Annotated in this window: 54 protein-coding genes and 2 pseudogenes (1 of these 56 running past the window's edge); 40 read left to right on the forward strand and 16 right to left on the reverse strand. The window is 44.1% G+C overall.

Annotation, left to right across the window (positions count from 1 at the left end):
• Positions 1–627: DUF1822 family protein (locus QUB16_RS03065; RefSeq protein ID WP_333313942.1), on the forward strand; the 627-nt coding region annotated here is incomplete at its 5' end.
• A gap of 58 nt (positions 628–685) precedes the next feature.
• Positions 686–2,125 (forward strand): tetratricopeptide repeat protein, encoded by a 1,440-nt coding sequence (locus QUB16_RS03070; RefSeq protein ID WP_333313943.1) that lies wholly within the window; start codon positions 686–688, stop codon positions 2,123–2,125.
• Here QUB16_RS03070 and QUB16_RS03075 read toward each other — a convergent pair.
• Positions 2,122–3,387, reverse strand: coding sequence for an IS701 family transposase (locus QUB16_RS03075; protein WP_333212890.1), 1,266 nt, complete (start codon positions 3,385–3,387; stop codon positions 2,122–2,124). The two genes, QUB16_RS03070 and QUB16_RS03075, sit on opposite strands and share 4 nt — an antisense overlap.
• Before the next feature lie 63 nt (positions 3,388–3,450).
• Here QUB16_RS03075 and QUB16_RS03080 point away from each other — a divergent pair, with 63 nt between their 5' ends.
• On the forward strand, positions 3,451–7,005 hold the full coding sequence (locus QUB16_RS03080; protein ID WP_333313945.1) for a CHAT domain-containing tetratricopeptide repeat protein: 3,555 nt from the start codon (positions 3,451–3,453) through the stop codon (positions 7,003–7,005).
• Between the two features lie 354 nt (positions 7,006–7,359).
• Here QUB16_RS03080 and QUB16_RS03085 read toward each other — a convergent pair whose 3' ends face one another.
• Positions 7,360–8,334: a tyrosine-type recombinase/integrase gene (locus QUB16_RS03085; RefSeq protein ID WP_333313947.1), complete on the reverse strand. Its 975-nt coding sequence runs from the start codon at positions 8,332–8,334 to the stop codon at positions 7,360–7,362.
• A 724-nt stretch (positions 8,335–9,058) separates the two neighbouring features.
• Between QUB16_RS03085 and QUB16_RS03090 the strand changes: the two genes are divergently transcribed.
• On the forward strand, positions 9,059–9,319 hold the full coding sequence (locus QUB16_RS03090) for a hypothetical protein (protein WP_333313948.1): 261 nt from the start codon (positions 9,059–9,061) through the stop codon (positions 9,317–9,319).
• A gap of 341 nt (positions 9,320–9,660) precedes the next feature.
• On the opposite strand, the gene QUB16_RS03095 is transcribed toward QUB16_RS03090, so the two are convergent.
• Positions 9,661–12,642: a DUF3987 domain-containing protein gene (locus QUB16_RS03095; RefSeq protein ID WP_333313949.1), complete on the reverse strand. Its 2,982-nt coding sequence runs from the start codon at positions 12,640–12,642 to the stop codon at positions 9,661–9,663.
• 289 nt (positions 12,643–12,931) lie between these two features.
• Between QUB16_RS03095 and QUB16_RS03100 the strand changes: the two genes are divergently transcribed.
• From QUB16_RS03100 to QUB16_RS03125, 6 genes are all read left to right on the forward strand, one after another.
• Entirely contained in the window at positions 12,932–13,297 is a 366-nt protein-coding gene (locus QUB16_RS03100) for a hypothetical protein (RefSeq protein ID WP_333136337.1), read from the forward strand.
• Between the two features lie 415 nt (positions 13,298–13,712).
• A complete protein-coding gene (locus QUB16_RS03105; RefSeq protein ID WP_333273574.1) occupies positions 13,713–13,982 on the forward strand; it encodes a thioesterase II family protein in 270 nt (89 codons plus the stop codon).
• Positions 13,983–14,002: 20 nt separating this feature from the next.
• On the forward strand, positions 14,003–14,761 hold the full coding sequence (locus QUB16_RS03110; protein ID WP_333313951.1) for a 4'-phosphopantetheinyl transferase superfamily protein: 759 nt from the start codon (positions 14,003–14,005) through the stop codon (positions 14,759–14,761).
• 303 nt (positions 14,762–15,064) lie between these two features.
• Positions 15,065–15,415: a hypothetical protein gene (locus QUB16_RS03115; protein WP_333313952.1), complete on the forward strand. Its 351-nt coding sequence runs from the start codon at positions 15,065–15,067 to the stop codon at positions 15,413–15,415.
• A complete protein-coding gene (locus tag QUB16_RS03120; protein WP_333313954.1) occupies positions 15,384–15,701 on the forward strand; it encodes a helix-turn-helix domain-containing protein in 318 nt (105 codons plus the stop codon). The genes QUB16_RS03115 and QUB16_RS03120 overlap by 32 nt, the downstream gene beginning before the upstream one ends.
• A gap of 270 nt (positions 15,702–15,971) precedes the next feature.
• Positions 15,972–16,166 carry a hypothetical protein gene (locus QUB16_RS03125; RefSeq protein WP_246276690.1) on the forward strand — a complete coding sequence of 65 codons (195 nt, stop codon included), beginning with the start codon at positions 15,972–15,974 and terminating at the stop codon, positions 16,164–16,166.
• Between the two features lie 384 nt (positions 16,167–16,550).
• On the opposite strand, the gene QUB16_RS03130 is transcribed toward QUB16_RS03125, so the two are convergent.
• The 4 genes from QUB16_RS03130 to QUB16_RS03145 form a co-directional block, all read right to left on the reverse strand.
• On the reverse strand, positions 16,551–16,868 hold the full coding sequence (locus tag QUB16_RS03130) for a zinc ribbon domain-containing protein (RefSeq protein ID WP_333207109.1): 318 nt from the start codon (positions 16,866–16,868) through the stop codon (positions 16,551–16,553).
• Positions 16,787–17,629, reverse strand: coding sequence for a transposase (locus QUB16_RS03135; RefSeq protein WP_333313956.1), 843 nt, complete (start codon positions 17,627–17,629; stop codon positions 16,787–16,789). The genes QUB16_RS03130 and QUB16_RS03135 overlap by 82 nt, the downstream gene beginning before the upstream one ends.
• Before the next feature lie 9 nt (positions 17,630–17,638).
• The gene (locus tag QUB16_RS03140) at positions 17,639–18,256 is read right to left on the reverse strand and encodes an IS607 family transposase (protein WP_333314173.1); all 618 of its coding nucleotides are present in this window, start codon (positions 18,254–18,256) and stop codon (positions 17,639–17,641) included.
• An 87-nt stretch (positions 18,257–18,343) separates the two neighbouring features.
• Positions 18,344–18,523, reverse strand: a complete 180-nt coding sequence (locus QUB16_RS03145; RefSeq protein ID WP_333207111.1) for a hypothetical protein — start codon at positions 18,521–18,523, stop codon at positions 18,344–18,346.
• 243 nt (positions 18,524–18,766) lie between these two features.
• Here QUB16_RS03145 and QUB16_RS03150 point away from each other — a divergent pair, with 243 nt between their 5' ends.
• From QUB16_RS03150 to QUB16_RS03215, 14 genes and pseudogenes are all read left to right on the forward strand, one after another.
• A complete protein-coding gene (locus QUB16_RS03150; RefSeq protein WP_333313957.1) occupies positions 18,767–19,237 on the forward strand; it encodes a hypothetical protein in 471 nt (156 codons plus the stop codon).
• A gap of 10 nt (positions 19,238–19,247) precedes the next feature.
• Complete coding sequence (locus QUB16_RS03155) at positions 19,248–19,616, forward strand: hypothetical protein (RefSeq protein WP_333313959.1); 369 nt, start codon at positions 19,248–19,250, stop codon at positions 19,614–19,616.
• Positions 19,617–19,752: 136 nt separating this feature from the next.
• Positions 19,753–20,550, forward strand: coding sequence for a hypothetical protein (locus tag QUB16_RS03160; RefSeq protein WP_333313961.1), 798 nt, complete (start codon positions 19,753–19,755; stop codon positions 20,548–20,550).
• A 133-nt stretch (positions 20,551–20,683) separates the two neighbouring features.
• A complete protein-coding gene (locus QUB16_RS03165) occupies positions 20,684–21,040 on the forward strand; it encodes a DUF3768 domain-containing protein (protein WP_333313962.1) in 357 nt (118 codons plus the stop codon).
• Positions 21,041–21,106: 66 nt separating this feature from the next.
• The gene (locus QUB16_RS03170) at positions 21,107–21,814 is read left to right on the forward strand and encodes a hypothetical protein (protein WP_333313963.1); all 708 of its coding nucleotides are present in this window, start codon (positions 21,107–21,109) and stop codon (positions 21,812–21,814) included.
• 44 nt (positions 21,815–21,858) lie between these two features.
• On the forward strand, positions 21,859–22,497 hold the full coding sequence (locus QUB16_RS03175) for a Mov34/MPN/PAD-1 family protein (protein WP_333195952.1): 639 nt from the start codon (positions 21,859–21,861) through the stop codon (positions 22,495–22,497).
• Complete coding sequence (locus QUB16_RS03180) at positions 22,463–23,368, forward strand: ThiF family adenylyltransferase (RefSeq protein ID WP_333313964.1); 906 nt, start codon at positions 22,463–22,465, stop codon at positions 23,366–23,368. Before QUB16_RS03175 ends, QUB16_RS03180 begins: the two co-directional genes overlap by 35 nt.
• Before the next feature lie 373 nt (positions 23,369–23,741).
• Positions 23,742–24,290, forward strand: coding sequence for a transposase family protein (locus QUB16_RS03185; RefSeq protein WP_333313966.1), 549 nt, complete (start codon positions 23,742–23,744; stop codon positions 24,288–24,290).
• Positions 24,291–24,309: 19 nt separating this feature from the next.
• Entirely contained in the window at positions 24,310–24,861 is a 552-nt protein-coding gene (locus tag QUB16_RS03190; RefSeq protein ID WP_333314175.1) for a transposase, read from the forward strand.
• Between the two features lie 735 nt (positions 24,862–25,596).
• On the forward strand, positions 25,597–25,761 hold the full coding sequence (locus tag QUB16_RS03195) for a hypothetical protein (RefSeq protein WP_333313968.1): 165 nt from the start codon (positions 25,597–25,599) through the stop codon (positions 25,759–25,761).
• Positions 25,762–25,997: 236 nt separating this feature from the next.
• Positions 25,998–26,123, forward strand: a pseudogene (locus QUB16_RS03200) (IS1 family transposase); the annotation flags it as partial.
• A gap of 139 nt (positions 26,124–26,262) precedes the next feature.
• Positions 26,263–26,811 carry a GIY-YIG nuclease family protein gene (locus tag QUB16_RS03205; RefSeq protein ID WP_333313969.1) on the forward strand — a complete coding sequence of 183 codons (549 nt, stop codon included), beginning with the start codon at positions 26,263–26,265 and terminating at the stop codon, positions 26,809–26,811.
• A 271-nt stretch (positions 26,812–27,082) separates the two neighbouring features.
• On the forward strand, positions 27,083–28,321 hold the full coding sequence (locus tag QUB16_RS03210; protein WP_333313970.1) for a thermonuclease family protein: 1,239 nt from the start codon (positions 27,083–27,085) through the stop codon (positions 28,319–28,321).
• A gap of 379 nt (positions 28,322–28,700) precedes the next feature.
• Positions 28,701–29,063, forward strand: a complete 363-nt coding sequence (locus QUB16_RS03215; RefSeq protein WP_333313972.1) for a hypothetical protein — start codon at positions 28,701–28,703, stop codon at positions 29,061–29,063.
• Positions 29,064–29,170: 107 nt separating this feature from the next.
• Here QUB16_RS03215 and QUB16_RS03220 read toward each other — a convergent pair whose 3' ends face one another.
• Entirely contained in the window at positions 29,171–30,385 is a 1,215-nt protein-coding gene (locus tag QUB16_RS03220; protein ID WP_333313973.1) for a hypothetical protein, read from the reverse strand.
• 290 nt (positions 30,386–30,675) lie between these two features.
• Here QUB16_RS03220 and QUB16_RS03225 point away from each other — a divergent pair, with 290 nt between their 5' ends.
• The 4 genes from QUB16_RS03225 (at position 30,676) to QUB16_RS03240 (ending at position 33,779) form a co-directional block, all read left to right on the forward strand.
• The gene (locus tag QUB16_RS03225; protein ID WP_333313974.1) at positions 30,676–30,939 is read left to right on the forward strand and encodes a hypothetical protein; all 264 of its coding nucleotides are present in this window, start codon (positions 30,676–30,678) and stop codon (positions 30,937–30,939) included.
• Positions 30,940–31,234: 295 nt separating this feature from the next.
• The gene (locus QUB16_RS03230) at positions 31,235–32,419 is read left to right on the forward strand and encodes a hypothetical protein (RefSeq protein WP_333313976.1); all 1,185 of its coding nucleotides are present in this window, start codon (positions 31,235–31,237) and stop codon (positions 32,417–32,419) included.
• 544 nt (positions 32,420–32,963) lie between these two features.
• Entirely contained in the window at positions 32,964–33,329 is a 366-nt protein-coding gene (locus QUB16_RS03235; RefSeq protein ID WP_333313978.1) for a DUF4087 domain-containing protein, read from the forward strand.
• A 54-nt stretch (positions 33,330–33,383) separates the two neighbouring features.
• Complete coding sequence (locus tag QUB16_RS03240; protein ID WP_333313979.1) at positions 33,384–33,779, forward strand: nuclease A inhibitor family protein; 396 nt, start codon at positions 33,384–33,386, stop codon at positions 33,777–33,779.
• A gap of 189 nt (positions 33,780–33,968) precedes the next feature.
• On the opposite strand, the gene QUB16_RS03245 is transcribed toward QUB16_RS03240, so the two are convergent.
• Positions 33,969–34,514: an ImmA/IrrE family metallo-endopeptidase gene (locus tag QUB16_RS03245; RefSeq protein WP_333313981.1), complete on the reverse strand. Its 546-nt coding sequence runs from the start codon at positions 34,512–34,514 to the stop codon at positions 33,969–33,971.
• A gap of 171 nt (positions 34,515–34,685) precedes the next feature.
• On the reverse strand, positions 34,686–35,063 hold the full coding sequence (locus QUB16_RS03250) for a helix-turn-helix transcriptional regulator (protein WP_333313982.1): 378 nt from the start codon (positions 35,061–35,063) through the stop codon (positions 34,686–34,688).
• A gap of 151 nt (positions 35,064–35,214) precedes the next feature.
• On the opposite strand from QUB16_RS03250, the gene QUB16_RS03255 reads away from it, so the two are divergent.
• The 4 genes from QUB16_RS03255 to QUB16_RS03270 are packed head-to-tail and all read left to right on the forward strand — an operon-like array spanning position 35,215 to position 37,706.
• Positions 35,215–35,541, forward strand: a complete 327-nt coding sequence (locus QUB16_RS03255) for a multiubiquitin domain-containing protein (RefSeq protein WP_333313983.1) — start codon at positions 35,215–35,217, stop codon at positions 35,539–35,541.
• A gap of 3 nt (positions 35,542–35,544) precedes the next feature.
• A complete protein-coding gene (locus QUB16_RS03260) occupies positions 35,545–35,946 on the forward strand; it encodes an E2/UBC family protein (RefSeq protein WP_333313985.1) in 402 nt (133 codons plus the stop codon).
• 3 nt (positions 35,947–35,949) lie between these two features.
• Positions 35,950–37,353 carry a ThiF family adenylyltransferase gene (locus QUB16_RS03265; protein WP_333313986.1) on the forward strand — a complete coding sequence of 468 codons (1,404 nt, stop codon included), beginning with the start codon at positions 35,950–35,952 and terminating at the stop codon, positions 37,351–37,353.
• The gene (locus QUB16_RS03270; protein ID WP_333313988.1) at positions 37,350–37,706 is read left to right on the forward strand and encodes a DUF6527 family protein; all 357 of its coding nucleotides are present in this window, start codon (positions 37,350–37,352) and stop codon (positions 37,704–37,706) included. The genes QUB16_RS03265 and QUB16_RS03270 overlap by 4 nt, the downstream gene beginning before the upstream one ends.
• A 250-nt stretch (positions 37,707–37,956) precedes the next feature.
• On the opposite strand, the pseudogene QUB16_RS33460 reads toward QUB16_RS03270, so the two are convergent.
• The 3 genes and pseudogenes from QUB16_RS33460 to QUB16_RS03280 all read right to left on the reverse strand — a co-directional run.
• Positions 37,957–38,232 (reverse strand): annotated as a pseudogene (locus tag QUB16_RS33460) (transposase); the annotation flags it as partial.
• 43 nt (positions 38,233–38,275) lie between these two features.
• Positions 38,276–38,917, reverse strand: a complete 642-nt coding sequence (locus QUB16_RS03275) for an IS630 family transposase (protein WP_333313990.1) — start codon at positions 38,915–38,917, stop codon at positions 38,276–38,278.
• A gap of 447 nt (positions 38,918–39,364) precedes the next feature.
• Entirely contained in the window at positions 39,365–40,270 is a 906-nt protein-coding gene (locus QUB16_RS03280) for a DNA/RNA non-specific endonuclease (protein ID WP_333313991.1), read from the reverse strand.
• Between the two features lie 320 nt (positions 40,271–40,590).
• Here QUB16_RS03280 and QUB16_RS03285 point away from each other — a divergent pair, with 320 nt between their 5' ends.
• The 8 genes from QUB16_RS03285 (at position 40,591) to QUB16_RS03320 (ending at position 51,040) form a co-directional block, all read left to right on the forward strand.
• On the forward strand, positions 40,591–41,226 hold the full coding sequence (locus QUB16_RS03285) for an AAA family ATPase (RefSeq protein ID WP_333313993.1): 636 nt from the start codon (positions 40,591–40,593) through the stop codon (positions 41,224–41,226).
• Positions 41,223–41,603, forward strand: a complete 381-nt coding sequence (locus QUB16_RS03290; RefSeq protein WP_333313995.1) for a hypothetical protein — start codon at positions 41,223–41,225, stop codon at positions 41,601–41,603. Before QUB16_RS03285 ends, QUB16_RS03290 begins: the two co-directional genes overlap by 4 nt.
• Before the next feature lie 860 nt (positions 41,604–42,463).
• Positions 42,464–43,408 (forward strand): DUF4007 family protein, encoded by a 945-nt coding sequence (locus QUB16_RS03295; RefSeq protein WP_333313997.1) that lies wholly within the window; start codon positions 42,464–42,466, stop codon positions 43,406–43,408.
• Entirely contained in the window at positions 43,405–46,932 is a 3,528-nt protein-coding gene (locus tag QUB16_RS03300; RefSeq protein ID WP_333313998.1) for a hypothetical protein, read from the forward strand. The genes QUB16_RS03295 and QUB16_RS03300 overlap by 4 nt, the downstream gene beginning before the upstream one ends.
• A gap of 149 nt (positions 46,933–47,081) precedes the next feature.
• Complete coding sequence (locus QUB16_RS33465) at positions 47,082–47,279, forward strand: hypothetical protein (RefSeq protein ID WP_445251092.1); 198 nt, start codon at positions 47,082–47,084, stop codon at positions 47,277–47,279.
• Between the two features lie 119 nt (positions 47,280–47,398).
• Entirely contained in the window at positions 47,399–47,605 is a 207-nt protein-coding gene (locus tag QUB16_RS03310) for a hypothetical protein (RefSeq protein WP_333314000.1), read from the forward strand.
• Positions 47,606–47,868: 263 nt separating this feature from the next.
• Complete coding sequence (locus QUB16_RS03315) at positions 47,869–48,675, forward strand: phosphoadenosine phosphosulfate reductase family protein (protein WP_333314001.1); 807 nt, start codon at positions 47,869–47,871, stop codon at positions 48,673–48,675.
• Between the two features lie 82 nt (positions 48,676–48,757).
• Positions 48,758–51,040 (forward strand): DUF262 domain-containing HNH endonuclease family protein, encoded by a 2,283-nt coding sequence (locus tag QUB16_RS03320; protein ID WP_333314003.1) that lies wholly within the window; start codon positions 48,758–48,760, stop codon positions 51,038–51,040.
• A 39-nt stretch (positions 51,041–51,079) separates the two neighbouring features.
• Here the strand turns inward: QUB16_RS03320 and brxL are convergent, their stop codons facing one another.
• The 3 genes in view from brxL to QUB16_RS03335 are tightly spaced (at most 58 nt apart) and all read right to left on the reverse strand, a layout consistent with a single transcriptional unit that may run on beyond the window.
• Complete coding sequence (brxL, locus tag QUB16_RS03325; protein ID WP_333314004.1) at positions 51,080–52,495, reverse strand: BREX system Lon protease-like protein BrxL; 1,416 nt, start codon at positions 52,493–52,495, stop codon at positions 51,080–51,082.
• A 58-nt stretch (positions 52,496–52,553) separates the two neighbouring features.
• Positions 52,554–54,935, reverse strand: a complete 2,382-nt coding sequence (locus tag QUB16_RS03330) for a hypothetical protein (RefSeq protein ID WP_333314005.1) — start codon at positions 54,933–54,935, stop codon at positions 52,554–52,556.
• A protein-coding gene (locus QUB16_RS03335) for a hypothetical protein (protein WP_333314006.1) crosses the window boundary here: on the reverse strand, positions 54,899–57,671 show its 3' portion. Its footprint extends 1,178 nt past the window's final position; 2,773 of the gene's 3,951 nt are visible here — the last part of the coding sequence; its start codon lies beyond the right edge, outside the window; the stop codon is at positions 54,899–54,901. The genes QUB16_RS03330 and QUB16_RS03335 overlap by 37 nt, the downstream gene beginning before the upstream one ends.

The raw sequence follows: 57,671 nt of genomic DNA on the forward strand, positions 1-57,671 counted from the left end.
GCAGTTCACAGCTATTTAAAATGGCTACAAATTGAAACAGATGTGAATAATTCCGATAGCTTCAATCCAGCAAAAACAGCGCTAGCTAATGTCGCTGACTTGGTAATCCCAGGTATTGGCTCCCTAGAATGCCGCCCAGTTTTACCTGGTGAAACAACCATCTTCTTACCCGAAGAAGTAATAGAAAATCGGATTGGATATGTGGGAGTACAGTTTAGCGATCGCCTTGACTCCGTGCAACTATTGGGATTTGCTCCCACCTTAGATAGCTCAAATCCCCCGCAACAAATAGCAGTAGCAGAACTGATGCCAATCGACACTTTAATTGAACAGATTACTCGTTTAGAAGAAGCGATCGCCTTCTTAGAAACAGACGATCCGGTGGCGATACAGGTACGCTCCACGATCCAAACTCAATCGCAGAGCAATATTGTTGCCCAATTAGAGCGTATTTATCGAACTTGCGAGGAGTACGAGTGGCGGTACGCAGGGGGAGAGATGTTAGCTGGGAGTACCGCAGGAGGGGAATTTACTCGTGAAAGTGCCGATCGCGCCGACACTGATTTAGAAGATTTAGCCGAAGCACTGCTGGAGAAGTTAGCAGAAATATGGAGAGATGCTGCGTAATTTTGGAACGAATAGCTGATGTGTATATGTAGTCTCCCCTTCGTAACCTGTAAAGAATATGGCAAAAGGATTCGGCCCGAAGAAAACTCCCCAAACGACAAAACGCCAGACAGCTTATTTCAAGCTGATTCAAGCGATCCTCGAATGTCCTGGTGGTAAGGAACTGAAGATGTTAAGGAAGCACCAGGACTTGGTGGATGTTGGTTTGGTGGAAATGATGGAAATGGTAGCGACAAGGCTGGTAGCACAGAGGGAGATTTCTGGTGCTAATTTGTTAATCGATTTGGCGGTTTTTATAACTGAAGAACTGCAATACAGGAATTTTTACACAGGAATAGATTGCTCACCAGTAAAAGGCTCTTTTGTTAAAGCTCCAGCTTTATTGTGGGAAGTATTGCGGACAATTTTATTAAACGGGGACGAACAAACAGCTTACCAGATACTAGCAATTAACTCAGACAAACTAAATGAAGATTTTTTGCAGCAATTTCGCCTCTGGATAGATTGTACACTCCTGAGAACCCAGCCAAAAATAACAAAAGCGATCGCGGCAGTTATTATGTATTTCTGCGAGATCCTCTGGCTATTTCCACTGGGTAACAGAGCAATTAACCTGGAAATTGCCATTGCCGGTTTTGAAGGATGTGCCAAGATTTTGACTCGTGAGGTTGAGCCACAAGTGTGGGCGAAAACCCAAAGCGATTTAGCCCCAGCATACCGCAATCGGATTTGGGGCGATCGCTCGCCCAACCTTGAAAAAGCCCTAACCGCTTGTACCAATGCTTTGCAAATTTTCACTCGCGATACTTCTCCCCAAGAGTGGGCGATGGTGCAAAATAATCTCGGTCTTGTTTACAGTGACAGAATCGTCGGAGATGAAGCTGAGAATTTAGAAAAGGCGATCGCTTGCTATGAAGAAGCCTTGCAAGTTGTTAGCCGCGATCGAGATCCTGAACTTTGGGGAACACTGCAAAATAACCTGGCACTTGCTTACACTCGCCGAGTTGAAGGAGAGCGAGCGCAAAATTTCGAGAAAGCGATCGCTTGTTATCAAGTTGCCTTAAAAGTTCGCACTGATTCTGATTGGGCTAGTAGCCAATTTCACCTTGGTCTTGCCTATAGCGAAAGGATTTTAGGGGACAAAATCCAGAACCAGGAACGGGCGATCGCAGCCTACCAAGCCGCATTACAAATTTATACTCCCGAAACCTATCCAGAAAGATGGGCTAAAACCCAGTTAGATTTGGGTTTTGCTTACCGCAAATTGGCACAAATTGCTAATGCTTTAACCTGTTTTCAAGCAGCTTTAAAAGTTTTTACTCCTACTTCGTTCCCTAGAGAGTGCATCGAAACCGGACTTGAGTTGGGAAAGGTAGCATTGGCTACTGACAAAAAGGCAGAAGCTTTTGAAGGTTTTGAGATTGTAATTGAAGCTGTAGAGATGCTCAGCCGTTGGGGTGATTCTGAATCTTTATATCGGGACTTAAACAAATTTTAAGCCCAAACAAAGCCTAAACTGGCTTTATAAGCGGAGAATACGTCCCAATTTTGGTTCAACCATTTTACAAACCTAAAAGATATAGCTGTCCGAAATGCTTCAAGTGCATCATTAAAAGTGTTTAAAGGTTTATTTGCCCATTTGCGCCTTAATCCTCCTGTTAAGGTATGCCAGAGAATGAAAGTGTAGGCACAAAACACCATGATGAAATGTCTTTTCAGGCTGATTTCATCTCTGACTTGATATTCATTTAACCCCAACCAGCCCTTGGCTTCCCGATAGAAAACTTCGACCCAATTTCTTTGTGAATAAGTTTTCACTATCCACTCCTCTGTCGCTGTTGATAAGTCAACATTACTTATCAAATAATCTATTTCAGTGGCGGCATCGAAAGTTTCTGCATTCATGACGATAGCTATTACTTTCTTACCCGTGCATTTTGATAACTCGACTTCTTTAATTGCCACCCATACTGTTCTCGGTCGTTCGAGAGCCAGTTGAATTTTTGTGAAAGCTTCTACAGGTAAATCTTTCGCTAAATTATCTACTCTCCTTTCTTCTGTTTCATCTACTGTTTTTTTTATTATTACTTTGCGATTCTTGGCAATTCCTCCGATATATTTTAATTTTCGGTTTTCTAATTCTTGTAAAAAACTGGTGTTATTACCATACCCTGCATCCATCAACACTATTCCTGGTTTATAGCCTCTCGCTCTGGTTTTGTCGATTAAATTTATGGCTATTTCTGGCTTTTTCTTGAATTCTGGGTCTTCCTCTCCCTCTGGTAATGAGTCGGCTTTTTTATATAATTCAATATCTAATGGCAGGCTCTTTTTACCATCATATAGATGACTTGTAACTATTACTACCCCATTGTCGGTTTTTCCGATTTGTCCGATGTATTGTCTGCCTACACCGTCGGTAAAATTACCACTTTTTCGGTGACCTGAATCATCTATTATCAGGCTAAATCCTCGACTAATCTTGGTTTGATTACACTGATTCATTACGTCTAAGCGACGTTGATTGAGCTCATTGAATGACCAAGGCGCTGTTGTTAAAAAATGATGTAATTTGTGGTAAGTTACTCCAACGGCATTTTCTGCCATCTGCGACAGGTTTTTTCGTTCACTTTCTCCCAATAATCCCCCTAAATAGTTCCTAAACTCTCGTTTTTGGGCAAGATGACCAAAAATATCGTCAAATCTTTGACACCATCTATCGAAGCAGGGGGGCATCGCGGCAGGGGTTGTCTCTTTCATGGGTCATTTTTTAACGTTATATGCTTGCTATGTAAGCATTATAACCTATTTTTATCGTATTTTATGTTTAAGTCCCGATATCAAGAAATTCCTGCAAAGATTTCTGCTTACACAAAAATAGTAGCGCTTTGCATGGACTGTGGAGAACTAGAAAAAGCTAGAGAATATGCTGAACGCTCAAGTTCTCCTGTTATTTTAGACATCCTAGAAAATGTTCAGCTCCAGCAAATAACTTCAACCTCACAGTTTCTTATTAAAGTTTTAGACACCGTTGCCAAAAGCGAAAATAATTCGCAAGCTTTGTACCAGCTTCTAGAAGCCAACCTAGATAAACTGGACAACAGTTTTGTGGAAAGATTAAGTCTAATAAAGTTTGATATATCTCAATTAGGACCAGGGGAAGCAATCAATTTAGCGGCAAGAGTTCTCAACTTTAGCAGCCTGATTGAAGATTTTCCCGAAGGCAATGCAGAAAACAACTGGAAGATTGCTAAGACAGGCTACGAAGTTGCTGCTACTGTTTTTACCGAAGAAAATTTCCCCGAACAATGGAATTTTATTCAACATAAAATCCGCCCTAATTTACCATTGGAATTATTGGAAGTTATTTCCGAAAGTCAAGGTAAAATTCGAGTAGATACTTTACTTGAACATGAGCGAGAGCAACTTGAGAAGTATTTTGTTAAAATAGCGCAAAAACTTCTCTCGTTGAAAGCTGATCCAGAACCCATAGACGAACTTTTTATCAAGTGGGTACAGAAAATATTGCTTGACGCTAACCAAGAGCAACTTGACGAAATTTTTGTTAAGGAGATGCCAGATGAAGCCGATGCTATGCTATCCGAAGTCCCACCTGAAAAAAGAAAAGAAATTGCTTCTGGTATTTTGGCTTTAAGTTTGCACATCCACCAATTAAAAAAAGGGAATGAGGCTAATAATTTAGAAATTGCGCTCGCAGGTTACGAAATTGCTTCCACAGTCTTTACCCGCGAAGCTTTTCCAGAAGAGTGGACATTTTGTCAGATGTTCCTCGGTAACACTTACCACCGTCGTTTTAAGGGCGATCGCGCCGAAAATCAAGAACGAGCGATTGCTTACTCTCAAGATGCTTTACAAGTATATACCCGCGAAGCTTTTCCGATACAGTGGGCAATGATTCAAAATACATTGACTCTTGCCTATCACAACCGAATTCGGGGAGATCGGTTAGAGAATGCAGAATTGGCGATCGCGGCTGGCGAAGCTGCAATGGAAGTTCGCACCCGCGAAGCAATGCCTGAAGAATGGGCCCAAGTACAAAACAATTTGGGCATCGTTTACTGCGATCGCATTTGTGGCGACAAGGCGGATAACTTGGAACAAGCAATTACCTGTTATCAAAATGCTTTGTTGTTCCGCACCCGCGAAGAATCCCCGGAACTTTGGGCGCAAACTCAAATGAATCTTGCCTCTGCTTACCGCCACCGACTTCATGGCGATCCGGTAGAAAATGTTGAGAAGGCGATCGCAGCTAACAAAGCAGCATTGCAAGTTTACACTCAAGACGAGTTTCCCGTAAATTGGGCTGAAGTAAAAATGAATCTGGCTAATGCTTATTTGCATCGACTTAATGGCGATCCAAATGAGAATTTAGAAATAGCTATTGCTGCCCATCAAGCTGCCTTACAAATCTTTAACCAGGATGAGTTTCCTAGAGAGTGGGCTATGACTCAAATGAATCTGGCCAATAGCTACCTCAGCCTTGAGCGAAACGAAGAGGCGATCGCCTGTTATCGAAAAGCAATGGAAGTCTTCACGCCAACTGCTTTCCCATTTGAGTGCCTGAAGACTGGAGAAATGCTAGGAAACACAGCATTATTTATAACGGAAGATTGGCAGTTAGCCATTGAGGGATACGGTAATGCGATTGAAGCCGTAGAAACCAGCCGTACTTGGGCAACTTCTGAATTTCGCCGCCAAGAAATTTTGTCAGAGGCGATCGACATTTATGCAAACATCGTGCAAGCTTGCATCAATAACAAGCAGTTAGATAAAGCTGTTGAATATGTAGAGCGATCGCGCTCTAAACGCCTCGTAGACTTAATGGCAAGCAATGATCTCTACTCAAGTGCAGAAATTTCTGCTGAAATTCTAGAGTATTTACAGGATTTTGAACGCCTACAGCAGCAAATTGACAAGGAACGAGGGCGCAATCAACCTAGCAACGACTTTGATAATAGCAAACTTGATAACAGCCGTGCAGCACTAGCAGCTTACAATCAAATAATAGCTGATCTGGAAGCTGAAAAACTCCTAATTTGGGAACAACTTCGTCGCTTAGATCCGGTGCTTGCGGGTCAAATTCGAGTCAATCCTCTCAAATTCCCATCCATCCAGAAGCTTATCGACAAACCCACCACTGCAATTATTAGCTTTTACACCACTGTTAGCGACACCTTTATCTTCGTCGTGCGGCAAAACGAGATTACCCTGCAAAGTTGCGCTGATTTAGGATTTGAGACTTTGCACGGATGGATTTTCCAAAATTGGTTAGGACAATATGTTGAAGATAACAATTCTTGGAAAGAAGAGTTCGTTGGGATGTTAACTAAACTGGCACAACAGTTAAATTTAAACGATCTAATCTTATGGCATTTAGAAGGAATTTCGGAACTGATTATAGTTCCTCATTTTGCCCTTCACCAAATCCCCTTCGCTGCACTACCCATCGGAGACAACCGATATTTAGGAGACAAGTTTCTCATTCGTTACGCACCTAGTTGTCAAGTCTTAGAATTCTGCCAGCAACGCCCTTCCCCCGGCAATAATCTAAACTGTGGCACTATTGAAGATGCGACGGGCGACTTGCCTTGCGCCAGCTTTGAAGGAGAGCAAATCGCAGTTTTTTATAGTATCCCAGACAATCAACGCTTAAAAGGTCGCCATCAAGCTACTGTTAGTAACTATCGAGAACTGGCGCAAACCGTCCAAATCCTCCACTCTAGCCACCACGCCCAGTCGCGCTTTGACAATCCCTTAGAATCGACATTAATTTTAGGAGATGGCTGCATTACTTTAGGTCAGCTAATGACTCCTGCATGGCGTCTCCCTCAGTTGTCGGATGTATTTCTTTCCTGCTGCGAAACAGGATTGGGATTGAGTGAAATTACTGGTGATATCCTCACTTTTTCAACTGCTTTTTTGTCGGCGGGAGCCAGAAGTGTTATCAGTACGCTTTGGGCTGTCGATGATTTAGCTACGGCGCTTTTCTCCATTTTTTACTATCAAGAGTGGCAGCAGGGAAAGAATCGCCCAGAAGCTATGAGACAAGCTCAAGTTAAGTTGCGAGAGCTTACGGGCAATACCTTAGCTGCTAGTTATAAACCCCAACTCACAGAACTTTTGAAACAGAAACGTGAAGAAACCCACACCCTCCGCAAAATATCCGAGGCAGAACGAAAAGCTTGCTCCTCCGGTTCCTCAGAATATCAGCAATGGGATGAAGAATACAAAAAGTATGATAAAATTGGCAAACAAATTTATTTGTCTCTCAAAAATTTAGATAAATATTGTCAAGAATTAAAGCCGTTCTCTCACCCTTTTTACTGGGCAGCTTTTACCTGCACTGGGATTCGGTAAAATAGACTATTAAAGAGGAATTTAGCCACACCTGAATAAACCAGTATAGCAGTTCGTTCGAGCATTAGTTAGGAAAGTTCAACTAATTCCGCAGGAGCCTCACGTTTCACCGCAACGGGAGAGTGTGAGAGGAATGGGGGTAAAAGTTGGGGGTTCGATACCCCCAACTTTTACAATTTCTTGGCTAGTATTCGCAGATAATCTCGCTCACAAATCATTTTGAGTCCTAAATACTGTATCGCAGTATTTCAACCATATTTCCTTGGACTAGGAGTGTGAGACGAGAGTTAACAGTTTCGGTAAGTTTCCCCATAGTCTTGTATTCGATTATTATCCGAACATATAAATCTAAACTTAGCGTACCAAACCAGCCAGCAGCCCCGACGCTTCCCGCTGCAAGCTCTGCCGATTGTCATCGTAGCAATTAAGGACGTTCGAGCTCGTATGGCGGCTCAACTTCTGCGCCATTCGCGTATTGCCGTTGCTTGCATCTAACAGCGTCGTAATTGCAGCGTGGCGTATTCTGTGCGGGCTGATTCTTTTAGGAATTCCCGCAGCGGAGCAAGTTGAGAAAACAAGCTTGTAAATAGCGTACCCGCTCAACCTCAACCCGTATTCCCGCTTTGTCAAAGCAATAAATAAAGGATCGAGGGGCATTGCAGCTCCCCGCACGCTCAGCCAATCAGAAATCGCATCTGCCGTCGCGTTGTGCAAGTCAATTAGCTGCGCTTGAGTTCCCCTACCTTTGCCGTAAATATTCAAAGTTCGGGCTAGCGGGTCAAAGTCGCCTATATTGGCTCCGCCGAGCTCCCCCCGGCGCAACGCATTGTCCCACAGCAGCCGAAGAACTGCATAGTCGCGCTTTCCCTGGGGTGTACTCCGGTCAGGAATGGACAACACCGACTGCATCGCCGCCACATTCTCAGAAGCAACTCGGCCAAACCCTGTAGTATCCCGGTAAGGAACCACCTTCTCTCCTTCAACATCTACCAAACTCCACTCGCACTCGCCCACCTTCCGAGCAAAATTCACCAAACTTTTGATCGCCGCCAGCCGCCGATTAATCGTCGCTTCCTTAAGTCCCTTGTCGATTAGTTTGGCTTTATACTTGAGAACCACTGCGACAGCGGCGAAGCGGTTCAGCCGTAGGAACTCGCGCACCAATGGCGGGTGAGGTTCCTGCCCCGTCATTGTCGCAAAGAAATCGTACAAGTCTTTCTCATAAGCACGCCTAGTGTTGACAGAGCGCTTGGCAGCTAACAGCTCTGCCACTAGGTCGCGCGTCGAAGCTATTTCTCCAAAGGAATTAGCAGCGTGTTCTAAGTCCATAGCCGGTCTGATAATTTGCCTTTCCAGACCAGATTACCCGATCGAGAGGTGCAAATAGCACAAGATTCAACCTTGAAAGACAACTTGAATACGTGCAGAAAATTTGCTGGGCTGTAAAAATACTCAGTTTCAATTTTGAGTCTCAACACTACTTATAACTAAAATTTATTGACGATTTGACGATTCTCCTGAACTTCCCTGTTTGTAAAGGTTTCAACTTCTAAGCTTCATTGACGATTTTTGACATTGTTTTTGACGATTCTCCCCAAATGCTTTCCAACTATAAGTTTGGGGAATAGCCGCTCTGTTTTTGACGATTCTGACGATTGGTTGATCGACCTGTCGCGATCGTCATTGACGACTTGCGCCTGACATGATCCGGTCGCCACTGCTATCTGATTGACAATCGTCAATGACGATTCTGAATTGTCAAAGCTGTTATTGACGATTGAAGTGCTTATGGAGTAGAAGTTTTAGGGAATCGTCAAATCGTCAACGCTAATTTTAAGCTTTTGCAAAAAAGGGATCGGCAGGCATTCGCGATCACACTCGGGAGCAACTAACTTCCCTGTAGCGTTTTGAACCAGCATCCGACATAACCTTGGCTTTTAAGGACTTGATGCCTCACGAGTGTCCTAACTCAAGGTCACGACAAATTTTGTTTGACGATTTGACGATTCTTCTAAACTATCGTAGTTATAAGGCTTTCAGCTTCTAACTTTCATTGACGATTATTGACATTGTTTTTGACGATTCTCCCCAAACGCTTTTTTTTGGCATGGATTTTGGGGATATACTGCAAATTTTTGACGATTTTGACGATTGCTTGACGCCCATCGCCCTATCAAGCTGGCAGGGAAGCCGATTGTCCTTGTTATCGCGGGAGCGGGCGATCGTGAATTTATTGGGATGTGGCTGGGGAATCATCAATGACGATTTTCAATCGTCAAAGCTGCTATTGACGGGGGAACTGCTTGCTGTGTAAGAGTTTCAAACTATCGTCAAATCGTCAACGCAGTTTTTAAGCTAGCCGTAATTAGGTATCCGGTGACAATTGCGATCGCCACAACCGACTGGACTTTTGTACAGTGACTTTTTATTTGACGTGGAGACATATTAGTGCCGTTAAACAGGCTTTCGCTAAATCTGGCTTGCTTTTTTGGCTCAATCTAGCGAAAGCAATGGTGATAGTCAAATGCTAGAACGCGCTCGCAAACTTTCTCTGTAATCCTGTAAGAGGGAAGGTTTTGCTCAGCGACACAAAATTGTCTCGATGTCATTTAATTAGGCACTGTACATAATCCCCAAAACGTGGCAGACCAACAATTATCTTAAAATGCGCCACTTGAAAGACTTGCCGACCTTTTTCGTTTCACCGAGGTTCATCGAAACCATTTGGTTGAAGACCGCAGCCGTAAAGTCCGTGTTCGACATCTGGCGCAGTTTAGCTCCTGCAACGAGTTCGCGACAGTTGCGGTATGCTTCACGGGTGCTGATCCAACCTTCAGCAACCGTGTCCCGCAACTCTTCTGATTTCTGAATCAGTTTCTGGATGACCGGGACTGTATCGTCCTCATCTTGCTGCTGCCCTTTGTAAAGCACTTCAGCCTGGTTGATGTAGAAGTAGCTGGTGGCGATCGCCTTTTGAATGATCTCGGCCCCAATCGAGGTAGGAATTTCAATCTCAAAAGGCTTCTCGGAATGTTCCCCGCCTGAGAGCTTCCACTCTTCTTTCAACTGCAAGTAAGTTTTGAGGGTGCCGTCCGGGTTTTTCAACTTGCAGATTTCGTGCAAGCAATGCAGGATGAGGGCAATCCGCAGGCAGTACCCACTCCACTTGGACATGGCTAGCTGGAAGCCTTCATTCAGTTCAGCTTCTTCGCGCTCGACCATCGGGTTGAAAAAGTGCTGTTCGTAGTAGTCTGCTGCGGAGTCGCTGAGGTGGTAAGTGATCGGAAAACCCTGGTAAACAGTGCGGTTCGTTTCATCTTTGAGCACTTCGCCTGTCTCCTCATTTTGAACGGGACGATAGTGCATTTTGAGGACGGAAAGTTTGTGGTAGATGTCTTTGAGAAAGGCGTCAATGTCGGGGTAGGGCAGTCGCGTCCGCCGCCGTTTGGGCATCTGGGCCAAGCAGATTACCCACCGGGCCATCCAGCCGCTGGAAATTTTGCGAGGTGTCATCTCTTCGTCAAGCGTCTTGCGCTGGATGGTGCCGGTGATGGGGACGCACGACCTCTCCACCTCGACTCGACGATCGCGGTCAATGAGGATGACTTTGGGACCGCCGCCGTTGTTGAGGGTGAGGTAAAAGGCTTCGTCGTCCCCCTTGCCAGCCCGATATTTGTTGAGGGCTTTGAAGAAGCCGTCGATTTCGTCGCGGTGGACGAGGAAGCCGCGCGGATTTTCGTTGATGGTGCGGATCAGGGCTTCTACGGTGATGTGTTCGACCCAATACTCGCGAGGAACGGGTGGGGGCGGGAGTTCTTCTGGCGGGCTGTCAGAGTCTCGATTTTGCTGGGTGGCTTTTTGTGCTTCTTTGTAGCTTTTGAGGGCAATGCAGTATTCGCTGTTGGCATCCTGCTGCAAGAGCCGGATGGGGTTGACCATAACTTCTTGAGTTTGACTTTTAAGCTTCCCCGACCGGGCGGTGCTGATTGTCCACAGCACGCAGGACTTTTGTCTGAATCCAGGCCAAGCAACAATTTCAGCGGCCGTGCCGATCGCGCAGCCGAAGGTTGACCAACCTACTGTCATCAGGTGTTCGGCGCTGGTGGGCATTGCAGCAGCGATTTGTGCCAGGATGCAGGCAATTTCAGGCGGTAAAATTTGGTGCAAGTCGAGACTCTGCTTGCGCTTGCTAACTAAATCTTCAATAAGGGTTTTTTCGCTTTCGACTTCTGCGAACTGCCATTCTTGCAGTCGGGTTAAAACGATTTGTTCGACGTATTTGGGGTCGAGTTCCAAAGCTTGAGCGATTTGGGCGCACTCGGATCTTCGTTCTGACAGGGGAATGTTGCCCCGTTCCAGGAGCCGATCGATATATTTGAGGAGCAGGTTTTCTTTCTGTTTGCTGTCAGAATCCGGCGGGTAAAAATTATCTGTAACCTCACCGTTGTTTGGCGGGATGCTCTCTGGCGCATCTGCTTGTAACTTTTGAGAATTGAGCTGCTGCTGGCTCGCGGTCGGTGATGCCCTGGGGCGCTTGTCGATACCCCATTCTCCTAAAATCCTGTCTTTAATGTGAGGGGGGCATGAAGCCTGGAAGGTTTCTCGATCCAGCCGGTAAATCTTTTTCCAGCAATTTTCAGAGTCTCCGCTGTGATATTCGGCGGCGGTTTGGCAAGCGGAGGGGCTAATGGTTTTGAGGATGCGCTGCCATTTGTAGGGATCTCGGCTGCTGTCTTCCATTAGCCCCCAGGCGTACTCGGCTAAGATTTCAGTGGTGCCGGAGTAGGAGATACTGTAGCGGTGGCAGAACTCTTCCCAGCCGTAACATTCGGAGGCGAGAGCGGTCAGGGCGTCGGAGCGATCGCCTGTTTTGGCACCACCTGTCAGAATTTCAAGGGTGCGGGGGGAGATGAGGTCTTCTAGGCGAATTGCGCCGGGGACGTAACTTCCTACAGAACGGGGCGAGGTGTTGGCAGGAACAGACGGGTGCTGTTGCCGTGTTGGGTAAATACCAACATCTTCCGGTTTGGCAACTGTAGGCGGATATGCAACAAAATACTCCCAGCGGTATGGGATGCCGTTCGCGCCGACAGTAGGGGGCAGCAGGGTGTGACCGCCGTTTCGGGCAAGCAGTTCGCCCATTCGGGACCTGTCTCGATCTAGGCTGAAGGCTGTCCAATCTGGTTCTTCTGTGAAGGCGAGGATGACTCGGTATCCGCCCGAAGGGGTGCGAAATCGAGGGGCGACATTCAGGAGGGGGTAGTCGTTGAACCACTGTTCAAGGCGCGCCTCAAAAGCTTGTGGCGAGGAGAAGACTTTTTCTTTGCGATCTAGATCGACAAAGGCGATGTAGTGGCCCTGTGTATTAGGTCCGCCGCCGAGAGTGCCGATGCCAGTGGTGTGGGCGAACCACTTCGCTAAGTTTGCCTGAGTTGGCAATTGCTTTTGATAGGGTTTCCAACTGACTTTGACTGCTTTTCCTTTCTGGTTTATCCAAGCAGGCGCTTTGCCTCCGGGAACGTTGCAGTCCCTTTCGCATTCCTTGGGACATTCCGGCAGCGCAGGTCTGCCCAAGCAATTGTGGAGCCAGTCGATTGTCTGGGCGATCGTCTGGGGAGCCTGATTAATGTCGCTCATCGGTGCACCTCCAAGCGATATGAGAGGAATTGGGCGATGCCTGTTTTGACATCTTCCAAGTCCCTGCGAGGGTTACCGAGAAGTTTTTGCTAAAAATTTGGCAATCTGTGTTGGCAAACCTCCTAATTTTGCTAAAGTTAAATAGCATCCAATTTTGCCTCCCCAGCCAAAAAGCTTTATGCAGCTGTGGATGCAGGTCAGTCTTCATCAAAAACCTCCATTTTGACCCCAATCATTTACCAATAGTAAATCTAGATTCACCCACAGTGAATTAAGGTGACAAATCTTAATGCTAATTTATGAAGCCTTCCACAATACTTTGAAACGTTATGACATCAGTGGCAAAGCCCTAGCTCGAGTTGCTGGGGTCAGCGAGAGTCTTGTGTCGCAGTTTAGGCACGGCAAGAAGGGTGTAACTGACGAGATGCTCGACAACCTGTTGCAGGCGATGCAGAAGATTGCTCCGGGAGCACGCAAACATTTTTGTTCGCTGGTAGCTGGGGAGCTGGTGGAAGGAGCGGGTGTGGAGAATGCAATTAAGGAGATTTCTGCTGAGGATATTCCTGAATTGTTGATGGCGATCGCGCGTTGCTGGAAATCAGTTGACCATCCATCAATTTATGCAACAAGTGCGTTGATGGAGTTCCATCGCTAAAATGGTAGCACTCTAAGATAATAGATGTAGCGCCAAATTTTTAATAATTTTATACCTGCAAAATTCATATTTAATGAAAATTAATATTTAGTGTGATATGGAATTAATTTAACTACTTAATTTACCCAAATATAGCAACAAAAAGTAGTTATTTATCAACTACAACTACCATTTCTTCACTAGATTTGTTCCTAATTGATACTTATTTGTTATTGAGGTCTCTGGTGGTAGGCCTAATTGTTTGCGAAAATCTGAGTCCTATTTAGCGAGTTACCAATTTTTAGCAGTCGCATCCGCTAGCCTTGCACCTCACATTCCCGATCCATAGCCAATGCACGCTCTGTCAGAACCGGAATTGTTGCATGAATTGCATCGTCTCAACGGTATCCCTAAAGAAGTTCTATAAAATTACGAAATGATGCAACTACTGATTCCTATTGTGCGGGCAGATTTAGCAATTGATGAAGTCTATGTTTATACTAACGAAGCGCCATTAGAATGTCCGATTACTGTAATTGGTGGTTTGCAATACCCCGAAACGAGTCCCGATATTATTGAAGGTTGGAACAAACATACAATCGCTTTTTGTTCGCTGCAAATGTTTCCATACCATCACTTTTTTTTAAAGAGATATCAGTTGCTTTTGCTTCAAGCTACTTGTCAAAAATTGCAGCAAAATCAATAATTTTTCACGGCTTACGACTAATGATGAATACTAATATAATTGAGTGGAAAATACCCCCAAAAGACCTAATACTTAATAGCGATGAGGTTCATGTTTGGCGCGTTGATCTGGAGATGAGAGCATCTTGCCTACAAAGCTTGCAGGAGAGTCTCTCTACTGACGAACTTAAAAGAGCAGAGCGTTTTTACTTTCAGAAAGACAGAGCGCATTTTATCGCAGCTCGCGGTATTCTCAGAAAAATTTTGGGCTGCTATCTAAATAAAAATCCTAACGAACTGCGCTTTAGCTATAACCCCTACGGAAAACCATCTTTAGTTACCGCAGTATCCGAATATAAACTTTGCTTCAATTTGTCTCACTCTCACGGAATTGCTCTCATTGCTGTGGAGCAAAATCGAGAAGTTGGCATTGATATTGAACGCATTCGTAAAGATTTTCCCTACCAGCAGATAGCCGAAAGTTTTTTTTCGCCTTTTGAAAACGCCGTATTGCGCTCGCTCCCCAAACATCAACAACTGAGAGCTTTTTTTACCTGCTGGACTCGCAAAGAAGCCTACATCAAAGCGGTAGGTAAAGGTCTTTCAATTCCTTTGGATGGATTTGATGTTGCGATTGCGCCGGGAGAACCAGCAGCACTGTTAAACTTTCTGGAAAATCCAAAAGAAGTTTCCCGATGGTCTTTGATTGAGTTAGTCCCCGGTTTAGATATGGTAGCAACTCTTGCCGTTGAGGGCGATCGCTGCCAACTTCTCTGCTGGCAGTGGCAATACTCCTGCTAATAAATCCTAGAAGGGATTCTGGTTGATCAAACGCAGCCGATTTAAGCAAAGTTTTAGTACCTTCTCTCGGACAAACAGCAGTCTAGAAATTAATTGCATCGGGCAAAAAAGGAGTCAACGCGATTAGGCGGAGTCTCAAAAAATTCATAGCCTAGTCAGAGTTTGAATTTGAAAATAGTCGGTCAAATATAGATTCCAATTGATTGATTCAAGGAGATGTCGCGCTGCAATTTCTTTATCAAGAAATTGATCTGAAAACCTATCAAAACAAATCAGTTGCAGTCGATGCACAGTTAAGAACTCATGTCAATCTCAAAAGGAAAGCGAGATTTGATTTCGGGCCTGCCACTAAAACAGTTGAAGGATATACCACCTTCAACTGAGTTGCCTGCAAATTTTGCCAAAATTCATCCCCCGCGCTTTGAGTGTGGCGAGATGGTGCGCTGGACTGATGTTGGCGAAGAAGGTGACAGAGGAATGGTTATAGGCAAATTTTACAACTATGAACAGCGTCAGCGTTGTTGGATGTGGTGTTATATCATTTGCCTTACTCCTGATTCCAAGAGTGCAAAGTGGTGTCAGTTTGATACTGCCTGGGAGGAAGATTTGGAGAAGTTTGAGGATGATAAAAAAGCAGCAGACTTTGACAGATAGAGAACGCAATTTGATTGCAGTTTACAGTCAATGCCAATTGCAAATGACACCGAGGCAGTTTTATGCAAAGTGGGGAGTGAGTTATGAGGAAATTGCTTTTATTTGTTCTCGTTCTGATTCTACAGTGCGGGGTTGGTTTAGAAAGGGGGAAAATCGCCGATTCCCTACTGCTGTCGATTTGCGTCATTTGGCTTTAATGGATTTTCTGCTGGAGCATTTTGAGGAAATTCCAGAGGGATTGGTGGCTTTCCTGTGTCCGCCTTGCGAAGAGAATAGCCTGGATTAATAGTAGCGGCGCGTATAACGGAAAGACTGTTTAGGGCAACGACTGTATACGTTGTCGCAATCATATACTGCTGACTTGTTCTAACAGTTTTGTTGGCTGCTATACATCAAGCTTTTTCAGCATCAAAAAATAATTTGAGCTTGTCTTAGCACAAACCTTGTCAAATATCAATGTCACCGTGACCTGTCTTTGACAAGATTATTCAATTACTGTCTTGGCAAGCAATCAAACAAGAGCACAATCTGTTACTTTTACTGCTGAGGTACTAAAATGACCTACTCTGAAAAATTGCACCCGTGGTGTATCATTAGCCTGCTTCCTAATTGTCAGCGTGTTATTGTGGCACGATTTCGTAAGAGAAACGATGCAGACGATCATCTACGGGTTTTGCAGCGGTTAGTGAAAACCCGCACATTTGTGATTATTTTTGACATCCAACCAAAGCCTACTGTGCCTAAAGAATAACGGCGAATGCAGCGAAGGTTTGAAATCGAATTAATCGAGATACCTGCGTTAGTTGAATAAACCGACTTTCCAGCGATTTCTCCCAGCGACAGAACCTACTGATAGCTGGGAGAATTTTTTATATATTTTACTGATTCTCTACTAACTACAACTTTTTATCATAGTATTGATTGACGCTCTAAAGCGATCGCATTTGTACGGATAGTTACAATTGCATAAGTAAATATGCTCTGATTGATAGCTGTGCAATCGTAGATGTGGCTAATAGTAATATAGCTTGCGAGCGCAATAGATATTCCTTCTGCTATACAAATACTAGACAAGTCTAGACATTTGCTTCTTACTTCATCGGGGGCATGGGAGCGGCTATCCCTCAGTAAGCTTTCACGGTTTAGCCAACCGTGATAAATTTATTGCTGCATTCAAATCCCTGTCTATCGAATGACCGCAACTTTCACAGTTATAAGTCCTTTCTTTTAACGGCATACCTTGGATTAGTCCGCAATTTGAACAGGTCTTGCTTGATGGGAACCAGCGGTCGGCAACGACGATCTCGCAGCCAAACTTTTTAGCTTTGTATTCTAACTGGCGCTTGAATTCATGGAATCCACAATCAGCTATTACCATACCGCAAGTTTGTGATTCTTTAGCATTCCACAGACATTCAAATCTTCTACTACTATCGTTGCGTGGTTTTTGCATAAGTAAGTAGTGATTTGATGTAGAGTATTTTTTCTGAGGTTTGCTATTTTTGCATGATGCTTTGCTAGTTCAATTTTGGCTTTACATCTATTATTGGAACCTTTCACCTTTCTCGCTAAGACTCTTGACAATCTCTTAAGTTTTGCGAGATGCGCTTTATAGTGCTTTGGGTTCGGAAATACTACGCCAGTTGAAAGCGTAGCCAACTCTTTAACACCCAGGTCAACTCCTACAACGTCATGACTTTTGACTGTAGGTTCATGATGTTGTTCGTAGGCAAATGCGATAAACCAACTATCGGCAGTGCGCGAGATGGTGATTGACTTGCAAGTTGTATGAGGCAACCCTTCGTGAGTTTTTACCCAGCCGATTGTCGGCAGCTTTATAGATGTACCGCCCACAGGGATAGGCTTACCGCTAGCGTCAATCGTGAAAGAGTCGTGATGCCCTTTCTTCTTAAACCTGGGATATCCACCTTTTTTTGAGAAAAATTTAGCAAACGCATCTCCAAGATTGTCAAAGGCGTATTGAGTTATCTTTTGACAGATTTCCGCCTCCTTTATCCACGTAAATTCAGGTTTTACATGATTGTTAAAGAATTTTTTGAGCAAGTATTTGTTGGGCTTCAATCCATCTTTATAAAGGCTGCTCCAAGTAGCCAGTCCCCAATTATAAGTAAATCTCGCTATGCCAGCGTGTTTACTCATAACTGTTGATTGACTTTTGTTTAGCTTTAACTTTGTTTTGATGGATAGAAGCATTGTTCGACCTCAACACTGGATTTCTTTGTTTAACTCTGCCACGTCCTGTACTGGTTTGTCAATAGCATTTTTTAAATTTTCTTTGATTTCCTTGGAGTAATTTCGTAGACCGTATAACCGACAGGAGAAACAGTGAATTATTGCCATCAGGTCTTCTACTAATTCATGTTGAGGAGACAGTGATTCTTGGTTGGCGACTATAATTTCACATCCGACTGATACGGCAAGTTCTTGGATGAATTCAAAGGCAAATCTGCACATCCTATCTTTGTGTGCAATTACGATTGTTGATATTTCACCCTTAAGCATTGACAGCATAATTGCTAGAAACTTTTTTCTCTTAAAGTTTAGTCCACCGCCAATTTCCGATATCCAGTCATCAACGCTTAGCCCTCGACCTAGGCAGAAGGCTTCCATTGCTAGCATCTGGTTTTTGAGTTCTGGCTTTTGCCCGCTGGATGAAACTCGACAGTAAACTACGATTTTTCGTTTGGCCTCTATGGGCTTCAATCCGTTAGCTATCAAGAGATCGTCTTCTGTGTAAAACCGATGACCTGATAGGGTGCGCTTGGCCGGTAGCTTCCCTGAGACATCCCAACGCTGGAGTGTTTTTACTGACAATCCCAGTTTTTTTGCAAAAACGCGCGAGTTTAAACAAAATGGTACACCGTAGTTTTGTCGATAAGTGTACCATTCTGTCTACTTATTTGCTATCTAGGTACTAGCTCTATCAATACTTCGGAATTTTGAAGAGTTTTTTTGGGAGATGGCTCTGGCGCAAGGTTCGTAGGTGGCTAATGTTGCGCTGAGTTTTTGGATTTCTTGCCATAGCTCTACTATCAAGGCTTCTTTTGCCTCGTTCAATAGTTGCTTTAAGCCGGGTAGTTTTTCCATTCCTTTATCTAATGTCTATCTCGTCTTCTTGTCAAGGGGGTTGAGCAATTACAATCAAAGAATCAATAGAGACAAGTGCGACCGCATCTTGTCGGACAGATAATTAATGGGAATTAATTAAGAAATTTCTTGGGAAACACGCTTACCGTTAAAACTTTCCAAAAAATAGATCGTTAAAAGCAAGGCCGCGATCGCGGCAATTTTTGAGAATAAGCTGCACTTGCTTGTACTGCGAATCCAGCCATGACCCAAATAGAACCAAATTCCGAACTAACTGGAGAGGAGATTCCACTTTCAGCTACTCAAAAAGTGGGTGAAACCATCAACAAAACTGAGAACATTTCACAGAGTCCTGACTTACTTGATGAAGGAGAATCAGAACCTTATGAATTCAATTTTTGTACAGTCAAAATCCACATTATTATGCGACCAGACGACGGGCATCCCGAAGGGCGAATCGTAGAAATTACAGCAACGAGCCACGACGACTTACCATTATTAACACAAGTTAGAGAGAACTCAATTGGAGCTTTGCCAAGTGCTTTACAAGAATTGCTCCAGCGGTTAGCCTCCAATTTACCTAACCGAAAAGTGAGTGCTCAAATTCGCTCTTCTTTACGTCCACCCCGCAAGAAAGCTAAACCAATCCCTCAACACCCTACTGATTCACCCGTCAATAAGGGTGAAATCGGAGTCCAAATTTCCTTGTTTTAAAGAGGTAAAAATGAGTCTAATAGAATACGAAGGCAGACAAATTGAACTGCCCAACGAAATTACTTCAAATGATGAAAAGTTACTCGAAGTCCTGCTTCCTTACTTCCCGGAATTAAGCGAAGCTACGATTGAAAGAAAAGCAGGTCAACCCATTAAAATCATCAAACAAGCCAAGACAAAAGGTGTAGAAGAGTCGCAAAAAAAACTATCCGTACTGCATAAAAATTGCGTATTTCAATGCCAGATAAAAACTCATCAAATCCTCCCCCCCATTCCCCACTCTCCTCACTTATGGCAGCACCAGAAGAACCGAATCAAGCTGTCCAACTCACTTGGGCTCTCCAATGTGAATCTATCAACGGTTATGTTACTCCGCTAACCTTAGCAAGTCGCACTCAAGAAATCTCTCAAGCAATAGCGAGAGGTGAACAAGAACTACAGCGATTTAAAGCAACTCTCAAACAACTGCAACTTGCGCCAGCTATTGCACATCCCCAAATTCCCCTGAATTTTTAATGCCTGCAACCATTTTGTCTGTGTCGCAAGCCATCGCTGGTTTGCGACACTCCTACCCAGTAACCAAGCCAATTGAAGCGATTGAATTTCTCCAGCAAACGCTTAATAGTATTCAAATACTAAACCTTTACCAACACTTTTTTCCAACTGAATTTACCACCAGTACCAGTTCTATTTACTCTGATAGTCCTGACATTCATAGCCCCCGCGAATTAGAATTTTTCAGTCGGCTTGACGAAACAGAACTTATCCCTATCAGCCCCTGGCAATTAGAAATAGCCCAAGAAGAACGCCTCGACGAACTCCTGATAGAGCCTTGGGGGTTAGATTGGTTGAGCTATGAAGATTATGATATTGAGTCATTAGCCCCTGAGTGGCAAATCTTGCTGCCTCTAACTTCTAAAGGACTAGATTGGCTAACTGAAAATGACGCACAAGATTGGTATGAAGAGGAATTTAACGTTTTATTTTCTCACGTTTTACCACCCGATAGTATCAATTATCTGCAATTCCAAGAGCTTTGCTCTCTGGCTGACTTTCCCATAAAATTAGTGCCAATTGTACTAAGTTTCCTCAATTATTCAACAGGTAATATTTGGCTAGACGGCTGCGCTCAAGACGAGTATCAATTTAGAGAATGGACAGTCGAAAACTTGATATCTTTATCAGCGCAATGGCAAAGTGCTAAAGAAGTAATAACCCAAGCTCAACAGGTTATCGACTGGCTTGCTACTGACCGCCCTCGACGTTTTCAGCAAATTCTTGAACTCTGGAACAAGAGCACTTTGTCAATTTGAATTACCTATGAATCCAAATAATTACGATTGAAACTCTCAAGTCTAAAAATGCTGAGCTCCCCGCTTAAGCGTATTCATTGTGAAGCAGCAACCGCTAGTGCGGTTGTAGCTGTTGGAAATTGAGGTCTTAACCATGACTGAAACTCTAACAACAACCGAAAGAATTGCACGTCTCAATGACCAGTTGCGTCAAGGAAATACCAAAATTGGTGAAATTCGGATCACTCAAACTGTAAAAGCTCTTCCTCCTGAATACCAACAAAAATTACTGCAATTAGTAAGAGATTTTAACAGTTTTGAATCGGGCAACGACCCCTACGGAGAACGAGATTTTTTTGCCATTCAACTGAATAGCAAAAACTACTTTTTCAAAATTGATTATTTTGACAAAAAAGCTTGGCTGGACAACCAAGAAGTGAGTTCAGAATGCCCAGAAAACTCGGATAAAACTTGGAGAGTTGCTACCCTAATGAAATCGAATGAATACTAATTTTCAAGTAGGAGCTAACCTTACCTATCGGGTTAGCTCTATAACCTCTATCAATTTTAAGCTATTATGCAACATTTGTCAGGAGAAGCCTTCCGTGAAATTCTGCAAATAGCTCCCCGACAGCTAACAGAAATTGATGCTGAATTACTGTTCATCAAAGAACAATACCTGTTCCATTATCGAGAAGGGACAAAGGAACACTACAAACTACTCTCCTCTGTCAGTTTGAGAACTGCATTTTCTCACGAGCCAATTGATACAGGTTGGATGCCTCCAGGAGTCATAAGGTGGGGAACTAATTCTCAAGGAAATTGGGTAGTAAAATTCATACCTCCTGCTCAATATAACCTCCACTTTGATGATATTGAACCGATTACTATTCCGCTAACCGCTTTGGTATTGGTAGGACAGAACACTCAATATTGGGTATGGGCAACTGATGTCGCCACCTTCAACCCAGAGGCGAAAGCTTACCATACTCCCTTACCAAATATCCACCCAAACGGTTTAATTTGCTGGGGACAAAATACTCCCCCGGTTGCTTCAACTCAAACCATTGATATTGCTTGGCAAACTTTCATCACTACTCCTTTCAATGCTGACTTATCCAGCCAAAAAAGCCGAAAGTTTCCCCAAGATGTCAGAGAACATCTGAAAAGTTTAGCCTTGAAAAAAAGGCGTTCCTATCCTGTTAAAGATTTAGTTGAAAGCAGGTGCAACCAGTCAATTAACTCTTTAATAGAACACCTTTTATTGATTGCTAACCCTATCTAGGCATTGCACTCAACATTTTTCTTTCAACCGCCAAGTTTAAGTTAATGCTAAAACTTTTTAACCACATTCATGCCTCTATTCCCTTGCCTCCCATTGCTACTGGAGTATTCTGCGAATACGTTACAGCTTCTAACGGCGTGTTTGTGCGTTCAGTTCGCCCCGGACTAGAGGCAATGATTCCTATTGCAAATTCAGCGCCCAATACTATCAAAGGGTTGCCATCTATAGAACCGTACTTGCACCTTGACACTCGTTCAGTACCATTAGAATTACTCCTTTCTATGTGTACAAAATCTGCATTTTGCAAAGATAATAGTGGGAATCTCACAGAGATTTTATTTCACCTATCCCTTGACAGCCGCAATCAATGGCAACTGACAATTCCACTCCAAACAACTACACGAACAAGCTGCCAACCTCTTGATAATTTATCCTGCTCAACTGCCTTAATTGAATGCCACTCTCACGGAGAAATGCCTGCTTTCTTTAGTAGCACAGATGATGCTGACGAGCGCGGGTTTAGACTCTATGCAGTCTTGGGTAAAGTTAATACTTTAAATCCTGAGATTTTAGTCAGAATCGGAATTTTCGGACACTATAGCTTAATTAAAGCTAGTTCTGTATTTGAAGAGCCATATTTTATCACCGATGCTTACCAAAACTCCCTTAAACCTCGACTTTGAGTACGCCAATTCTACCCATCTCCTCCTCAAAGATTACTCTCACCTACACTTGTGGCTCGTTGGCTGTGGGGGCACTGGCTCTTATGTAGCTGAAAGTTTAGCACGATTAGCTTACGTTTTCAAACAACGTGGTAAAAATGTCAATGTTGCCTTTGTTGACCCTGACATTGTTGAAGAGAAAAACTTGGGAAGGCAGAGATTTTGTCAATCTGAACTCGGATTGAATAAAGCCGCTACTCTTGCTTTGCGTTACAATCTTACCTGGGGGCTAGAAATTAGTGCAATTCCTGACTATTTTGACCCCAAATTGGTAAAATCATACTGGAATGATTTGGTAATTATCACTGGCTGCGTTGACAATAGTGCGGCTCGTCGTTCCCTCGGCAAAACACTAGAAAGTAACCGCCACTCTGATATTCCAAGAATCTGGTATCTTGATGCTGGCAATAACTTTGATAGCGGTCAAATTCTACTAGGTAGTCATAATTGTGGTGAGGGGTTAATTACTCACCTAGATCAATTTGAGAGAACAGGCATTATGGGAGCCCTACCCTCTCCTATTTGGCAGTGCCCCAATTTGAGAGAATCCCAGCCTGAAGAACTGGCAGAACCCCATTTATCTTGTGCTGAGTTATCCACTATTAACGCTCAGAGTCTCACAATTAATCAGGCGATGGCCTCCATTATTGCTGACTATTTATTCCGTCTCACTTTGACGAATGACTTGCGGAGGTTTGCCACTTTCCTTAACCTTAAATCTGGTTCTATGCGCTCGGAATTTATCAGTTTTTCATCTCTTAAAAGGTTTGCAAGAGGGGGAGGGGGAAGGGGAAGGGTGGAAAAAGGAAGGGAAGAGGAAGGGGAAGGGTAGAAAAAGCTGATTATTTGGGGAGGGGAAAGGAAGGCTTCGCCGTGAACTATGCGGCTCGACTGAGCGACATTCGGCTTGCGCTCAATCGAGCCACAATTCGGCTAAGCTCATGGTCGAAGCCTCACGCCGAAGTCCGACGGGAACCCCGCTTACCGAACGTCCGAATGGAAAGTTATAGGTTATTGTTAGCTTTTATTAAAGAGAAAAAGCTAAAATTTATCCTTCCTTCCCCTTCCCCCTCTTTTACTTTAACGAGATTTTTTCGGATTTAATACTGTGTGAATTGCCCGGTCTAAAAACTCGATAAACTCACTGGGATAAGTATAAAATTGACTCTTTCTGGCTCTTCTGGGTTTGAGGGGATTAATGTATAATGAGATACAATGAATACGTGGTGATAGGCATGGACTTGCATCTTGATAGGTTGCTAAATTTACCAAATACAACCATCGAAAGTTTTACGGAAGAAGAAAATAAAATTATTCTCAAGCTGAGATTCTTACATGATGAAGCTCCTTGCCCCCATTGTAATACGCAGAGTAGAAAATTAAAACAAAATCGACCGATACTGATTCGAGATTTATCAGTATTTGGCAAAGTAATTTATTTAAATACGCCACGCCGCCAATTTTATTGTCATCAGTGTCAAAAACATTTTACGGAAGAATTACCCTTTGTAGATTGGGAAAGACGATACACACAAAGATCTGAAGAGTATGTTTATCAACGAGTGCAAAGTGCGAGTGTAGAGCAGGTAAGTCGAGATGAATTTTTGAGTTGGGATCAAGTACAGGGAATATTTAACCACCAATTTTCTCTCAAAAAAAAGGAGAATTGGGAAGAAGTAAAACGGGTGAGTATTGATGAAGTGAGTAAACGCTGCATGACATCAAAATTTGGTCACGGTCGTATCAAATATTGACTTAGGAGAATTGCTAGAAGTGATTGATAGTCATAAACAAGATGACATCATTGAAATCCTTAAGCAGCAACCAATTGAGATCAGAGAGAAAGTTGAGGAAATCAGCGTTGATATGTGGGGAGGATTTCCAAAAGTTGTAAAAGAGGTATTCCCAAATGCCAAAATTGTCATCGACAGATTTCATGTCATGCAGCCAGTGCTCAAAGAGTTAAATCAATTGCGTAAACAAACTGGAGTTAAGATTAAAGGCAGTCGTTTTATCCTGCTAAAAAATAATATTGATTTAACAGAAGAAGAAAAAGTGAAATTGGAAACTGTCTTGAAGTATTCTAAGCGTTGGCGATTAGCTTATACTCTAAAAGAAGATTTTAGGAGTATTTTTGAAACTTGTAAAACCCCTGAAGATGGTCAGGAACAATTGAAAGAATGGCTTCAAAAAGCTCAAGTTGTCTACGGAGCAGTTTTGGAAACAATTCACAACCATCTAGACAATATTTGTAATTACTTTTTAAACCGTACATCTAGTGGTGTGATGGAGGGACTTAATAACCGAATCAAATTAATTAAATGACAAGCCTATGGCTTTTTGAATTTTGTAAACTTTCGTTCTAGATTATTAGCCTGTCTTTCTCATTAGCTTTACTTATCCCCATAAACCCAGAAGAGCCCCGCTAAGTTGAATTAAGAATCAAGTTGAGCAAGTGCGAGAAAATTGGTAACACAGTAGCCGTTATCTAAATTGAATAAAAAATCAAATAAGGAGTATGAGAAAATTGGCAACACAGTAGCCGTTATGTCAGCCTTGACAGTCGCGTAAATTGCTGTTGTCGGACTCGCGCTTTGCAATCGGCTAAACTGTTGTTGTCTGATAAAGCTTGACAGTCGGCTAAACATTTATTCCCTGACTTGGTTTATAGCAGTCGCTCGACTCCTAGCTATTAATGGCGGTTATAATTCTCCACCCTATTAGTCCAGGTAGTAATTTCTAAGTAGGTAGGCGGGATTAAACCGAATAATGTAACAGTATGTAAATAGGCTTAAGTCAGCCAGTAGAGAGCATTTGAACACTTTACATCGTTTACATAGTTGCGTTTTAAAGCGCCGACTTACTTAGGCGTAAAGAGCGATCGCTAATATATTTCAACAACAAAATAGTTGGCAGTGCCTGTCCCATACCTTACCGCTCTTATTGATGTATTTGGGCTTCAGTCGCGATCATCGCCGTCGTTCCTTATTCTATATCAATAAGGTTTGAACTGCGGGTAAGCAGTATGCTCAATATTCATGGGGGGTGGATATTTTTCGTATGGACGCATTAGTCACGGTTTGCGATCGCAAAACCATTGCTTGCTACCAAGAGAGAACAGCCATAACCAGTCACAACAGGCAAAGGCACGAACAGCACAAAAAAGCAGTAAAGGGACATGAAATTGCAGGCGTTTGCCGGATATTTTCGGATAAAAACAGGTAGAGGCCAGTCCCTGCAAATGTCTGTATTCTCACGCTCTTTTGTACAGTACACACCTGATTTTGTACAGCAAATGACTGACTTTAGTGCTCCCCAAAAATTAACGGGACTTAAACAACTTTTAAGCCCAAACAAAACCCCAACTGGCTTTATATGCAGCTTGAGCGTCCATATTTTGTTGTAGCCAGCGCACAAATCTATAAGATATAGCTGTTCTCAAAGCTTCTAAGACTTCAGTAAAATGTTACTTTTATATCACAGATAGATGGCTAGTTTACCCAAGGTTTATTCCCGATAAAGACCAAATTATCTATAAAAGTTACATGACCCGACTAGAGGGCGAGAATACGCGACTACGACATTACGCACAATGTCATCACTTTGGTATAATTGTGAGAGTATGAGTGCGATATTTGGAGACATTACTACCGTGAGCGTGGCGTTTGGCAGAATTCTATTGAGCTTACACTTTCCAGCAGCGATCGTCCAACAATCTTAAAATCTGTGCAGCAACTCGAACTTTTTCCGCAACCCAAACCCAGCTCCGCTAAATCTCCTCAACTAACGATGAGTTCCGAGGCTTTGTATTCTTGGAAACAACGCATTTTTGAACACCAACAATCTGAAAGTGCGCCACAACCGCGACAGGGAAGTCTATTCGAGCTAGCAGTAAATCCTTGTGAACCCAACAACATAGACCCGTTTGCCCTGCAATTGCACAATCTCTCATTCTGTGAGAAACCGGATTGGGGCGATCGTACTTGCCTTTACTTCGTTATCGATAACGCACTCCCATTGCTGCTGTATGTAGGAGAAACAGACCGCACTCCCAAGCAACGATGGATGAGCCACGATTGTCATAAGTACATTGCCAACTACATCGAACTGCACCGCCGCTACTCCCTGGATGTGAGTGTGGCTATAGCATTTTGGTATGGAGCGCCAGCTAACCGCAAAAAACGGTTGCAACTGGAGTTAGAGCTTATCTACAAGTGGAAGTCACCTTTTAACAAAGAATGTTGGCAATATTGGGGACAACCATTTGGGAAGTGAAAAGCGCGGAGTTTCACGTTTTAGTCAAGGTTAAACTAGGGATAATCCTTTGATAAAGTGATATTTAATAAGTGTTAATAAGGTGTTTGTGCCTATATTTGTCTTAATATATAGGCAAAAAGTTGATGGTTAGTATGTTCCTCTGGGTATCGAGTCTAAAACAGTACCGGATTTTCCGGTTATTCCAGACAGCGAAATTAAAACTGTAACTGGCTGTAACAGATTGTATTTGTGGGAAATGTTAGTGAAAAAATATCTGCAATAATCGATTATGTCCTCTCAACACCAATTACTTCAAGTTAACCAGCGTTTCGGCGATGCGGGAAATGTTCTGGCTTCACTGGCACCAAACTTCGTCAAAGTTGCTCCCGGTCAAGTCGGTTCCCCTGTGCCATTTAAACTTACCTCCGGCGGCACAGACGCATTCGTGATGGTCCAAGGCTACGATTTGGACAAAGCTGGACTGAGAGTATTGCTCGACGATGCGGTAGTTGGAACCATCAGCCGTGGTAGCAATTCTGGTTGGTCTACATTCATCTTGCCGCTACCAGACTTGCGTCCCGGTGAACATAGGCTCCAGTTCGCGAGTGCCAGCGCATCTGATGATAGCCTGATTGCCACCGCGATCGTCCAGTGGAGTCCGACTGAAGCAACGATCCAGAATCCATTTGTGGATGATAGTGAAACCATTATCTTGCGGGGTTGGGTGAATCTGGACGTGCAGCGGCAACTCGGAGGCAGTCCCGACGGCGATACTCTCTGGTTGCTCGATGCTGAAGTGGTAGAAGACGTTCGCGGTATTGGTGCAAAAGTGGTGGCAAACCCCGATGTCAACAAAAAGCGAACTCATCCCCTTGGCGATATTAATCGCCTGACTATCCGCTTCCAGGGCATCGACACCCCCGAAATTCATGCTAACGGTTCGCGACAGAACTACGGCTTCCTGGCTTTTGCCAAGCTCGAAGAAATTGGCGGTATGCGGTTTCATGCCAAGCGCGGAGATAAGTCCGTAGAGGTACGCTGCTCGGTAACTAGACAGTCGGAGAAAGAAACTATTCTCGACCCCAACCAGCGCGTTTTGGGTTACGTCACCCTCGGCGAACTGAACGCCAACACCGAGATGGTGCGCCTTGGCTACGCTTTTCCTTTCCTTTATGACAGCATCAGTCCGGCCATGCAGCAGCGCCTGCGCCTGTATGCCGAAGCCGCCAGTACCGCTGAGGCGGGAGTATGGCGCGAGTACACGGCCGTACCAGTAGAGCCGATGCCTGCTTTAAAAGAACCGATCGCAGATTACGGACAGGTAAATTTTCCGACGTTTTGGCGGCGTTGGGCCGAGTACCGCAAGTCAGGCGGACTGCCGGGCCCCAAGTTCGTTGAGTGGGTGAAGGCCAATAAAGAAAAACAGCTCGCGAATGCCCCCGGCGGTATCAAGTTGTTTTCAGACACGATCGATCCTTCATCAAATCGTCTGCTGGTCAAACCTTGGGAAATCGTGTTCGAGGAGTAGAGAAGCTGTTAGACATCTCCCAGAATGAATCTGAAACCGCAAGCCCAGCTAGGACAGATATCTAACTTATGGAGATGTCTAATACCGTTGTTGTCAGACTCTGGGATTAAAAAACTTAGATATTTGAGTTTAACGATGAAGCTTGTTGCTCTCGATAAGTGAACTTTTTTATGATAGCGATTGTTTTTCTTTGAGCTGGCGATCGCCTGAACTGCTGCACGTTATATAGTGTGTGTACTGGTAAGAACCTGCAATCTTAATCTCTCAAACCTGTAATTCTGGCCTCAATAAACCAAGATTATTTACAACCATAGTTAAGGTTGATCTCTGAATTGCTGCGCGGTTGCATACTAAAAGGTATACGCATCTCCACCGACCAATGAAAAAATATCTCAACCTTGCCACCGCCCTCATCGCATCACTCAAGCCCAAATCCAAAACACCCATAATCGACACCTACGGTCAATCTACGCTTAACCAAGACGAGCAGCAAGCTCTCATGGAATGGCTCTTTGCTAGTTTGATGGGTGCTAGGTACTTCAGTAAAGCTCACCTCATCTGGGATGACGGCCAGGATAGAGAGCGGGAGATTTTTACGGCATTAATGAGAAACGAGCCGATATTCCTGTATCGCCAAGGAGCGCGACCTTCACCAACGGTTGAAGGATATGTTTGGCAGTTGATTGGCGAACATCCGAGTTTGCGGGTGTATGAGTTGGAGATGGAGGCTGAAGGAGATTGAGGACGATCGATGATTTTGATAAAAGAGTTATCAATAAAGAATAAAGGGTATTTCAGGACAGCAAAACTTTTCACTTAGCTAGCTGTCCCTACTTCTCAAACAGACTGTTAGGCGACACTAATTGTTTGACCGTTAGTTAGACTGCTGAAGTCATAGGTTGTGCTACCAGCTATGAGTTCTTCAAACTCAGAAGTTTTCATAGTGCCATTACTACTTCTAAAACCTACCGTTGTCCCCAATATTTCAACGGTATAGCTGCCTGATGTTAATTCCAGTGAGTCTCGATCTTTCCCGCCATAGAATGTAGCAGAACCAGAACCCCTGATATAGTCTGTACCTTTCCCTAAAAATATGTTGCCCAAGCTAGAAAAGCCGCTATCAGTAATGATGGAGTCCGCGCCCTTACCAGTATTAATAATACCCTCGTTGGCGATAGTCGCGCCAAAGCGAAAATCAGTCCTAATGCCAAGAATTATATCATCGCCATCCCCAGTATTGATGGTGCCGGTATTGGAGATGGCGAGACTGTAAGTGCTAGTGCCAGTGATTATATCGTTGCCATCTCCGGTATTGATGGTGGAGGAATTGGCAATGGCATCGCCCTGAGTTGAAATGCCAGTGATTGTGTCGTTACCCTCGCCGGTGTTGAGAAAAGAGGAGTAGAGAACCGTGCCAGAATACCCACCAGTGCCAGTGATTACGTCATCCCCTTCCCCAGTATCAATGATGGAACCATTGATGGAACCAAAACGTAAGCCCATGTATTCGCCAGTACCCGCGATCGTGTCGTTACCGTTGCCAGTCTTTATGATGATCGGGCTTTGCAAGTTGGGGTTGCTTGAGTTATGCTCGATTCCTACGCTCAAAAAACCCTGGGCAATGCCCGTGATTATGTCGTCACCACCACCTGTATCAATGGTGCCTCCTTCGTTGAAAATCCCATTACTATCACGATCGCTCGACCTGTATTTTCCTTGGTAACGGATGCCAAGGATTAAATCGTTACCCTCACCCGTATTGAGTGTGCCAATGTTGTGGATGCCGCTGATTTTGTACTCGTAAGTGTCAGGGATTAAGTCGTCGTAGTCTGTAGCAGTAATGATTAAATCGTTACCATCACTGGTATTGAATGTGCCACTGTTGTAGAAACCGCTGATCCTTGTCTGAGTGTTGTTGATACTGTTCTCACTGTTACCAAGAGTTAAGTCCTTGCCAGTAAGAGTATTAGCGAAGCCATTATTAAGTATTTCTTCTTCCCCAGATACGCCGACGACCAAATCACCCTTTTCGGGAAAGGTTATACCTGAAAATTCGATTGCCATAAGAAGACCTCGGACTTAAAATTAAAATCAAAACATATTATATGTCACCATTATAGAGCAATGGCCCGGACAGTTTTATATAGCCCAATGGCTTATTCTTGAGGACTTTGAGCCACTGAAGTGCTTAGTATTAACCAAATTCAGCGCCTACGCCAAGTAAAACATCTACCATATTGCTAGGAGTTGGCGAGAACTGACTTAAAAAAGCTTTCAGTTGTGACCACTATAATTCTATCCGATTAAAGTCTAGAGAATAGGACAATAAGTTGAGGATACGCTTAGCCGATCGATTGAATCAAGTTCAACCACCGTTCGCTTGTGGCCAGGCCGATTATCAATTGATTTCGACTGCACCTTTGCCTAAATTGGGTACTAAAAACTGTTCAATTAAAACTTCAAATTCCTTGCCATCGAGCGACCCTGCAAGCGTGATTAATCCTATTACTTTTTTAAAACTGATTCCTCCGAAAACTGTGATTGATGTACTTGCGACACACATAGCAGGTTTGATGCTCTGTTGGGGCGGGCAATTTGTTCAAATGCTGTTAAATTGAAGCCTAATAAACTCTTACTTCAGATTCAAGACTCTTGTCTCTAGTTGAATGTGCCTTTTTTATTTCACTGCTAAAAAGCTCCATTGTCATAATAGTTGTCAATTATTAGTTTTTTAGGCACGGAAACCTCTAAAAGCAAGCTGTCTCATCAAAAGCAAGCTGTCTCATCAAAATAGCTTTGGCTATGTTAAGAAATAAAACACTAGACAAGAGAATCTTGTAACCCGTGATACAGATATATGCAGTAACATTTAATCTTCTTTTTTGATTTGTTTCTTACTAGCGAGGTTTTCCTATGGCGATCGAACTTTCAAGTCTAAATTTTACTGACCAGGCTGATGTTGTCTCCGCGTCGGGAGTGGATGAAATAGTCAATACTGGCATTGCTAATACTCTTGCTGGCAAGGACATCATCACGGGAACTAGCACTAGCCTTGACAGTGAGGGACTTGGTATCAGCGGCTTCTATAACATCGGCACGGTTAATACTTCAGATGATAACGATACAATCACTGGCACCAGTGATTATGGTATCGGGATCTCGAACTACCTCGGCACCATCAATACTGGAAATGGCAAGGACATAATTACGGGTACTAGCAAAACTTTCGGCATTTTGAATCAGTCCGGCACCATCGATACTGGAGATGACAACGACATAATAACTGGCATTAGTACCGACTCCGGTGGCATTGCCAACCAGGGGTCTATAAAGACCAGCGATGGCAATGACATAATCAAGGGTACAACCAGCAATGGTAGCGGTATCGAAAACTCTCTCAACAGCAGTATTGATACTGGTGAGGGTAACGACATAATAACTGCCACTGGCAATTATTATATCCTCTACAACAACGGCAGCATTAATACTGGTAATGGTAATGACTCCATTATTGCTGAGGAAAATGGCAATTTGCCCCTATATAACAGCGTCAACGGCGGTACAATTGATACTGGTACTGGTAACGACTCCATCCTTTTACAGGGAGGACTTTACAATTCGGGCGGGGTATTTTTAGGAGAGGGTAACGATTCCCTTGCTTTCACTCCCTCTAAATTCTTTCCTAGCCGTGCCCTTGACAACTACAACGTCATTGATACTGGGGATGGTAACGACATAATCACTAGCACTGGTGTCATTTACAATGAGGGTGGTTTTAGTGACGGCGTTATTAATACGGGTAATGGTAAAGACTCCATTATTGCCGAGGGAGGCTTTGAGGGTACTGGCAACGTGTTTTTAGGAGATGGTAAAGACTATCTCAAGGGTTTCGGTAGCGGAAACTTTGATGGCGGAAACGGTAAAGACGCACTGGAATTAACGTCAGGAAGTTATACCGTTGGAATATCCGCAACCGGGCTAAACTTCACCAAGGATAGCATTATCATGACTACCTCTGGCTTTGAAGAACTCATAGCTGGTAACAGAAATTATGACTTCAACCGTCTAACCAACGGTCAAACAATTGTTGTCGCCTAGCAGTTTATTTGAGAAGTGGGGACAGCTAGCTAACAGAAAAGCTTGCTGTCCTAAAACACCATTTCTTGTCTCTTACATGAGTGACGCTCAAATATGTGACTGGTCATGCGCCCATAGGATTTCTCAGAATGGGTGGAGATACAAAGAAAATCACGAGGTTGTATTCTTGACCGATCGCCTCTCAACACCAAAACTCAGCCAGCGCCATCACCGCAGGCAGTTTCACGAGTTTCAGGACTTCGAGAGCGATCACCTCCAAGCCCGCTGTCCCAACGTGACCTTTGTACGCTCTGGTTCATTGTCCACTAGCATCGCCTCAAGCTGATGAAGTCGTGCAGTATGCTTGAGTAACTGTGAGGAAATTAGGGTGCTATTCTACTCTTACCTTCGCCAATCCTCCATCCACAAGCAGCAGTTCTGGGGACTCCAACTTTTCTCGGAGTCAAACAAGTAGGGATTGCGGTATTGGGCTGTTGCTTCACCTGCATCAATCAGTGCTCATGAATTTGCTATAACTGAGTAAAAATTAACTAAACTTAAATTTATGAATAAAAACTTGTTTATATCCGTTATTATTTCATCTTTTTTTATCGTTGCCCTTCCTGCTAAAGCAGTTGAAACTAGGTGCGGATGGTTGCACAATCCCACGCCTCGAAATTGGTATTTAATAGACAAAGATGGTAGTTGGATTATCTCGCGGCAAGGGGGATATGAAGCTAAAGGAATAGATAATGTTCCTACCTATAACGAGAAAGAGTACGTCAAAACGAATGGTTATTATGGATATGGTTGTGCTTGTATGGATGTGGTGACAGATAGCGCTCGATCGAGAATTAGCGAAATTCGGGGTGGCGAATCATTACCGCTCTCAACCTGTCGCGAAGATCCTAATGTGCCAAAAAGTCCTTAGTATCAGCCAACACCAACTGTACAATTACAGTAAAGCTGAGGAACCACCGCAACCATGACCGACTCGATTGCCACCCAACTCCAACAAGCTTCCGAGGGCTTACTCTTCGCAAGCGAAACCGATGCTCCCTTCGAGGTCATTCATTGGCCGGCACAGGGAGAACTTACTCCGACGAAGCTGCTGCAACTTACCGAACATTCACCCGACATTCCAGTAGAAATAGTGAGTGTGGACGAGTTTTTTGATACCCCCACTGCTGAAGAAGATTGGCACGATGAAGAGGAAGAGGAAACGGCGAAGCGCTTTCAGAACTTGGTGAGCATCCTAAAGCAGAACCTCTCGCAGTTGCAGGTTTACCGAGTTGGTAGCATTGAGATTGATGTCTACATCGTCGGGGTGACGGACGGTCGCGAATTGGCGGGGCTGTCTACGAAAGTGGTAGAGACTTAGCAAGCTTTCCTTCCTTCAGTTAGCGTGTTTGCCAAAATCAAAGCCAATTTAGTTGGTTACACATATAAGCTGTAAGGATATAGCTAAAAACTTAAAACTTAAAATTGAAAAAAGAAAGAAAGATTTTTTCCTTTTTCCTCTTTCCTTCTCCAGCTCGTACCGCGATCATTTGGATGGACTTGATATTGCTTATCCAAGCTTAACTCCTGTCACTTTCTCACGAAAGGTTACAAGATCAACACTGACTCCACAATAATGCGCTAATTTCTCCCTTGCAGTCAAATTGCTTTGAGCGTGTTGAAGCAGCTTCATAGGAACCAGTGCAGCAGCCCCTACTCCATAAGCTTGAGTTTCCTGTGATTTCTTGCAGCTTCGCATGGCTGTTCTGTTCTTAAAAACAATAAGGCTGCTGGGTGTATGACCGAGGAAGACATGAGCGAGTTCCTCCATTAAAGTGGCTCGTTTTCTGGTTTCAGAGTGATTGGGATTGAGGACAACAATAGTTTTACCGTTAGGCAATAGAAGAGTACCCCCTGACCAACTGTCTGAGTCTTGGACGAGAAGCTGATCGAGGAGACAGGGAGCGAGTTCTAAAATGTCTAACGGTGAGACAACTCTCACTTCCATCGTCTGAGCTAGTTTATAAGGATTTAAAGCTGCCGTTGGTTCCAGACTCAGGCGACAGCGCAATTCTTGCCCGCGTCTCTCAATCCAGTCCAAGAAGTGTTTGCTCACAAATAGAAGCCCCTCTGACTGTTTATCTGGCGTTACATTGCTTTCTCTCCGAGTTGGACTTCTCATCGGCTTGGTGATGAGACACTGCACTAGAAGCTAGCTAACCACTATATATAGCATAACAGAGAATTTAAAGACCATATATAGTGGTTAGCTAGCTTAAGCACGTGGCTACTGAGTGAATTGCTCGTAGAGGATACGAAACATTTCAGCCAAAGCCTCAGCCGTTTTTGGAGAGAGGCGCTTATCTGCTCGAAGATGAACTTCCACCACCTCGGGTGTAGTTAATTCCGGCCCCTCTTCATTACCTTCTTGGTTTTGCTCCAGTAGTAGAAATCCAACAGACACCTCAAGCCAGTGCGCCAGCTTAGCCAGAGTATCTGCATCCGGCAGAGAGGATGAGGCACCCCGTTCTAACCTGGACAAAGTAGACGGGCTTAGCCCGCATTCCGAAGCTGCGGCTCTCAGCCCCAGTTTTTTTTCTCTCCTTTTTGCCTTAACTAGAGCGCTGATACGGGCTAAGGCTGATTCATAGGTCATTCTCAGCATCCTAAAGCTTCCGTAGTAAAAGTGTACCCCAACCTTGTTGCATCAGTAGCACAGTGTCAGAGTTACCACAATTGCTCTTTCTCTGTGCTAGCCTAGATACTGTGCCAGTGATAATACGGTTCAATACTTAAAACAGCAGTCAGGAGGTTTTATGGAAAAAAGCGTCACCGACAAACAAGATTTTTCTGACGAAATTATCGACGTTGAAGAATATGCCAAAGCTGGCAAGAAACTTCCGCTCCAATGCCATGCTTACCGCATCCGAATTGACAAGCAAAAGTATGTTGTCACCCGCCCAGCCCTGACAGGTCGCGAACTGTTGGAACTAGCCGGGAAAAACCCGCCAGAGCAATATCGAATTGACCAAAAGCTCTGCGGTGGCAAAACTGTCAAAATTGGTTTAGATGAGAAAGCCGACTTTACAGCACCGGGCGTTGAACGCTTTATGACCCTACCCCTCGATCAAACGGAGGGTTAACAGATGCGTAGACAATTTCACCTCCCATCTGACGATGAGGAGTACCTAAATGCTTGCGGATTTTCTTGGGAGACTGTTATCGACAACCAAGTTCAGAGAGTTGTTATTCGCAGTTTCCCCGTCCCGTCTGGATACAACCATAGTGCTGTCGATCTCAATATTCACATTCAATCGGGGTACCCAGATGCACAAATAGACATGGCGTACTTTTACCCTCCAGTGGCTCGTAACGATGGGCGACCTATCAACAACGTGCATATTACTGACAATTTTGATGGTAAGCAGTGGCAGGGATGGTCTCGACATCGGACACCAGTCCACCCTTGGCGTCCGGGGATTGATTGTATTGGGACGCACTTAGCACTTGTTGAGGAGTGGCTGAAAAAAGAACTAACTAAGAGCTAAATCATGAAAACATCTCTAAGTTTGACGGCCGCCCAAATGGAGCAACTAAAAGCGCATTTGTTCCCTGGTGACGGTCAAGAAGCAGTTGCTATCGCGCTTTGCGGTCGTGTTGCTGGAAATGGCACGCATCGCTTGTTAATCCACAAAATTGTGCCAGTCCCTTACGAATACTGTTCCCTTCGTACTCCTGACAGGGTGAGTTGGTCAACTGATATCCTGATACCGCTTCTTTGCGAAGCTGCCAAGCGTGACATGGGAATTGTCAAAATTCACGGACACCCTGAGAATTTTCCTCACCATTCTGACATTGACGACGAGGCTGACCGCCAGCTTTTCCCGTCCATCTACGGCTGGATGGAAGACGACTGCCCTCACGCCAGTGCCATCATGCTGCCATCAGGACGTATCGTTGGTCGAACCGTTAGCCCTTCTGGGGAATTTGAACCTTTGTTCGCCGTTAAAGTTGTTGGTGATGATCTGTCATTTTGGTATGCCGCAGACAGCTCCGAACAGGTGCCGGAATTTGCGCGTCGAACTGCACAAGCTTTTGGTGAAGCTACTTTTGCACAGCTCAGAAGATTAAAAATTGCGGTTGTTGGATGTTCTGGTACCGGCTCGTGGGTAATCGAACAACTCGGACGATATGGAGTTGGTGCCTTGGTACTCGTTGACCCTGACCGAGTTGAGGAAAAAAACCTCAACCGCATTGCGGGTGCAACTATGCGAGATACACAATGCCTTGCCCTTAAGGTTGATGTAGCCCGACGCAACATCGAACGCATGGGGCTAGGGACTGAAGTCATAACTTTCCCAGAAAGCCTTTTCAATCCAAAAGTTGTCAAGGCGATCGCCGACTGCGATGTTGTCTTTGGCTGCATGGACAGCATCGACGGTCGGTGGCTGTTAAACCGTTTGGCTACATTTTACGTGCTTCCCTACTTCGATGTAGGCGTGAAGCTCGTTGCCGATGGTAAAGGGGGAATTGAGCAGATTTGCGGGGGCGTGCAATATCTCCAGCCGGGAAGATCGAGTCTTTGGGGTCGGGGAATGTTCTCTCTAGAGCAAGTGCGGGCTGCTGGTATGAAAAGGACAAATCCATTGCAGTACGAACAGCAGAAAAAGTTAAATTACATCGTCGGGCTGCCAGACGATAACCGTCCTGCCGTCATCAGCGTCAATATGAACTGTGCATCGTTGGCGGTACTGGAATTGCTGGCGCGATTGCATCCTTACAGAGATGAGCCGAATTCTGAGTATGCGTCTTATACGATCAGCTTCAGCCAAGCTCGAATTTGCTCAGACCGAGAGCAAGAATCTTGCCCCAGTTTGGTTAAAAACGTGGGGAGGGGTAACGTTATGCCGCTCCTCGACAATCCCGAATTGAGCGAAGTAGAGGTGGGAGTATGAAGCAGTTCCGGTACTTTTTGCGAACGCTCAAGCGGCGGCTGTTCGGGCAACCGATTCCAAAAAGAACCGTCATGGTTGAGGAATTGCCAGACCGTTTGCACCCAAACTGCGTCTATATAGCGGGGGAAGGGAATTATCTTTGGTATGCGGCCATGCTTTGCCCTTGTGGTTGTTCTGCAACGCTGCACATGAGTTTGATGCCAGAAGGTCGGCCTATGTGGCATCTGAAAGAACATAATGACGGTACTATTACACTTCACCCTTCAGTTTGGCGAAAAAAGGAGTGCCAGAGCCATTTCTTTTTGCGTCGCGGATTGATTGAATGGTGCAATTATCGCTCAGAATTGCCTTAAAAGATAGCTCACCTCAGCTTTATCTCTTACACCTACCTGTTTAGTTCGCGATTTTCTAAATCTGTATTAAATTGGGCAATTAAAAAAAACTAGACGATACTTGAGAAAGCTTACGCTTTGCCATTACAACATAAATAGTAATACCAATTCACTATGAACCTGCACTTAATATAGCTTCAAGGATATAGTCCCAACCACAGAGAGATAAAACTTCTTCATTCGTGAGAGATTTGATAATTATATCTACCTGTTATTTGAGTTTATCTAAACTCGAATAGTTTTCCCACTTGAGGTCTTTTTTTGTATGTTCCCACAATCTTTCAATCGGATTCAATTCAGGACTATAGGCAGGTAAATATATTGGCATTACATGGTCATGCCAATCTAATAACAGAGCTTTATGAAAGCTACCATTATCCATGATAATTAGATTGAAATACTCTGAGTATTTTTGAGAAAATCCATTTAAAAAGTCTTGAAAGCAGTTGTGATTGAGTTGAGAAAATTCTTGATAATATTGTTCACCTGTTGATGGCTCTACAACTCCATAAACATAGAAGTTTCCTCGCTTAAGAGAGCTTTTTGCCGACGGGTTTTATCCCCTTCAATGTAATCATCCTGCCCTGCATAGTAATCAATCCAAATCTACTCTCGTCCTGACACCATATCCTTACAGGCTGTCCTGTTCCGAAATATTTAATCATTACTTTGATAATCTCCCACAGTTTTTTTTTGAAGTTTGTCTGTGCAACTTCGTTCACCTTATTGCTTTGGGGTCTTGGCACTTTGAGGTAAGCTTTTAATTTATAATGAACTAGGTCATGTACGACTTTATAGCTCACTTTGATCCCGCATTCTTTTTCGAGCCATATCTGTAATTTGCCATAACTTGTTTCCCCCTCTGGTTCTTGCAGTTTTTTGATTAGTTTTTCTCTCACGGAGGGTGGTATATGTGGAGTCTTCCCGGGAGCTTTTTTAACTGTGAGTAATGAGGTAATTCCACCTTGTTTGTAAGCTCTTAACCAACGATATATTGTTGATTCGTCTCGCTTCAGCATCGTGGCTAATTCTTCTCTTGTTTTGATTCTTTTGGTGGCAATCCAGTATAATAGCAGTAATTTTTCTTTACTTACGGAGGTTATAGCCCGTTGGAGTCGATGCTCTAGTTCCTCAACTGTTTCCTGGATTTCTACCTTAAATTTGTTGGCCATATTGCATTTCCTCTACTTTTAGCCTACATTTAGTGTACCTTCATAGTGAATTGGTATAAAACAATTATGCACTCAGATCATCAAACATTTGTTACAGCAATTCACTCTAAGAAAAAGCTAAAACTTACATTTTTCAGCAAACAGGATAGAGGACAGCTAATTAGAATGTGCGCTCCGATGGACTTTGGACCAAGCCGTCGCGCTAAAGACAATTTAGAGCGCTACCATTTTTGGGATTATGAAAGCGACACGCGGAACCATGTACTTAGCTTACTTCCAGAGCAGATTATTCAGATGCAATCTACCGAAGAGTCTTTTGACCCCATCGAATTTATTACATGGGATGTAAAGCAATCGCCCTGGTTTCTACAGCGTAATTGGGGAGTGCTTAGCTGAGACACTTTGACCGCTAAAAAATTCAATAAGCATTCGTTTATCGAGCAATCCTTATTGGCTGTCCACTTTGCTCTCAATCACCTGCTGAACCTGTAAGGGTACGTTCGACAAGAAATTCAGCCCCGTTTCGCGCTCAACTCTTGCCACGGAAACTCGAAAGCTTTTCCATCCCCTGCCCTTGACGCTGGCATCGTTGGGCATCATTACAGCGATCGTCCTGGTGTTTGCCGTAATTCCCTGCATCCCCAACCCTTGTCTGTCGAGTACCGCGATAACTTTCCAATTCTTTGCCGGCACTGCAATCTTCTCCTTTCTGCCAATGCTGCCTTTCCTTCCCACGGGCCCGGCTACGATGTAAAGTTCCTTCCCCTGCTGCACCAAATCTCGGCAGTAATCTTCCAGATCACTCCACAAACCTCGGTTGAGTTCTGGCACTTGAGGCATCATGTTGGTCATCAGGAATGTGCTGCTGTTATCGGCTTCGTTGCGGGTGCGATCGGCACTGGGTGTAATGTGTCCCCGGTCATAGCCACTTCCCGTGTAATCTGTTGGTCGCACTTTGTACCAAGTCGCGGGGAGGGAATCGTCAGGGCGGAAGTTGTCTTGGCGATCGGCTGCTCCAATCCAAGATTTATTGAGCTGCCATGAAACCCAGTTGGCGGCCTTTGTTTTGCTGTTGTAAGAGAGCACGTACTGCGGTTTCACCATCAAGTAGTTGTCAATGCTGGCAACACTGGGAGCTGCATTGCTGGGATTGCCCAGAAGTAAGTTGCGGTTATTTATGCCTGAGCTGATGGGTTCTCTGGTGCTTGGTTTGGGCGTTGGACGTTGAACCCTCGGTTTCTCGCGACCAATTTGAGGAAGTCGAGACGGTGGCGATGGCTCAGTCAAGTTGCAGCCACTAAGAATCCCTACCAACATCAGAGCGATCGTCCATCCCCGATAACCTTGCCTCATTGTCGCTACTCCTGCACTTGCTCGTCTTCCCTACTCTGCAAGCTTACAACGTCGTGCCACAGGTGCTTCTCACTCATTACCAATTACTCTTGTTTATTTACTTCAGTAATGCAGTAATGCAGTAATGCAGTAAGTAATTAAATAGCAAGCTAGCAGGTTGGAGAAACACGGCTACCTAGAAGGAGTTGATTGGCTCCCATAGCAATGCAACCCTGTTTTAGCAGCCGATGCCCAAACAAATGCTATATTGCTGTATTAATAAGTATTTCAGTAATGCAGTAATGCAGTAAATAATGCAGTAAGTAGTTAGGGTAGCAATTGTGGCTTTCGTAAATCAGAAAGGCGGATGTGCCAAAAGCACGACAGCCGTACATTACGCCCATTGGCTCGTGCAGCAGGGCAAGCAAGTGTTGATAGTGGATGCCGATGCTCAGCGCTCTAGTTCCCAGTGGTGCAGCAGAATGGAGCCGAGCATCCCCACTCAGGTACTTCAAAGCCCGGATGACCTCTTAGACCAGTTGACTGACTTAGCTGCTACCGTTGACTACCTGGTAGTGGATGGCCCTGCTGGTTTGAGTGAAGCAACCAGGGCAATCTTGATGAGAGCTGACTTAGCGGTGGTGCCAGTTCAACCGAGCGGTATCGACGTACAATCAGCCGCCGATGCGGTGAGACTCATCAAACAAGCTCAATCAGTAAGACAGGGCCCGCCCCAAGCAGTAATGTTTTTGAGTCGGGCAGTGAAGGGGACAAAGCTCAAAACTGAAGCAATGGAGTTGTTAGGAAAACTTACACCCACCATCAAAGTGCTCAAATCAGTCGTTCACCAAAAACAAGTGATTGCTGATTCCTCGGGTCAAGCAGCTACTGTGTGGGATTTGGGCGGTCAACCTGCCAAAGATTCTGGTAAAGAGTACAGCCGACTGTTTAAGGAAATCATGGGAGTGTTGAAATGAGTACCAAGAAACGCAAACCACTTGGTAGCGCGATGGAAGAATTTGTTTTCGGTACAAACAACGAAGCTGCATCACCAACACCACCAGAGCTTGTATCGCCAGCAGTAACGCTCGCAGCATCGCTAACACCAGAAGCTGCATTGCCCGCAACACCACCGCAGCCGGAAGCATTGGCACCAGAACCTGTACCTATTCAATCAAAGGAGCCTAGCCTTATGAGTAAACTGCAAGCACCCGATAAAGAAGCTACGGTCAGGTTTACTGTGGATATGTCCGAAACTCTGCACCGTAAACTGTCGATGTTGGCGGCAAAGACAGGGCGCAAGAAAGTGGATATTGTGCGGATGCTGTTGGAAGAGGGATTAAGGGAGGTCTAGGGGTAGGATTCTCTGGATATTGTGCGATCGCTGTACTCGGAGGGTGGCGATCGCTTTTTCATCCTACCGGAACTTAACCAACAAGTTTTAAGCCTAACAAAACTTCAATTGGTTTTATATGCAGTTTGGACTGCTATATTTAGTTACAGCTATCCACAAATTTCTACGTAGCTGTAGGAAGTCCGAATCATAATTATTCAGACCACAATCAGGATTTTTTGGAGATTGCTTTAAAGGCAAATCCACCAAAACTTCAAGCCAAATTAAATGCAATTCACCTTCAAAAGCACCTCAAATGTAAGTTTACTTAATAATTGTCTCCTCCACCCTTCACAAGTCAAACATTATATCTGCTTGATGCAAGTCCCTCAAAAGAAACTACACACCACCCAAAACGGCTGCCAAACTTATCTCTTTTCCTGATTGACCGACGGAATGTGGGTAGTAACGCCTTGCCGTGCGGAAAATCAAAGTGTATTGATTACGAGGGTGCAGGAATGGTTTAATTTTCCTGCCTGAGAAGGAGCCCAGCCCCATAAAGCAGAGACAGCACCTCGAATTTGAGCTGTTTCGACATTAAAATACTTTTGAATCTGCTTGAAGCTGCGATGACCTGATATCATCTAGCTCAGCCGTTAGGCTATAAAAGGACTATTGATCAGCGTTAGGTCGTTAGCCTGAATCTGCTGGGGTGGAAGCACTCTCAATGTCCATGAAACCGTAGACTGTCCCCAAAATTGTATCGGCTGAGTCAAGGTGAATGTGTTTCTATCCTAATTTTGGTGTATGTTTTAGTCTATATCTACAACAAAACTGGTGACAGAAAACGCTCGCGAGTACCAACCTAAGCAGACATCACAGTGAAACAGCCTGACCAAGACATATTTAGTGCCCTAAATCCAACGTATAGTGAGAATCCGGTCTTTGCCAGACACGAGACTTTTCATCCTCGGTTTGGCTGGCTTAAAAAGGGTTTTGATGCAGCCAAACAAAATTCAGAAGTATTCTTGCGGGAAGATGCCCCTGTACGGCTAGGTGTTGGAAAAAACATGGTGAATGCCATTCGCTACTGGTGCAATGCCTTCAAAATATTAGTAGATAATGCCTCCTCAGAGAATGGCGATCGCCTCTTAAAAGATGATGGTTGGGACCCCTTCAGTGAAGACCCTGCAACGCTATGGTTACTGCACTGGAACCTACTCAAACCGCCCTGTTTGGCAACAGCTTGGCATTTTACGTTCAACGTTTTTCGGGCAGTGGAATTTTCCCAAGACGAATTATTCAATGCTTTATGTGATTACAGAGATAGTGTGGCTCCTCGCATCGCCGAGTCCTCCCTGAAAAAGGATGTCACCTGTATTTTGCGAATGTATGTGGAACAAAAAACTCCCAAAACCAGTGTAAGTGAGGACAGCCTGGATTGTCCCTTTACCGAACTGGACATCATTCACACAGCCGGAGACTCCAGACACTACACATTCCGAGTTGGTCCCAAGAGGAATTTACCAGCAGAGATAGTCGTTTCAGCCTGCTTAGAATATGCTAGCTGGGTTGGTCGCGGGTCAAGGACTATAGCAATCTCTCGCCTCCTCTACGATATAGGCAGCCCTGGTATGGCATTTAAGCTTTCCCAGAGTGCTATCTGCGACGCAATTGAACAGGTGGCAAGACAGTGGGACTTAATCACATTGTCTGAATCGGCTGGTTTAATTCAATTTTCCTTTACGGACGATCCAGAGAAGCTAGCTCTTGATATCCTAGACAAGTATTACAAAGGGAGACGATACGCGAGACTAAAACGATGAATAAACCGTTATCTCAATACTTCAGTCTCAATCGTCGCTACTCTCGTTCCATCAACATCGAGCGGGATTTAGAAAAAATCGACGCTTTGCTGGGATATATCCCAACTGAGAGGTCAGTCAATGCCCTCAAACGTATCTTAGGTGGATTAACTGAAAAGCAATCCAGGAGCGCTTGGACTTTAACTAGCGTCTACGGTACGGGAAAATCTGCCTTTGCCCATTTTTTGGCATCTCTGTGTGCTCCCCAAAGCAGTCAGATGCGCCAAAAGGCGCTAGAAATTGCATCAGAACCATTAGGATTGGATAGTTCTGAGTACCTCGCTCTTACAGAGAAGATACCGAGCGGGGGGTTGTTTCGAGCAGCAGCTACAGCACAGCGGGAACCGCTGTCGCATACGATTGTGCGTGCTTTAGAACAAGGAGCAAACGTTTTTTGGTCACCTCAAGATCGAAATAAGTTAGACGTAGCTAAAAAACTGGTAGATATTGCAGGACTTGTTGCAACAGGAGGGACAGTAGACAGTCGGAAAATCCTCAACTTAGTGCAGGAAGTAGTCGCATCTGCGAAAACAGATATGCTGCTAATTATTGACGAACTGGGCAAAAATTTAGAATTTGCTGTCCAAAACCAAGGCGCTGAAGACTTATATCTGTTGCAGCAACTCGCTGAACTGTCAAGAAAGAACGGTTATCAGATTTATATAATAGGTCTGTTGCACCAAGCATTTACCGATTATGGCGAAAGATTAGCCTCTGTACAGCGCAACGAATGGGCGAAGATTGAGGGAAGATTTGAGCATATATCGTTTAATGATTCTCCAGCACAGATGATGCGATTGATTGGTCAAGCAATCAATCGCTCTAATGCAGAAGCAATTCTCTCTGCCATCAATAGCCAAGCAGCAGAATGGTTGGAGGATTTGCCAAGTGATATCAAGGATGATTTTACACTCAACTTGCTGGATGAGGTCTACCCGTTGCATCCCATCGTAGCGTTGGTGTTGCCAATTCTCTGCACTCGCTATGCCCAAAATGACCGATCGTTATTTACATTTCTCACTAGCGCTGAACCCTATTCTTTTAGGAATTTTTTAGAAGAAACTGCGGTTGTAGATTGCTTGCCCGAAAGGGGAAAAGAGTCTCTGCCGACGCTGAAGTTGGATAGAGTCTACGACTATTTCATCGAAGCGGTGGGGATGGGTTTAGCTTCACGACCCAATCTCCAGCGGTGGGTAGAAATTCAGAATTTAATTGACGATGCTAAACGTAAAGATACTGATAGTCTGCGAGTTTTAAAAGCGATTGGGATTTTAAACCTCGTGACTACTACAGGTGCGGTGATGGCAACTCGTACTTTGGTGTCGCTAGCGATGTGCGACAGTCCTTCGGAGACTAACTTGGGTTACTGGCAACAAGTAATTGAAAATCTTATACAGAAGGGTATTGTCAATCATCGGCGACAACAGGACGAGCTGCGGATTTGGGAAGGGTCGGACTTTAATGTCGATATTGAACTAACAAAATATCTCGAACAAGAGCGCTCTCCCTTAGTCAATCTTCTTTCTGCCATCCGTCCCCTCACACCCTTGGTTGCTCAGCGTCACAGCTATAAAACAGGTACCCTGCGTTACTTTGAGCGCAGGTATCTTGATGGTTTAGAAGACTTAAAAAAACTGCGCTGTGCCAGCAATGGCGGCGATGGTTTGGTGGGGTATTGGGTGGATGAAGCTAGCCCAACTGACGTACCATCAACTGCGGCTGATGGGACTCCGCTGATTGTGTTGCGTGCTGCAAAACTAGATTTACTGCGAAGCAGAGCGAGGGAATTTGCAGCGCTGAAAAAAATTCAAACCAGTGCCCCTGAGTTGCAAACTGATGGGGTAGCAAGGAAAGAAGTTCGATATCGGTTGGTTCAAGCAGAACAATTGTTAGATGAAACACTCTCACAAGCTTTTGATGTGGCCGATCCAAAGAGCTGCTGTTGGATACAGGGAAAACAAGAAACAATCAGCCACGTTACAGCTTTAAACGGTAAGCTTTCGGATGTCTGCGATCAGGTTTATAGTCAAGGTATTATCCTGTGGAATGAGTTAATTAATCGCCGTGAATTAACTTCTCAAGGTACTAAAGCCAGACGGGAATTGATTGAAGCAATGCTTGAAACGAGCGAGGAAGAACGACTGGGTTTGCAGGGATATGGCCCTGAAATCAGTATGTATTTTTCTGTACTGGAGAAGACAGGTATTCACAGGTCGGAAGATGGAGACTGGGGATTTTTTCCACCTCATGAAGACTCCGGTATGTTGACTGGATGGCAGGTAATTGAGGAGTTCTGTCTTTTTGCCAAGGACAAACAGCAGACTTTAGACAATCTTTATAAGCAATTGGAAGCACCGCCAGTTGGAGTCAAACAGGGTGTAATTCCGGTGCTGCTAGTGGCTGTTTTGTTGTACCACATTGACGATGTTGGCGTATACAAAGACGGCACGTTTATCCCGGTTTTGGGAGCCGAACATTTTGAGTTGTTGGTTAAAGACCATTCCCGGTTTGCAGTTAAATATTTTGAAGTGGTGGGAGTGCGATCACAAGTCTTCAAAGAACTGGAAGCGATATTGCGATCGCCCAACTCTCAAATGCCACCGGGAATTAGAAATACCACCCTGCTGACGGTAGTTAGACCGTTGTTCCAGTTTGTTAAAAAGCTGCCCGCTTACACTAAGAAAACTAAACGCCTCAGTTCGGAAGCACTAGCTGTTTTGCAAACCTTACAGCAGGCACCCGAACCAGATGAACTCCTATTTACAGCCTTACCCCAAGCCTGCAAGTTGCCGCCTATTGGTACTGATAAGGCTGACGATGGCACAACAGCTAAAACCCTACGCAAAAAGTTGGTTCAAGCGCTCCGCGAGATTCAGACAGCCTATGATGAATTATTGAGAGAATGTCAAAACCTTCTCCACGATGCGTTCGCTGTTCGCAGCAGCGAAGCAAAGCTGCGGGAAGATTTACGGGTTCGTTCCTCTCATCTAATGGGACAATCTATTGAAAGAACTCTTCATAGTTTCACAGTAGCAGCAGCAGATGAAACCGCAGCGGATAAGGAGTGGTTAGAAGCTCTAGTGATGATTGTAGCTGATAAACCCGCTGAGTCTTGGACAGATGAGGATGTTACTAAGTTTGCGATTAATTTGAGTGGCATTTCCAGGCGCTTCAAAAACTTGGAAGCTTTACAGAAGGAGGTTGTTGCCAAAGGTGCGGGTTTTGATGCCCGTAGAATTACAGTCACTCGTCCTGATGGTCAAGAAATTCATCAGATGGTTGGAATTGACCGCGATTGCCAAGACCAAGTTGACCATTTAGTTAAGGATATTCTTGCAAAACTGCCTGACAACTCTCAAATACGGCAAGCTGTAGTTGCCAAGCTGGCGGAAGAAATTTTAGGTGTAGTGTCTCAGGAGAATGTTGCTCAGATTCGGGGAAAACATAAAAATCGAGAGTCTGGGCAAGAAACAAGCCATGCCTAATTTGTCATATGCTATTAGTCCATGAGTTTTGTTCCCCGCTTCTCATACAATCATGAACTAATGAGGCATTTGAGAGTCATCGAGAGTGCGCGTGCTGTCATCGAGGTCTTATCTCTGCCACTTGATACGACACCTGCCTCTTTCTCAGCATCCACCCATTTAATGACGGGAACGGTCGCAGGGGACGGCTGTTGGCTACTGCTGAAGTGTGCCGTTTCGGCTACCGAATGCGGGAGCTTTTCTCCTTTGACAAGTATTTTAATGCCGATCGCGGCTGCTACTACCGTTCTTTGCATATGAGGCATGAGGCTACGGATGAATTTTTACGAAGGTCGCCACCATCCTGATCACACACCCTGGCTGCTTTACTTCGTGGAGACGATGGCACGTGCGACCGATGAACTGGCAAGCTAAACCTAAGTCTCTTTATCAAGGCGCTTCTCCTGATGCCCAACCCTAGGAAGAATTGCTACGTCTCTCTCAACAACTCCTCACGCGACTTTTGGCAAGAGTTTTGGATGGAGTCGAAAACCCCTGTGTTATCGGCATTTCAGATGTTGCGTCCTGGTTGGGGGTTTCGGACAAGACGACCCGCGAATGGCTGCAAGAATGGACTGCTGGTGGTTTGATCTATCCGGTTTGGGTGGGTTCTGGGGCAAGAGTCCGCAATTAGACACTGGTGGAGGAGTGGAGTTCTGCTTGCTTCAAAATAAGGGAATCGCTTTCGGAAAATAGCGGAACTTAATTCGGGCATTGAGCCAATTATTCCGAGGTTTGTTACGAATTTACAATGCTTTTAGCTGTTATAACTCTAAAAATAACGGAAGTAGGTTCTGAAAAATAACGCCTATTTAGCCAATGGTTGGCGGTGAGATCGCTTGATGCGGGTTCTGGAGGGTATTGCTTTGATGCTCTCAGTGCGTCAAAATCAAGAGTATGAGTGAAAAACCAGTGAGACATATTTTGGGCCTATCGGGAGGCAAGGACAGCACAGCCTTGGCGGTTTTGCTGCACAAAGAAATTCCACAGATGGAATATTTCTTCTGCGACACGCACAAAGAACTGCCAGAAACCTACGAATATCTCGATCGGATCAAGGCGCGTCTTGGCATCAAAATCCATTACCTCGCAGCAGAGCGGGGGTTCGATCATTGGCTTGATGTCTATGGAGGGACACTTCCTTCACCCAATATGCGCTGGTGTACGGTGCAAATGAAGATTAAGCCTCTGGAGCAATTTGTAGGTAATGATGAAGCCATCAGCTATGTTGGCATCCGGGCAGACGAAAATCGTGATGGGTATATATCCACTAAGAAAAATATCAAACCTGTCTTTCCATTTAAGGAACGAGGGTTGGTTAAAGCAGATATCATTGGTTTACTTGAAGATACCGGAATTGGACTGCCAGACTACTACCGCTGGCGGAGCAGATCTGGTTGTTTTTTCTGTTTCTTCCAGCGTAAATATGAATGGGTGATGTTGGCAGAAGAACATCCAGATAAATTTGCTGAGGCACTTAAGTATGAGCAGGAACACAAGGATGGCAGACAATACACATGGAATGAAGGCGAGACATTACTGGAACTACTTGAGCGTAAAGATGAGATTATTGCTCAACATGAGAGATCAATTGCTAGGAAACAAAAAGAATCAGCCTGGAAGAAGCAGTCTCTTGCTCAGGTACTAGATTCAGTTTTGGATGAGGAAGATGATGCTCTACCTTGCTTGGCTTGTCATTTATAAACTATCAATTCGTTAACAACTAATTTGTAAATTATCTTAAGAATTATCAAGGACACGGATTAAATTTCTAGAGGAAGCAAACATGAGCGTCGATATATCCCAGGCTTTTATCACTTCAAGCGAAACGATATCTGATTTCTTTCAGCGTCCAGGAGTTGGATACTATATTCCCTTGTATCAGCGACCCTATAGCTGGGATACAGAAAATATCGATCAGTTAATGTCTGATATCTGCCGTGGAGTTGATGTTCTTCTCAGCAATGACAAGAATATACATTTTCTCGGAACAGTTATTATTGTTAAAGAATCTAATCCTTTTGTTAATATTAATCCCCAAGATCGGAAAGCATTACCACCTACAATTTACAACGTAATTGATGGGCAACAGAGAATATCAACAATTACTTTGCTAGCTTGTCTGCTTTACCAACGATTAGAACAAATCCGTGAGAAATTGCCTAACGATAGCAATACTGATGGTTTAAAGGAAGCCATTGATAGCTATTTAGCAACTCTTTGGGAAATCTTTTCGGTTGACCTGCGACGAGGTTCACCCCATCGAAAGCCAATAATCATTCGTGGCGCAGTCGATGGATGGACTTTTGAGGGAGATGACAAAAACAACTACAAATCTCAAGTTTCGTATTTTCTAGCATCTTTTATCCGCGCTATTACAGAGAAATCAGGATTCCCACAGCTTCCGCCAACAGGTTCCTCATTCGCAAAAAACATCAGGAAAATGAACTCATGGCTGAAAGATATCGAAAAAGCCTACGAACCAGATTCAGAGGATGAAGAATTTCCTCCCGCTTGGGAAATACTAACCAAAATGTCTCAAGTAGACTTATGGAGCTACGAACGACCAGAATTGATATCTATAGTTGAGCATCGTAGTAACCCTATCTCTACTCTTGAAAAGCAAGTATGTTCTCTCGTACAGCTTTTTGCCTTTTGTCATTACCTGCTTCAACGCTCCTGTTTTACATTGAATGAGCCAGTTTCAGAGGATTGGGCGTTTGATATGTTTCAATCACTCAATGCTACAGGAACACCCCTAACGGCACTTGAAACCTTCAAGCCATTAGTGGTCAATTTTGTTAGCTCAAATAGTGCAGCCTTCAAAGACTCAAAATCTGAAGATTATTTCGAGCAAGTGGACGAACTGCTAAGTTCTGCCCGCAGCGCTTCCAGTAAAAATAAGCTTACAAACGACTATCTCACCCTATTTGCCTTGACACATGATGGCACAAAACTACCTACCCAGTTTAGCGCACAGAGAAAATGGTTAACTGAAAGGTACAACGGATGTAAATCTATGGCAGAGCGAGAAGAGTTCATCCGCAGGATGGGCGACCTCGCTACATATTTAGTGAAAGCAGTCAATTTCGAGCCGCATCAACTTGCTGCTATACCTAAAACAGAGAAAGTATCCGAGCCACATAGAAAACAGGCAGCCCTCTGTATCTTGTACCTTAAGGATGCAGGACACAAAATGGCAAACGCAATCGTGAGTCGCTTCTACGCTCTTGTTATACGCGAAGAGCCTAATGCAGATAACGAGTTCGTTTATGCTTGTAAAGCTGTTGCAGCTTTCTTCACGCTTTGGCGGTCAGCGTTGCCGAACACAGGTCTTGATGACGTATATAGAAAGTTGCTTCGCGAGCAAATGTCATGGGAAAAAGGTAATACGGCGCTGACGGTCACTAATCTCAAGGCCTACTTCAGGAACATCCTTAACGATAAAGGAATAGGGAATCAAAATGACTGGAAGAATAAGGCAACACAGTATCTAAAATACGATAATGCAAAAACAGTTTGCAGATTTGCACTCTTTGTCACAGCACACGACACAATTTCAGATCCAACACATCCAGGTCTGATGAAAATTGGCACATCTGGCTCATCTCCATCATATTTAGAACCGAATCAATGGATCTCTAGCGATTTCAAGAGTATTGAACACGTAGCACCTCAAAAACCAGAACTATTATCAGGAAATGATTGGGACACTGCTCTATATGGAAACAATGATGACTATGAGCAAATTGGCAACCTAACCCTACTTCCTGGAGAAATTAATAGTTCAGCAGGCAATAAACGGTTGATAGAAAAATGGATTTACTATCGGCATTTAGCGGAAACAGATCCTAATAATTTGATCGCTTTAAAGCAGGAAGCCGAAAAAAATGGAGTGCATTTGAAAAAAAACACAATTGAGTTGTTAAAAAATACATCCCACAAACATCACATTTTGCCTATTGTTCAACTAGGAGCAACAGGGCGATGGGATAAGTCTTTTGTAGACAAGAGAACTGAGCGTATCTGTGACATTCTTTGGGAGCGTCTCCATGCTTGGCTGACTTAATTGTAAATAAATATCAGACAAAGAGGAGTGTCAGTTGAATTACGCTACTTCTATCATAATTCGCTTATACTCAGGATCTAATTCAGCAAGTTGATCGCGGACCGTTTGCCGCAGAGAAGCCGCTGGCCGTAAACAAAATTCCACTAACTCATCGTGACTTAACTGCAAGTCGGGGAATAAAAGCTTAAGATAACCAGCAGCTAATCGCTCAATGGCATTACGATCGCGCACATCTTTTGTTCCCAAAATTTGCCCATAAGTCGTCACATATTCAGTATAACCGGCCCGGTCGCGCAGACCGTGAAGAACTTCCCCTAAAAAATCCGCCTTAAATCCAATATGATTAGAAATTGCTGTGTCTTGAATTCTGGGCAACTTCCAACCCGGTAGGATACCGTGAATGCGATCGATAAAAGCAGTCTCCCGCAAAAAATCAGGCAAATTCAAAAAAAGATTGCTGAACTTGGGCTGTCCATCAGCATCTAATGGAATATTAGCCAACATAACAATACCTGCCGTAGCAGAAGATTGCTGCTTACCTCCCCGTGAAAAACGTCCCGATTCTAAATAATCTTTAAGCACACCAATAATCTCACCAGGATTATCAAAAGAAAGCGTTTGCGCCTCGTCAAAAACCACTACATTAAATTGTGTCAACAGGCCTGATTGATTAGTAGCATTATTGTGAAATAACACCGCTGCCGTAACTTTACCCCCTGATATTAAACGCACATAACGCGATAGATTTAGGTAGACAAAAGATTTGCCAGTACCCTTCGGAGCTAACTCAATTAAATTGACACGCTCTTGAACAATAGGAATCAAGCGCGTAATCAATAGCATTTGCTGTTCAGGCGAATAAAAATTAGGATTGTAACCCATACTACTTACTAGCAAATCCCGCCACTCATTCAAAGTAAAATGCTTGCGCTGCTCGCAAAAAAGCTCTAAATCAATAGTAGCAGTTTGCATCGGACGAAAATCAACCATGTGAATTCGACCCGGCAGGCGCATAACTTCATCAGGCGGCTGATATTCTAGTTTTCCTACACCCCAAACACCGCTTCCCAACAACAGCGGATAGGTTTCAATAATGTGAGATGTAACTCCAGCCTTTTTTTCATCTAAGCAAGGTATTTTTAAAATTAAATCGTTAGTTTGCAAGTTAACTTCGACACTGTACTCATCCAGAATTAAAAGTGAATTCCCTTGCTGTAATTGGGATTTTAGGCGCTCTTTTTGGTCTTTCGATGGCAGATGTTTGTTAATAAAATCCTGCATCTGCTGACGGGCTGAGTCATCTAGATTACCGTCTGAAACATGGCGGGATACAATCCACTCAGTGACATACGCAGGAATACTGCGTAAGCCCAGCCCAGCTTTGCGTACCAAGCTTTTATTTACACATACTTCGCTGTAGTAGTGGAGTCCGATATCTTCAAATGTCAGTGTCATTGTTACTCCCAAAAAAAACTAATAAATATAAGCCAATAATTTAGTTTCTAAACTATTATCAAATATTGTCGAATAACTCATCTACTTGGCTAACTTGGAAACGCTTAATAGACACTTCTATTTGACCGCTGAATTGCAAACTTTGCCCCCCGATCTCGCAATTAAGTAACCACTCTAGGAGTTCAGAACGACCTTTACTATTTACTGCTGAAATCTTGAGTTCTGCAATAGAAGAATCTGAATCTGCTGGTATTGTATTCCAGGTTGCTTGAGTGCCTGCCAATGTTAGTCTAACTGTTTTCAAGGGAACTGAGTTAGAATTTACCAGCGTCACCCGCAGGATACTCGCCTGAGTTGCTGTCAAGTATCCCTCCACGTTGATAATAGGTTGTATGACCTGAATGGGTGTCGGCTGTAATTCAATGCAAGCCACAACTGTCTCTTCAGGAGTTGCGCCACCGTGCGTCCAGCCGCCGGGTCTGCGTTCTACTGCGACGTAACTTTTTGGAATGAGAAAATCGTAAGGCAGATTGTATGCGTCTTTTGAGAGATAATACCAATCCTGCTCAAGATAGCGCAGGTCATCGGCTGATAGGGTTTTATCAATAGCACAACAGCGTGTTCCTTGATAAATGCTTTGCGTAGTGCTTTCATGGCTGTTATCATCATTAAATTCAAAAGCAAATTTAGGAACTTTTTTGACAGAGCATTGAGGTGGTAAAAGCGTACTACCGTGATCGCTAATCACAAAAGCTACGGCTTTTAAACCTTGCTTGAGACATTGCTGAAAACTTTGATTAGCTAAACGTGCTATCAAGTTTAGATGACCGTCAACACTCTCATCATCAGTGAAACTGCTGCTGTGGTGGTTTTGCTCATCGAGGGCATTGTAAAGTAAAGCATAGATACCTGGTTTGGCATCTGCTACGAATGCCATTTCCATATCTGATGGTTGGGTGTACACAAAAACACTCACTTTTTCACAACCAAGCCTAGTTTTCAAAAGCTGTGAAATCGGCTTGTTTGTGTTCGTTTTGTCAAAATATCCCTGCACGATAGCTCGCTTAGAAATAGATGTCACTGAAGGCAATCCTGACAAGGTTGGATGTATTCCTGTGACTCCCATACTATTCTCCGCACAAATAGCCGAAAGTCTTTTGCCTTGCCACCAAGTCAAACCATCAACAATAAACCACAATACAACATCTGCTTGCTTGGAGTCAATTAATCCTTGAATTCTGCTTAGCTGATTCGTGACAATTGAAGCATTGGGATTAAATGGTAATTCAGGATATTTCCCGACCAGCCAATCCGCAAAACGATTAGCTAAATCAATTTGAGGGTCACGGGGTTGACGGTTGCGAATTACCCAACTAAAGTATGGCATATATTCAACCGTCGCCCAATTAAGCCATTCCTCGGTAGACCAACTCTCATCCGGTATCTGAGGCAAAGACGGACAAACAAGGGATTCCAGTCGTCTTAACACATTCCTAGCTTCTGAAAAGAGAGAAAATCGATGCCTAATGAGGTCAATAATTGGAAGAGTTAGCAGGCTTATATTTTGTTGTGCCCATTGCTCGACAATACTTAGTTCAACATCAGCTAGTCCAGACATCCATTTAACAGCTACTATCATCGCTTCTGGAGTCTGGTTTCTTGCAAGCCACGAACTCCAGAAGCACTTTAAATCTGCTTCATATTTCCTTAACAAATCCCGGCATAAGTTAAGATGGCTATCGCAGTCTTCTATTGAGGCACATTCAAATTTCTGACGAAGAGTAAAACTGCTCGGATAAGCTTTTAAAGCCCAACGCAGAAGAACTGCCTCCCCAGCCTGTTGCCAGCTATCTTGCCCCATACATTCAAGAAAAATATTATAGCGATTATCAGCCTCTATCCATTGATTTAATCTGGCTTTTGCCAGTGTCATTAATGACACTGGAATTTGCCCTTTCTGTACAGCCCATACTGATAAATCGGCTAAATGACCTTGATATAAATTCGTGGTTCTCCAAATCGGATCGATGAGTTGACCTATAATCCAGCCAGAGGGGTCAGTTGCCGCTGCAAAATCAGGCTTTGGTAGATTGAGTAGCTGCAAATCTTGAATAGCAGCTTCGTCTAGTTCAGCAGGGAATGAAAAGTCAAACTTTTGTCGAAAGCGATCTCGCAAATCGATCTCTTCCCAACGCACCACCTGCAAATCATAGTCACGCATATCCTCTAGCCACTGAGCTAGAATGCGAGACTGTACATAAACAGTGTAATCCCGATCTTGAGCGTCTAGGGCGCGACGCAAACGCTGTCTTAAAGGAATATAATCTTGAATTTTGTTGACAACCCAAGTGTAGTTATCTGTTTCAATCGGCTGCGTGCAGTAAAAATCACAGTAAATAGTAATCATTGCGGATCGTACTTCTCCTTCAATCGCTGCCACAAAGCATCCTGTTCTTGCGGAGAAATACTTTCAAAAATTGTCTGGATTTGGGTAAATGCTCGATCTACCGCACCATTAGTATCAGCACCATTATTGAGTTCTTTGACAACACTTGCATCACCTATAGATGAAGACTCAGATGCTCTAGTTAGAGTTTTTTTTGTGGTAGTGGAATAGTTGGTTGTACCCCTAGCTGTGGTGGTTGGGCCAGTTGCAGAGCTTTTGGCTAGGCTGCCCGATTTTGTAGAAGCAGGGCTACTTGTAGCAGTTTTTGAGCTTTTTAAATTCGCAGGGCTTTTTGTTGGGTGAACTGGCGAGTTTGTAGCAATTGTAGAGGGTGTAGGAGTTATTGGTAATGACCCTCTCAACTCTTCTGCTTTTGCTTCCGCAGTAGCTTTTGCTTCAGACAGACGTTGCAGATATTCATCTCTGGTACTAATTGCCGGCCATTCGTCAAAAGGTAGCAGTCCCCATCGAGATGCCAGTGCATTTAAAAAAGCCTGTTCAAAACTATAGGGGTCATCAAGGACATACAAAAGGTCACGGGCTGCTGGATTCCCTGCTAAATCGGTAGGCCTTAATCCACCCACTAATTCAGCCCGCCATTTCTGTGCTGCTGTCAATGTATCATTCCAATCATTTCGCCACTCAGTCACCCCAAAAACCTGACTAATTTGCCAGGCCATGTAAGCCTTAAATTTTTTCCCAACTTTGCTCAATTGCTGGCAAGTATTTTCTAGCATTGTCAAAGTTTCATCGAGTTCTGTCTCAGTCCATTGCGAACTATCAGAATGAAGTCCTAAATCAATCGGCAGACTATTGAGTAAAGCCTCTGCCGTTTCTGAAATAGTAGGCAGAGAGGCTACTTTCATTAGTGCTACGGATGCAGAAATAGTCTCTGAGGTAATATCTTTTAGGATGCTGGCTAGTTCAACCTCAGAAGCTTGTCGGGCTACAGGGCAAATGTCGTTTGTCCATTTTCGGAGTAGTGCTGCAATTTGGTTGCGGAAAGAAGCGGTTTCCCCAGGTTGGTTACGAACCTGACCCCGATCTGGATATAAAGCGCGTTCCGCTAATCCCCGGAGAAACAGACGCTGAGTCTCCGTCAAAGGCTGGTAACGCACCACAAACTTTGCGGGTGACTCGACCATCTCTACAATTGTTTTACCGATCGCATCAATAGGTTGTTGTGCCAATGCACTACCGCTACTGCCCGATGCTGTTGTAGTGTAAATTTCTAAATAGTCTCGATTGTAACGATAGAAAGCTGCGATAAACAGTTGTAAAACTGAGGGATATAACCCGTAAGGGCGACGGGCTAGCGTAGCAACTATCTCTGACCAAGGAGTATTTTGACGCAATCGCTCCTCTAACAAAAGCCAGATCTCATTGCTATTCTTTTTCAGACGAGTTGGTACGCAGACTTCATAGGTATCATATCCACCTTCTTTTTTGACATGATGAAGAAGTCCTAATTCACAAGCACCATCTATAAGAATCGCCTCTTCTGCTGTTTTTTTAGATCCTTTTTTATCAGGAAGTTGGCATTGAGCTTGTAAAATTTTATCAAGGGCACTTTCTAAAACTTTCGACTTACCATTGGATTTGAGGTGCTGGCTCTGTCTGTGCGTTGGTGTCTTCGAGAAGACATCGCTCATAACTGTTGTTGCCAGCGAGTTGAGATGACCGGGCGTATTGACTGTTACAGTGCGTGCGCCCCGAAACCACTCAAACTTTGAAGGTTGCTCAAACAATTGCAAGGCCTGCTGAAACGCTGTAAGATAGTCTTTTCCTACTAACCCAGAATCGCTGAGAAGTTCCTGATAGTCGGAAGTTTTATAGTTTTCACTTTCTCGCAATTCTTCCAAAGCGCGTTTGCGCTGGAATCGTACAATTAAATCAGTAGGATTGCGGGGTACAGCTACAACCAACTGGTCATGCTGACGGGTTAATTGCAAAGCTGTGGAACGTGCCTGCTCTAACTCTGACTCCGAGGCAGCAACCACATACCACAATAAGCCATCATTTTCTTGTAGAGATTGGGTTAAAGATGCTGAACTTGAGAGTTCCGCCGGGGTAACAAATCGGGTAATGAGATGGCGAGCGCTTTTACGCTCTTTGTTGTAATCTTGCGCCTCAACATCAATAGTCTTGTGAAGACTATTGAGTAAGATAATAGGCGATTGCCTATTATCTCCTTGAGCCTTACGGTCAATCTGACTCCGCAATTCTAGCGGATTTGCACGCCCAGGTTTAACTAATTGGTAATGTCCGCTTTGCGAAGGATAAGCAATCCCAACTTGTTCTAGTTGACTAAGTGCAGCAGCTACTTCTGACATTTTTGAAGTAGATAAACTGAGGGCGTGGCGTAGTAATTCGCGATCGGCACGCAAATTAGCATCGCCGCTAGCCACATCTAACATCACCAATGCACGCAGTAAACGCCCCTCTATACCCGTTTCTATTTGTTGCGCTGAAAGAGTTTGGCTGGCATCTTGATACGCTTTTAGTAGATCGGGACGCTTTTCTGTCAAGTTGCTCTCAAAATATCCAAATAACTTATCTAGCGATAATAACGATATCCAACCATTTGAAGCATCACCATCTGCTTCTTGGATGAAATGGTTTAACCCCCGCTCTGCATCCCAGATAAAACTAAACATTGTCCGTTCGTTTTGTGCCAGGACTGCATTCAATCGCGACAAGCAATAAGTGGCTAGAGGATGCAATGGGAAA

It is taken from the genome of Microcoleus sp. D3_18a_C4 (assembly GCF_036702415.1).
Classification (GTDB): domain Bacteria; phylum Cyanobacteriota; class Cyanobacteriia; order Cyanobacteriales; family Microcoleaceae; genus Microcoleus.

Excerpts from the sequence above, each read along its gene's own strand:
- QUB16_RS03255 (WP_333313983.1), top strand. The coding sequence starts at position 35,215 with ATGGAAAAAAGCGTCACCGACAAACAAGATTTTTCTGACGAAATTATC.
- QUB16_RS03300 (WP_333313998.1), top strand. The coding sequence starts at position 43,405 with ATGAATAAACCGTTATCTCAATACTTCAGTCTCAATCGTCGCTACTCT.
- QUB16_RS03175 (WP_333195952.1), top strand. The coding sequence starts at position 21,859 with ATGCTAAAACTTTTTAACCACATTCATGCCTCTATTCCCTTGCCTCCC.
- QUB16_RS03105 (WP_333273574.1), top strand. The coding sequence starts at position 13,713 with ATGATGCAACTACTGATTCCTATTGTGCGGGCAGATTTAGCAATTGAT.
- QUB16_RS03215 (WP_333313972.1), top strand. The coding sequence starts at position 28,701 with ATGAAAAAATATCTCAACCTTGCCACCGCCCTCATCGCATCACTCAAG.
- QUB16_RS03195 (WP_333313968.1), top strand. The coding sequence starts at position 25,597 with ATGGACGCATTAGTCACGGTTTGCGATCGCAAAACCATTGCTTGCTAC.
- QUB16_RS03130 (WP_333207109.1), bottom strand. The coding sequence starts at position 16,868 with ATGCAAAAACCACGCAACGATAGTAGTAGAAGATTTGAATGTCTGTGG.
- QUB16_RS03240 (WP_333313979.1), top strand. The coding sequence starts at position 33,384 with ATGACCGACTCGATTGCCACCCAACTCCAACAAGCTTCCGAGGGCTTA.
- QUB16_RS03150 (WP_333313957.1), top strand. The coding sequence starts at position 18,767 with ATGACCCAAATAGAACCAAATTCCGAACTAACTGGAGAGGAGATTCCA.
- QUB16_RS03145 (WP_333207111.1), bottom strand. The coding sequence starts at position 18,523 with ATGGAAAAACTACCCGGCTTAAAGCAACTATTGAACGAGGCAAAAGAA.
- QUB16_RS03075 (WP_333212890.1), bottom strand. The coding sequence starts at position 3,387 with ATGAAAGAGACAACCCCTGCCGCGATGCCCCCCTGCTTCGATAGATGG.
- QUB16_RS03095 (WP_333313949.1), bottom strand. The coding sequence starts at position 12,642 with ATGAGCGACATTAATCAGGCTCCCCAGACGATCGCCCAGACAATCGAC.
- QUB16_RS03165 (WP_333313962.1), top strand. The coding sequence starts at position 20,684 with ATGACTGAAACTCTAACAACAACCGAAAGAATTGCACGTCTCAATGAC.
- QUB16_RS03135 (WP_333313956.1), bottom strand. The coding sequence starts at position 17,629 with ATGCTTCTATCCATCAAAACAAAGTTAAAGCTAAACAAAAGTCAATCA.
- QUB16_RS03155 (WP_333313959.1), top strand. The coding sequence starts at position 19,248 with ATGAGTCTAATAGAATACGAAGGCAGACAAATTGAACTGCCCAACGAA.
- QUB16_RS03270 (WP_333313988.1), top strand. The coding sequence starts at position 37,350 with ATGAAGCAGTTCCGGTACTTTTTGCGAACGCTCAAGCGGCGGCTGTTC.
- QUB16_RS03100 (WP_333136337.1), top strand. The coding sequence starts at position 12,932 with ATGCTAATTTATGAAGCCTTCCACAATACTTTGAAACGTTATGACATC.
- QUB16_RS03160 (WP_333313961.1), top strand. The coding sequence starts at position 19,753 with ATGCCTGCAACCATTTTGTCTGTGTCGCAAGCCATCGCTGGTTTGCGA.
- QUB16_RS03250 (WP_333313982.1), bottom strand. The coding sequence starts at position 35,063 with ATGCTGAGAATGACCTATGAATCAGCCTTAGCCCGTATCAGCGCTCTA.
- QUB16_RS03125 (WP_246276690.1), top strand. The coding sequence starts at position 15,972 with ATGACCTACTCTGAAAAATTGCACCCGTGGTGTATCATTAGCCTGCTT.
- QUB16_RS03235 (WP_333313978.1), top strand. The coding sequence starts at position 32,964 with ATGAATAAAAACTTGTTTATATCCGTTATTATTTCATCTTTTTTTATC.
- QUB16_RS03320 (WP_333314003.1), top strand. The coding sequence starts at position 48,758 with ATGAGCGTCGATATATCCCAGGCTTTTATCACTTCAAGCGAAACGATA.
- QUB16_RS03170 (WP_333313963.1), top strand. The coding sequence starts at position 21,107 with ATGCAACATTTGTCAGGAGAAGCCTTCCGTGAAATTCTGCAAATAGCT.
- QUB16_RS03080 (WP_333313945.1), top strand. The coding sequence starts at position 3,451 with ATGTTTAAGTCCCGATATCAAGAAATTCCTGCAAAGATTTCTGCTTAC.
- QUB16_RS03290 (WP_333313995.1), top strand. The coding sequence starts at position 41,223 with ATGAGTACCAAGAAACGCAAACCACTTGGTAGCGCGATGGAAGAATTT.
- QUB16_RS03185 (WP_333313966.1), top strand. The coding sequence starts at position 23,742 with ATGAGATACAATGAATACGTGGTGATAGGCATGGACTTGCATCTTGAT.
- brxL (WP_333314004.1), bottom strand. The coding sequence starts at position 52,495 with ATGACACTGACATTTGAAGATATCGGACTCCACTACTACAGCGAAGTA.
- QUB16_RS03280 (WP_333313991.1), bottom strand. The coding sequence starts at position 40,270 with ATGAGGCAAGGTTATCGGGGATGGACGATCGCTCTGATGTTGGTAGGG.
- QUB16_RS03180 (WP_333313964.1), top strand. The coding sequence starts at position 22,463 with ATGCTTACCAAAACTCCCTTAAACCTCGACTTTGAGTACGCCAATTCT.
- QUB16_RS03220 (WP_333313973.1), bottom strand. The coding sequence starts at position 30,385 with ATGGCAATCGAATTTTCAGGTATAACCTTTCCCGAAAAGGGTGATTTG.
- QUB16_RS03115 (WP_333313952.1), top strand. The coding sequence starts at position 15,065 with ATGTCAATCTCAAAAGGAAAGCGAGATTTGATTTCGGGCCTGCCACTA.
- QUB16_RS03210 (WP_333313970.1), top strand. The coding sequence starts at position 27,083 with ATGTCCTCTCAACACCAATTACTTCAAGTTAACCAGCGTTTCGGCGAT.
- QUB16_RS03260 (WP_333313985.1), top strand. The coding sequence starts at position 35,545 with ATGCGTAGACAATTTCACCTCCCATCTGACGATGAGGAGTACCTAAAT.
- QUB16_RS03120 (WP_333313954.1), top strand. The coding sequence starts at position 15,384 with ATGATAAAAAAGCAGCAGACTTTGACAGATAGAGAACGCAATTTGATT.
- QUB16_RS03070 (WP_333313943.1), top strand. The coding sequence starts at position 686 with ATGGCAAAAGGATTCGGCCCGAAGAAAACTCCCCAAACGACAAAACGC.
- QUB16_RS03085 (WP_333313947.1), bottom strand. The coding sequence starts at position 8,334 with ATGGACTTAGAACACGCTGCTAATTCCTTTGGAGAAATAGCTTCGACG.
- QUB16_RS03265 (WP_333313986.1), top strand. The coding sequence starts at position 35,950 with ATGAAAACATCTCTAAGTTTGACGGCCGCCCAAATGGAGCAACTAAAA.
- QUB16_RS03230 (WP_333313976.1), top strand. The coding sequence starts at position 31,235 with ATGGCGATCGAACTTTCAAGTCTAAATTTTACTGACCAGGCTGATGTT.
- QUB16_RS03275 (WP_333313990.1), bottom strand. The coding sequence starts at position 38,917 with ATGGCCAACAAATTTAAGGTAGAAATCCAGGAAACAGTTGAGGAACTA.
- QUB16_RS03110 (WP_333313951.1), top strand. The coding sequence starts at position 14,003 with ATGATGAATACTAATATAATTGAGTGGAAAATACCCCCAAAAGACCTA.
- QUB16_RS03315 (WP_333314001.1), top strand. The coding sequence starts at position 47,869 with ATGAGTGAAAAACCAGTGAGACATATTTTGGGCCTATCGGGAGGCAAG.